A 57671-nucleotide genomic window follows, 5' to 3' on the forward strand; every position below is an offset into this window, starting at 1 on the left:
GTAACTGCGTCGGCTGGGGTCAATCCGTGTTGATTTTTTGAATGATAAAATAAGTTTTCGTTGTTAGCCAGAAAAAGGCGGAGGGTAATACGATATTTGGTGATTTTTGTCACAAAAAATACCCATTTAATTTGCGAGACGAATTAATTTTTCAGACACTTTGCAGGTAAGTTAAAAATTTAACCAGGTTGCACAATAATAAAGTGGCTTTGAATGAGCCTCATCGGGGTCTCATAGGGGGAATAAGATGAATATTTTAGGTTTTTTCCAGCGACTCGGTAGGGCGTTGCAGCTCCCTATCGCAGTGCTGCCGGTCGCGGCGCTTCTGCTGCGATTCGGTCAACCAGATTTACTTAACATCGCGTTTATTGCGCAGGCGGGTGGGTCAATCTTTGACAACCTGGCGCTGATTTTCGCTATCGGTGTGGCATCCAGCTGGTCAAAGGACAGCGCCGGTGCCGCCGCGCTGGCGGGAGCAGTAGGTTACTTCGTGCTGACCAAAGCGATGGTCACCATCAATCCGGCAATCAACATGGGCGTCCTGGCGGGTATTATTACTGGTCTGGTGGCGGGTGCGACTTACAACCGCTGGTCGGGCATCAAACTGCCTGACTTCCTGAGCTTCTTTGGTGGCAAACGCTTTGTGCCAATTGCTACCGGCTTCTTCTGTCTGGTGCTGGCGGCTATCTTCGGTTATGTATGGCCGCCGGTGCAGAACGCCATTCATGCAGGCGGAGAATGGATCGTCGGCGCTGGCGCGCTGGGTTCTGGTATCTTCGGTTTCATCAACCGTCTGCTGATCCCAACCGGTTTGCATCAGGTTCTGAACACCATTGCCTGGTTCCAGATTGGTGAATTCACTAACGCCGCAGGTGCGGTATTCCACGGTGACATCAACCGCTTCTACGCGGGTGACGGCACGGCGGGGATGTTCATGTCCGGCTTCTTCCCGATCATGATGTTCGGTCTGCCGGGTGCAGCGCTGGCGATGTACTTCGCGGCCCCTAAAGAGCGTCGTCCAATGGTCGGCGGTATGCTGCTGTCTGTTGCAATTACCGCATTCCTGACCGGTGTCACCGAGCCGCTGGAATTCCTGTTCATGTTCCTGGCGCCGTTGCTGTATCTCCTGCACGCCATCCTGACCGGTATCAGCCTGTTTGTTGCGACAGCGTTGGGCATCCACGCGGGCTTCTCCTTCTCCGCAGGTGCTATCGACTATGTTCTGATGTACAGCCTGCCAGCAGCCAGTAAAAACGTCTGGATGCTGATTGTTATGGGCGTGGTGTTCTTCGTCATTTACTTCCTGCTGTTCAGTGCGGTTATCCGTATGTTCAACCTGAAAACGCCGGGTCGTGAAGATAAAACCGATGACGTGGTGACTGAAGAAGCAAACAGCAATACCGAAGAAGGTTTGACTCAACTGGCAACCAACTACATCGCTGCGGTTGGCGGTACGGATAACCTGAAAGCGATTGATGCGTGTATTACTCGTCTGCGTCTGACCGTTGCAGACTCTGCACTGGTTAACGATGCGGCCTGTAAGCGCCTGGGCGCTTCGGGTGTGGTTAAACTGAACAAACAGACCATTCAGGTTATCGTGGGTGCGAAAGCTGAATCCGTTGGTGATGAAATGAAAAAAGTGGTTGCGCGTGGCCCGGTTGCGGCGACGTCTGCCTCTTCTGCTCATAGCGCACCTGTTGCATCAGTTGCTAAACCACAGGCCGTGGCGAATGCGAAAACCGTGGAAGCGCTGGTTTCGCCAATCACTGGTGATATCGTTGCCCTGGAGCAGGTTCCGGACGAAGCGTTTGCCAGCAAAGCAGTCGGTGACGGCGTGGCGGTGAAACCAACGGACAAGATTGTTGTTGCTCCGGCTGCAGGCACGGTGGTGAAGATCTTTAACACCAACCATGCGTTCTGCCTGGAAACTGAAAATGGCGCGGAAATCGTTGTCCACATGGGTATTGATACCGTCGCGCTTAACGGTCAGGGCTTTAAACGTCTGGTGGAAGAGGGGGCTGAAGTGAAAGCTGGCCAGCCGATTCTGGAACTGGATCTTGAATTCCTGAATGCTAATGCGCGCTCCATGATTAGCCCGGTGGTGTGCAGCAACAGCGACGACTACAGCGCACTGGTTATTCAGGCAACCGGTAAGGTTGTAGCAGGTCAGACACCGCTATACGAAATTAAAGGCAAGTAAGGCTCCTGAGTAGAGTTTATGCCTCAAGCGGCGCAGCGAAATCTGCGCCGCTTTTTTTTAGTGCAAATAACCTCAATATTTCCGTTTGATACCTATTTTGCGTAACTAAAGGTTGTCAGCCTCTTCGGCTTATAAGATCATACGCCGTTATACGTTGTTTACGCTTTGAGGAACCCGCGATGAGTGAGGCAGAAGCCCGCCCGACTAACTTTATTCGTCAGATAATCGATGAAGATCTGGCTACTGGTAAGCACACCACTGTTCATACCCGTTTTCCACCGGAACCGAATGGTTATCTGCACATTGGCCATGCGAAGTCTATTTGTCTGAACTTTGGTATCGCCCAGGACTACAAAGGTCAATGCAACCTGCGTTTCGATGACACCAACCCGGTGAAGGAAGATATCGAGTACGTTGAGTCGATTAAAAACGACGTGCAGTGGTTAGGTTTCCACTGGTCCGGAGATGTTTGCTACTCGTCTGATTATTTCGATCAGCTGCACCAGTATGCGGTTGAATTGATCAATAAAGGTCTGGCCTACGTTGATGAACTGTCGGCGGAAGAAATCCGTGAATATCGCGGGACCCTGAAAGAGCCGGGTAAAAATAGTCCGTATCGCGATCGCAGCGTGAAAGAGAACCTGGCGCTGTTTGAGAAAATGCGTACCGGTGGTTTTGCCGAGGGGAAAGCCTGCCTGCGCGCGAAAATCGATATGGCTTCTCCGTTTATCGTGATGCGCGATCCGGTGTTGTATCGTATTAAGTTCGCCGATCACCACCAGACCGGAAGCAAGTGGTGCATCTACCCGATGTACGACTTCACCCACTGCATCAGCGATGCACTGGAAGGGATTACCCATTCCCTGTGCACTCTTGAGTTCCAGGATAACCGCCGTTTGTACGATTGGGTGCTGGATAACATCAGTATCCCCGTGCATCCGCGTCAGTATGAATTCTCGCGTCTTAACCTCGAATACACCGTGATGTCTAAGCGCAAGCTGAATCAGCTGGTGACCGAGAAGCACGTTGAAGGTTGGGATGACCCGCGTATGCCGACGATCTCCGGTCTGCGTCGTCGCGGTTACACCGCTGAATCCATCCGTGAGTTCTGCAAACGCATCGGCGTGACCAAACAAGACAACACCATTGAAATCGCTTCGCTGGAATCCTGCATTCGTGAGGATTTGAACGAAAACGCTCCGCGCGCGATGGCCGTTATCGACCCGGTTAAGCTGGTTATCGAAAACTATCCGCAGGGCGGTAGCGAAATGGTGACTATGCCGAATCATCCGAGCAAACCGGAGATGGGCAGCCGTGAAGTACCGTTCAGTGGCGAGATCTGGATCGATCGCGCGGATTTCCGTGAAGAAGCGAACAAGCAGTACAAGCGTCTGGTGCTGGGCAAAGAAGTCCGTCTGCGCAATGCTTACGTTATCAAAGCCGAGCGCGTAGAGAAGGATGTGGAAGGTAATATCACCACTATCTTCTGTACCTACGATGCTGACACTCTGAGCAAAGATCCGGCTGATGGTCGCAAGGTGAAGGGTGTGATTCACTGGGTGAGCGCAGCGCATGCGCTGCCGGTAGAGATTCGTCTGTACGATCGTCTGTTCAGCGTGCCAAATCCCGGTGCTGCTGATGATTTTCTGTCGGTCATGAACCCGGAATCGCTGATTATCAAGCAGGGTTTTGCTGAACCAAGCCTGGCGCAGGCGCAGCCTGAAAAAGCATACCAGTTCGAGCGTGAAGGTTACTTCTGCCTCGACAGCCGCTATGCAACCGCAACCAATTTGGTATTTAACCGTACCGTTGGTCTGCGCGACACCTGGGCAAAAGCCGGCGCGTAGTTATCCGCTATTTATGAGAACGCCGCAAACAGCGGCGTTTTTTTTATTTCAGAATCAGGAGATTAAATTCCCATATTTTCGCGATGCGAATTAATCTTGTTTACAGATTGTAATAATCACAACTATTTGTCCCTTCGGTCATCCTCTATAAAATCATGTAATCGCTTTCATTACGCCTATTTTTTCTGATATAGCAAGCACTTCCACGTCAAATGCATGACATCTACGACTGAAACAAAAAGACATAGATTATGTGCGCTTTGTCATAATCTTCATCTTTGATCACCGAAAGAGATTGATAATTCGCGTCACGAAAAATAGTCTATACCCAGTGGTTATGCGGATTTTACCGCTCCACTTTTTAAGCAGTTTTATTTTATTTTTTTCGCTAGTTGCCCTTGGTAACTGCGTTTTTAAAAAGTCAAAGAGGATATGCATATGCGTACGTTTAGTGGCAAACGTAGTACGCTGGCGCTGGCTATCGCCGGTGTGACAGCACTGTCAGGTTTTGCAATGGTACCGGATGCGAAAGCGGAAGGGTTCATTGATGATTCAACGTTAACCGGCGGCATCTATTACTGGCAGCGTGAACGTGACCGTAAAGATGTGACCGACGGCGACAAATACAAAACTAACCTTTCTCATTCCACCTGGAACGCCAACCTCGACTTCCAGTCCGGCTATGCCGCCGATATGTTCGGCATTGATGTTGCGGCCTTTACCGCCATCGAAATGGGTGAAAGCAGCGACAGCGGACACCCGAACGAAATCGCTTTCTCCTCACGCAATAAAACTTACGATGAAGACTATTCCGGTGATAAGAGCGGGATCAGCCTGTACAAAGCAGCCGCCAAATTTAAATTTGGCCCGGCATGGGCGCGTGCTGGCTATATCCAGCCTACCGGTCAAACCTTGCTGGCTCCGCACTGGAGCTTTATGCCGGGTACCTATCAGGGGGCTGAAGCCGGTGCTAATTTTGACTACGGCGATGCGGGCGCGCTGAGTTTCTCCTATATGTGGACAAACGAATATAAAGCGCCGTGGCACATTGAGATGGATGAGTTCTATCAGAACGACAAGAAAACCAAGGTTGATTATCTCCACTCTCTCGGCGCCAAGTATGATTTTAAAAATGACCTCGTGCTGGAAGCCGCATTTGGCCAGGCACAGGGTTACATCGACCAGTATTTCGCTAAGGCCAGCTACAAATTTGATGTCGCAGGCACGCCGCTAACCACCAGCTACCAGTTCTACGGTACTCGCGATAAAGTCAGCAACGGCGGGGCGAACGATATTTATGATGGTACCGCCTGGCTACAGGCATTGACCTTTGGCTATAAGGTTGCTGATGTTCTCGACCTGCGCCTGGAAGGAACCTGGGTTAAAGCCGATGGTCAGCAGGGCTACTTCCTGCAGCGTATGACGCCGACTTACGCCTCATCTAACGGTCGTCTGGATGTCTGGTGGGATAACCGCTCTGACTTCAACGCCAACGGTGAAAAAGCGGTGTTCTTCGGTGCGATGTATGACATGAAGAACTGGAATATGCCGGGTTGGGCCTTCGGCGCGTCCTATGTTTATGCATGGGATGCAAAACCAGGAAAAATGTCTTCTCCTGATGCTTACTACAACCCTGACAAACGTCTGGAAGAGTCAGCCTATAGCCTGGATGCGATGTACACCGTACAGGAAGGACGCGCGAAGGGTACGCTGTTTAAACTGCACTTTACTCAATACGACAACCACTCCGATATCCCAAGCTGGAGCGGCGGCTACGGCAACATCTTCCAGGATGAGCGCGACGTGAAGTTCATGGTTATTGCTCCATTCACCATTTTCTGATGCCAGTGCGGCGGGCGTGATCCTGCCGCAATTTCCCGAGGTCGATTATGAAGAAGCTATTGCTTGTCGCCATTGTGGCGGCAGGTCTGGTTGCCTGCACGCAGTCGCCAGCGCCGAAAGAGGATTCAAAGTTAAAAGATGCCTACAGCGCCTGTATTAATACTGCTGAAGGTAACCCAGATAAAGTCGAAGCCTGCCAGAGCGTATTAGACGTTCTGAAGCAAGAGAAGCAGCATCAGCAGTTCGCCACCCAGGAAAGCGTGCGAGTACTGGATTACCAGCAATGTATCCAGGCGCGTAAAACCGGTAACGATCAGGCAGTACAGTCGCGCTGTGACCAGATTTGGAAAGAGATTCGTAGCAACAACACGAAACCCTGATTTTTACTTTTCGTAGCCATAAAAAAAGCCAACCGTCAGGTTGGCTTTTTGCTGCTTACGCAACGGGGAATTACTTTTCCACCGCGTCGTGGGCATGTTCATCTTCGCGGCAATCGCCTTCTGCACAGTGACCGTACAGGTACAGGCTGTGGTTGGTGAGGCGAATACCGTGTCGGGAGGCAATCTCACGTTGACGAGCTTCAATTGAGTCATCGCTAAATTCGATCACTTTGCCGCAATCAAGGCAAATCAGATGATCGTGATGATGCTGTTGCGTTAGCTCGAAAACGGATTTACCACCTTCGAAATTATGACGGGTGACGATGCCGGCGTCGTCGAACTGGTTCAGTACGCGATAGACGGTTGCCAGACCAATCTCTTCACCCATATCAATCAGGCGTTTATATAAGTCTTCCGCACTGACATGATGGTTATCCGGTTCCTGCAGGACTTCCAGGATTTTTAATCGCGGAAGTGTCACTTTCAGGCCAGCCTTCTTTAATGCGGTATTGTTGTCAGTCATGCGGAATCTGTCCTGTTGCTAAACGATCTACTTCCATCAACGGAAGTAATACAGAGAATCACCCGATGTAATGCGTCTCATTATAGAACTGCCATGGTGAAATGAAAACTGCAAGCATCGGGCCTTGTATGCTGTCAAAAACGAGGCACTGGCTACAAAGTGCTTCACGTGACCTCGTTAAATCAGAGGACATTGTACAGATATGTGATTAAAAGTTAAAAACTTGTAGCTATAACTTTGATTGCTTTTATCTATTAATTCGGCGAAATCTGACGATAACGCCGTTTAGACTCAGGCATTCTTGATTTCTTCGAGGTGCAGCTCTTCAGAAATCTGTTTTACCCATTTTTCCACGCGTTCGTTAGTCAGTTCTGGCTGACGGTCTTCGTCGATGGCCAGACCCACGAAGTGGTCGTCATCTGCCAGACCTTTAGATGCTTCAAAATGATATCCAGCGGTCGGCCAGTGACCAACGATAGTGGCGCCGCGGGGTTCGATGATGTCGCGAATGGTACCCAGCGCATCACAGAAGTATTCAGCGTAGTCTTCCTGATCGCCGCAGCCAAACAGCGCGACCAGTTTGCCGTTGAAATCGACTTCTTCCAGCGTCGGGAAGAAATCATCCCAGTCACACTGTGCTTCACCGTAGTACCAGGTTGGGATGCCGAGCAGCAGAATATCGTGAGCTTGCAGATCTTCTTTGCTGCTCTTGGCAATGTCGCGCACATCAGCAACATCTTTACCAAGCTGCTTTTGAATCATTTTTGCAATATTTTCGGTGTTGCCGGTGTCGCTGCCAAAAAAGATGCCGATGATTGCCATGAGTAAAATAACCTCTTGAAACTTAATGATGTGGTAGGGACTTAAATGCCCACAGATAGGGGCAATGATAGCAGAACTGAGAAGGGCGCGGAAACAGCAATCACGCCCGACTGCACACTCTGCTACATGAAAGCTTATTTTTTGAGGGTTTTAGGCTTTATCCTGGCTGCGCAGGGCCGCCAGTTGGTTCATCAGCATCTCTTCAATCAGATCGCTGCGGTTCATGTTGCGGGCTTCGGCCAGCTCATTGAGCGCATCAACCGCATCGGCATTGAGCTTCAGCTCAACGCGCTTCAAACCGCGAACTTTATCGCGCTTGAGCTGATTGCGTTTGTTGATACGCAGCTGTTCGTCGCGTGAAAGCGGATTGGTTTTCGGTCTACCCGGCCGACGCTCGGTTGCGAACAAATCTAATGTCGTACGGTCCGTTTGTTCTTTTGCCATGATTCAGAGTGACTTCGGGGGAAACAAGCTGTCGGGCATAGCCGACGCAGATAGCCCGCCATAATACATCAGGCGAGGGGCTGCGCCAACGACCGCGGGCATTCTGCCGCGCGGTCGGGCAGATTTTAGCCAGTTACGCGGCTATGGAGGTCAAATAACGGCGTATTGCCCGTAAAACAGCCTCTGGTTTTTCTGCATGTACCCAATGTCCGGCTCCGGCAATCACATGGGCCCGTGCCTGGGGGAATTGAGCCAGCAGAGCCTCACGGTAGGCATCGGTTACGTAGGGTGAGTTACCGCCGGGGATAAACTGCGCCGGATGCGGCCAGGCGGGGATGGTTTGCCAGCCGACGATATTGTCATATTGCTCCCACAATACCGGCACGTTAAACCGCCACTGACCTTCCACAAAGGATTTCAGCAGAAACTGAATCACGCCTTCTTCATTGAGGTGTTCGCGCATCACCGCTGCCGCCTGTTGACGCGTTGCGGCACCCGCGTCGGTCACGGCATTGATGGCGGCGAAGATTTCATCATGGCGACGAACGTGATAATCCACAGGTGCAATATCAATCGCAACCAGGCCAGCGATGCGCTCCGGGGCCATTGCGCTCAGCGCCATGACCGCCTTACCGCCCATTGAGTGACCAATAAAGGTCGCTTTTTCTATTTGGTATTCATTGAGAGTATCAATCAAATCCTGAGCCATCGCGGCATAGGTCATCTCTGGCGCGCGCGGGGAAAGACCGTGATTTCGCATATCGACCTGTAAAATATCGTAGTCAGCGACCAGATCGCGGGCGAGGATCCCAAGGTTATCCAGACTGCCAAAAAGGCCATGGACCAGGACGATAGGGGGATTATTGTGCGGATTCTGTGCAGATTGCGCTCGGCTATTTAATTTCATGGCAAAGTTCTTTTTTTCGCTCCGTCGGGTTAGGGTATTATGTTGGACATTCTGCCATCCGGCTGCAAGACCCGGAAGATTTCCGAGTTTTACCGCCATCCTGGTTTGACGCTATCCGCGGTTGGGATTTGTCCTTATAATCCCGACAACTTGTATTCAGAAAAGATATCGTACTGGATTAAGATGAAAACAATTGAAGTTGATGATGAACTCTATAGCTATATTGCCAGCCACACCAAGCATATTGGCGAGAGTGCATCCGACATTTTACGGCGCATGTTGAAGTTTTCCGCCGTTTCCCAGCCTGCCGCACCGGTAGCGAAAGTCGTTCCGGCTCCGGCGCCAACGCCTGTCGTTGAAGTGAAACCCGCCAATCCTCTGAAGGATAAAGTCCGCGCCATGCGCGAGCTGCTGCTATCTGATGAGTACGCCGAACAAAAACGCGCGGTAAACCGTTTCATGCTGGTTCTGACTACCCTCTATTCCTTAGACAGTAAAGCGTTTGCCGAGGCGACCGAGTCTCTGCATGGGCGCACTCGCGTCTATTTCGCTGAAGATGAGCGGACGCTACAGAAAAATGGTAATCAGACAAAACCTAAGCAGGTTCCGGGCACGCCGTGGTGGGTTATTACAAATACCAATACCGGCCGCAAATGCAGCATGATTGAACATATCATGCAGTCAATGCAGTTCCCTGCTGAATTGATCGAAAAGGTTTGCGGTACGATCTAGTCATTTAACTTTTGCACCAGAAGGATCAGGCAATGGCAATCGATAAGCGCGCAGGTCAACCTGCGCAACAGAGTGATTTGATTAACGTCGCCCAACTGACCGCCCAGTACTATGTGCTGAAGCCAGAAGTGGGCAATGCGGAACATGCGGTGAAGTTTGGTACCTCCGGCCATCGCGGCAGCGCGGCGCGCCACAACTTCAACGAGCAGCATATTCTGGCGATTGCCCAGGCGATTGCTGAAGACCGCGCAAAGAACGGGATCACCGGCCCATGCTACGTCGGGAAGGACACCCACGCACTATCCGAACCCGCTTTCATTTCTGTACTGGAAGTGCTGGCGGCGAACGGTGTTGATGTCATCGTTCAGGAAAATAACGGTTTCACCCCGACGCCGGCGATTTCTAATGCGATTCTGGTGCACAACAAGAAAGGCGGCCCACAGGCTGACGGCATCGTCATCACTCCGTCCCATAACCCGCCGGAAGACGGTGGTATCAAGTACAATCCGCCGAACGGTGGCCCGGCTGATACCAACGTCACCAAAGTAGTAGAAAACCGTGCCAACGAACTGCTGGCTGCCGGTCTGCAGGGCGTGAAGCGCATTTCTCTTGATGCGGCGCTGGCCTCTGGTCACGTCAAAGAGCTGGATCTGGTGCAGCCGTTTATCGAAGGGCTGGCGGATATCGTCGATATGGCGGCTATCCAGAAAGCGGGCCTGACGCTGGGTGTTGATCCGCTTGGCGGCTCCGGTATTGAGTACTGGAAACGCATTGCTGAGTACTACAAGCTGAACCTGACTATCGTTAACGATAATGTCGATCAGACTTTCCGCTTTATGCACCTCGATAAAGACGGCGCGATCCGTATGGACTGCTCCTCCGAGTGTGCCATGGCGGGCCTGCTGGCGCTGCGCGACAAGTTCGACCTGGCCTTTGCTAACGACCCGGATTACGACCGCCACGGTATCGTGACGCCAGCCGGGTTAATGAATCCGAACCACTACCTGGCGGTGGCGATAAACTACCTGTTCCAGCATCGCCCGCAGTGGGGCAAAGATGTTGCTGTCGGTAAGACTCTGGTCTCCTCGGCAATGATCGACCGCGTTGTGAATGACTTAGGCCGCAAGCTGGTGGAAGTACCGGTTGGTTTTAAATGGTTCGTTGATGGTCTGTTCGACGGTAGCTTCGGCTTCGGCGGCGAAGAGAGCGCGGGCGCTTCGTTCCTGCGTTTCGACGGCACGCCATGGTCTACCGACAAAGACGGCATCATCATGTGCCTGCTGGCGGCGGAAATCACCGCGGTGACCGGGAAAAACCCGCAGCAGCACTATGATGAACTGGCAGCACGTTTCGGCGCGCCAAGCTACAACCGTCTGCAGGCTTCAGCAACTTCTGCCCAGAAAACAGCGCTGTCTAAGCTCTCTCCGGAAATGGTAAGCGCCAGCACGCTGGCCGGTGACCCGATTACCGCGCGTCTGACCGCAGCTCCGGGCAACGGTGCGGCAATTGGCGGTCTGAAGGTGATGACCGAGAACGGCTGGTTTGCTGCGCGTCCGTCAGGTACTGAAGACGCTTACAAAATCTACTGTGAAAGCTTCCTTGGCGCTGAGCACCGTCAGCAGATTGAGAAAGAAGCGGTGGAGATTGTCAGCGAAGTGCTGAAAAACGCATAAGCTAAGTCATCATCATAATCAGGCCCTTTTCAGGGCCTGTTTTTTTCGCAAGGAGTGCGATGAAACTGAAACGTAAAAAAGTCTTTTGGTTTTGGGCTGGGATGGATCTTTTTTATCTCATTGAGTTTGTCGGCTGGAACCTCTATCACCGACGCGTACCGTTCTACGACGATATCCTCGCATATCTCCAGCTCCTGCATACCTACGGCTCCGCGGCCGCCTGGCTGTTCCCGCTTAATTTTTTGTTGATAATCAGTATTCCCGTGTCGATGATTCTATTCTTGCGTCAGAGCCGCTATGCCCTGTGGCTGACATGGGCGCAAACGCCGTTACGGCTGGTCTTTATGCTGCCGTCGCTTTCGCTGGTGTTATGGATGCTGCGTGAAATGGGGTTCAAGGGGATAGTGTTCTTTATCGGGCTTTTACTACTCTCGGAAGCGGCGAAAGTGGTGACGCTATGGCGCTGCCGTAAGGTTTGACCACGAGGTTATTTGACCTGCTATCGCGACAATACAGATTATGCGCATTCTGCAATGACTGAATCGGGCACAAACGGGTATTATTTTTTTGACCGGGTTTGCCCATTCTGTAGATTGAAGTTGAGTGCCTGGGCATCAATGAAGTTATATTTTGCTACCATTGTCACAAAATCCCATCTTAAGAAATGCAACTTTCTTTAAATATATGATCAGCTTCAAATTAAAAAAAGCTGAACGCTTGTTTTGATTTTGTATGATTTGAATCACTTAATGATATGGATGATTTTGTTACATTTATGTCATTAAATCCTGGATGCTTTCTTGAGAACTTATATGTTACAAGTTAAACGTCACTCATTAATTCTGGAATTTGTCGTTGAAAACGGTTGTGCTAGAGTCAATGAATTGTCGCGAATATTTGGCGTGTCTCCAGAAACTATTCGCCGAGATTTAACTGTGCTCGCCAAAAATAAAAAATTGGTCCGTAGCTTTGGCGGCGCGATGATTTCAGAAAATAATGCATCATTTTTAGATGTGGATAATCCCACAAATAATGGGAATTTTGTCGATAAAGCTGAAGCATTTATTAAGCGAACAAAAGAGCAGCCAGAGCGAAAAATGCGTATTGCCAAAAGCGCATTACAGTACATTCATGAGCATGAATGCATTATTATGGACAATAGCAGTTCATGCTGGTTTTTAGCACGGCAGTTGCCCGATATCGAACTGACGGTAATTACCAATTCATTAAATATTATTCAGACATTGGCCTGCCGAAAGAAAATAAGAATTGTCAGCGTGGGTGGTGAATATTCTGAAAGACACGGCGATTTTCATGGGCCGGTAGCTGAATTTATTATTAATAACTTTAAGGTCAATAAATTGTTCTTTTCTTGCCAGGGCCTTGATTCTGGCCTGGAAATCAAAGATAGCAATGAAGTCAACGTGCGTCTGAAACAGGAAATGCTGAAAGTGGCCGACCAAAAAATTCTGATGGTAGATAGCAGTAAATTTGAACGTTATTCATTATATAAAATATGTGACCTGGCAGATATTGATGTTCTTATTACTAATAAGTTACCAAAGGATATCTATCGTCAGGAATGCCTGAAAATCGTAGAGACCAGTTAAACTCTCTACGTAATAATTCATTTGCATCATCATCTCACGACTCTTGTGCCAGGTGGAGGATAATTGCGTCAGCAATACTATCCATCTTCATTACTTATCCGAAAATGAGGTTTACGATGGAACAATTACCTGAAGATATGAAAGCTGTTGTGTGCCATGGTCCCCAGGATTACCGCTTTGAAAAGATTACGCGCCCGGTAGCACAAGAAAAAGAAGTGGTTATTAAAGTTGATGGCTGTGGAATATGTGCTGGTGATTGCAAAGCCCAGGACGGCGCACCGATGTTTTGGGGTGAAAACCCATGGGTGAAAACGCCAGTGGTGCCAGGACATGAATTCTATGGCCGAGTTGCTGAATTAGGCCCCGGCTCGGCAGAAAAATATAAATTAAAAATTGGCGATCGTATTCTGGCGGAGCAGATTGTACCTTGTCATGAATGTCGCTTCTGTAAAACCGGGAAATACTGGATGTGTGAAACCCATGATATTTATGGTTTTCAAAAGGATGTTGCCGATGGCGGTATGGCTGAATATATGCGCTTCTCCGAAAGGGCGATTATTCACAAAATCCCCGAATCATTAAGTGAAGAAGATGCGGCGCTTATCGAACCAATGGCCTGTGCTATCCATACGGTACGCCGTGGGGATATCGATCTGGATGATGTTGTTGTTATCGCTGGTGCCGGCCCGCTGGGTCTGTGCATGGTACAGGTCGCGCATCTTAAGACGCCGAAAAAGTTGGTGGTGATCGACACCATGGAAGACCGTCTGGCGCTGGCGAAAGAGTTTGGTGCGGATGTGGTTATCAATGCAGCCAAAGAAGACGCCGTTGCCATTGTTAAAGCCATGACCGAAGGCTACGGCTGCGACGTCTACATTGAAGCTACCGGCGCGCCGATTGGCGTTACCCAGGGACTGGAGATGATTCGTAAACTGGGTCGTTTCGTCGAATTCAGCGTGTTTGGTAAAGAAACCACCGCCGACTGGTCGATCATTGGCGACCGAAAAGAGCTGGATATTCGCGGTGCGCATCTTGGCCCGTACAGCTATGAAATCGCCATCGATCTCTTTGAGCGCGGCCTGCTGACTGCGAAAGGTGTCGTCACTCATTTCTATTCTATCGATGAGTGGAAAGCGGCGTTTGAAATGGCAAAATCGCTGGATTCTATCAAGGTCGTTATTAAACCATAAAAATTAAATAGTTTCATTTATTTTGAGTGTCACTACATTGAAATAAATGGAGGCTAAATAAATACTGGATTTGTATCATGGTGATAACTGGGGTAAATATCGGTGGTCTGATGATGTCTACCGGTCGTTAATTTATTGCTCAGGCTATCAGGCAACATTCGCACCATGAAAACGCTAAAGGATAATTTTTATCCTTTAGCGCATAACTCAAAAAGGAGATATTGAATGCCTGTAAAATTGAATACGAAAGCATTACTCTCAGGACTTCTGGCGATGAGTATGGTCGCCTGCGTTAATGCTAAGCCGCTAACTATCGGTATGTCGTTCCAGGAATTGAATAACGAATATTTTGTCACCATGAAAGAGTCACTTGAGCAGTCGGCGAAAGATATTAATGCCACTGTATATACTGCTGATGCTGCGCATGATGTCTCCAAGCAGATTAGCGACGTTGAGGATATGTTGCAGAAGAAAATTGATATTCTGCTGATCAACCCAGCTGATAGCGTAGGCGCGGAAACGGCAGTTCTGGCGGCGAAAAAAGCAGGTGTGGTGGTGGTAGCGATTGATGCCCAGGCAAACGGGCCTATTGACTCATTTGTCGGTTCTAAAAACTATGACGCAGGTTTTATTGCCGGTGAGCATTTAGCCAAAGCGCTGGGGGATAAAGGCAACGTCGCGATTCTCGATGGCATTCCCGTGGTACCTATTCTGGAACGCGTTCGTGGTTTTGAAGATGCGATGAAAAAGCATCCTAATATTAAAGTCATTACCAAACTGAACGGCAAGCAAGAACGCGATACCTCCATGAGCGTGACGGAAAATATGCTGCAATCCAATCCAACGCTAAACGGTATTTTCAGCGTTAACGACGTTGGCTCTCTTGGTGCGCTGGCGGCTATTCAGTCTTCCGGCCGTGATGTGAAGTTAGTTAGCGTCGACGGTTCGCCGGAAGCGGTAGCTGAAATTGCCAAAGGCAATACGCCATTTATTGCGACTGCAGCGCAGTTTCCGCGCGACCAGTTACGTATCGGTTTAGGTATTGCGCTGGCTAAACATTGGGGCGCGAATATTCCGAAAGAGATTCCTGTTGATGTGAAGCTTATTGATAAAACAAACGCCAAAGATTTCCATTGGTAAGAGCGTTATTACTCCATAACGGCTCGCGATTAAGTTCGTGGGCCGTCGTGGATTCTTATTAAAGTATGGCACGATATATTATCGTGTCGTCATGGAGCGATGTTCATGCCCAGCTTACTGGAAGTCAAAAATGTCAGTAAAAGCTTCCCCGGAGTCAAGGCGCTCGATAATGTCAATATTACCCTTGGGCGAGGGGAGGTGCATGCTTTACTCGGTGAAAATGGCGCGGGTAAATCCACGTTGATGAAAATCCTCTGTGGGATATATCAACCGGATACCGGCAACATTTTTATTGATGGCAAGCAGCAGCATTTTCATAATTATCGCGATGCCATTCAGTGCGGCGTTGGGATTATTTTTCAGGAATTTTCTCTTATTCCCTATCTTAATGCCTATGAGAATATTTTTCTCAATCGCGAGAAAGTGAATCCATTTGGTTTATTAGACCGTAAAACCATGCGCCGCGAGGCTCTCAGGATCTTTAAAGAGCTCGGCGTGACGCTGGATCCCGATGAGCAAATTTGCCATCTCAGCGTGGCTGAGCAGCAGTTCGTGGAAATTGCCAAAGCGCTCTCGCTGGATGCCCGTATTCTGATCCTCGATGAACCGACTGCCACCTTAACCCCAAGCGAAGCGGAACACCTTTTTCGCGTGATGCGCGATTTAAAAGCGAAAGGCGTGGGCATGTTCTTCATCTCTCACCATCTTGAGGAAATCTACGAGATTTGCGACAGCCTGAGCATCTTGCGTGATGGGAAATACATCGGTTCAGCGAAGGTTGATGATATCGATCTCGCGGAGATGATCCAGATGATGGTTGGCCGCGAGGTGGAGAATATCTATCCGGAGCGACGGACGCTGGAGAATCATGATCTTCTGCTGGATGCGGAAATTCAGCTTACCGAAAGCAGCAAAGTGAACCGATTAACGCTGCGCAAAGGCGAAATCTTAGGCCTCGCCGGACTCGTGGGGTCGGGGCGTTCAGAAGCGATTCTGGCGCTGACCGGCGCGGATAAATGCTTTAAAAAACATGTCCGTCTGGCGGGGAAAGAGGTCTCGATAAAGTCCACCGATCAGGCTCTGCAGCTGGGCATTGGCTTATTGCCTGAAAGCCGTAAAACTCAGGGGCTGGTGCTAGGTTTTTCAGTTAAAGATAATATCTGGCTCAACAAGCATACTTGCCACTATTCGCTAATTCGTGATGGTGAAGAGCGTAAAACGGCTGAGCATTTAATTCGTCACGTTGGGGTAAAAACGCCGGATGCTTTTACCGCCGTCGGAACATTAAGCGGTGGTAATCAGCAGAAAGTCGTTATTTCCCGCTGGTTAAATCATGATGTCAATATTTTGATTTTTGATGAGCCAACTCGCGGCATTGATGTAGGGGCTAAATCTGAAATCTATCAAATTATGCGCAATCTTACCGAACAAGGTATTTCGATAATTATGATTTCATCAGAGTTGCCGGAAGTGATTGGCGTTAGCGACCGCGTCATGGTTTTTCGCGATGGTGATATCGTTGCCGAACTTGAAAATGAAAATATAAATTCCACGGTCATTATGCTGCATGCCGCCGGTAATATTATTTAGGGAGTCTTAAATGAGTAATGAAAATGCATCATTAGCGCCAGTTGCATCTCCTGAAAAAAATAAAAAAATCCTCCATGGATTATTAAAGATGCCCGCGTTCCTGCCGTTTGTCGGTCTGGTATTACTGTTTTCCTGCATGGCTATTTTTAATGATTACTTTTTAACAGTAGATAACCTCTCGACCGTCGCCCGCCAGGTTTCAATTAATGCCATTATCGCCATCGGCATGACGTTTGCAATTCTGACCGGCGGTATCGACCTCTCCGTCGGCGCGGTGATGGCGCTGGCCGGTACGCTGATGGCGGGATTAATGAAGTATTATGGCTTAGACCCATGGTTAGCCATCCTTATCGGCTTGTGTTCCGGCGTGGCTTTTGGCGCGATTAACGGCTTTTTAACCGCTTATGGCAAGATGCCGCCCATTATCGTCACTCTCGGGGCGATGATTATTGCCAAGGGCCTGGCGCTGATTTATACCGGTGGCTATCCCATCTCTGGATTACCTGATTCATTTGCCTTTTGGGGCCGTGAATATCTGTTCGGTATTCAGGTGCCGATTATTCTGATGGTGGTTTTATATATCATATTTTATATCGTCCTGAACCATATGCCGTTCGGTCGCTATGTCTACTCCCTGGGGGGGAACGAAGAGGCGGCACGCCTGAGCGGTCTGCGGGTTAAATATTATAAGTTGCTGGTCTACGTTATTAGTGGTTTTACCGCCAGTTTCGCCGGGCTTATTTTTACCTCGCGCGTCATGAGCGGTCAGCCTAATGCCGGCGTTGGTTTTGAACTGGATGCTATTGCCGCAGTTGTGCTCGGCGGCGCGTCTATTGCCGGTGGGCGAGGAATGATTATTGGTACGTTAATTGGCGCGATGATGCTCGGGGTACTGAATAATGGCTTAAATCTTCTGGGGATCTCGCCTTATGTCCAGTATGTAGTGAAAGGGCTCATTATTTGGGGCGCCACTTTTATTAGCTCTGCCAGACGCTAAATCATTTTCATTGTGGGGTGAAGGGATATGAATTTTATCGGAGTCGATATCGGCGGGACGGTGACCAAAGCCGGTATCTATAATGAACTAGGGCAAGAGATCCACGTCGCGTCGCAATATGCGCAGGTGTTATCCGATCAACCGGGTTTTACCGAGCGAAATATGCATGAGCTTTGGGATACTGTATGTAACGTCATTAAAAAAGTGATGTATGAAAGCCAGGTGCCACCATTAAGTATTGGCGGGATCGGTTTTTCCTCGCACGGTAAGGGGCTTTACGCGATTGATAAAAAAGGCGAGCCGGTACGCAACGGGATTATTTCATCCGATACCCGGGCGCTGGAGTTTGTCAAAAAATGGTACCGCGAAGGTATCGACAAACTGGCCTATCCAAAAGGATTACAGCAGCTGTGGACCGGACATCCGGTGTCGCTGCTGGCGTGGCTTAAAGAGTATGAGCCGGCCAATTACGACAGAATCGATGCCGTTTTGATGGTCCACGACTACATCCGTTTCCGCCTGACCGGCGAAGCGACGGCGGAAATTACCAATATTTCCGGTAGTAATTTTTATAACCAGTTCACCTCCCGCTACGACAGCGACATGATGGCGCTATTTGGTATTGAGGAAGTGGTGGATAAAACCGCGCCGGTGGTGAACTCAACGGATTGTGTGGGCCATATTACCCTGCAGGCATCACTGGACTGCGGGTTGTGTCCAGGCACGCCGGTTTTTGGCGGCTTTTTCGATGTGGTTGCCTCCGCCGTTTCTTCGGGGATTGATCGGGCCGATACCCTCAGTGCGGTAGCCGGTACCTGGAGTATTGCCACCTCGGTGACGGATAATATTATTGCCAGCGACTTCCCGTATATCTGGGGGAAATACTGCATTCCGGGGAAATATTTTGTTCATGAGGGCAGCCCGACCTCGGCGAGTAATCTCTCCTGGTTTGTGAAACAGTTCTTTCCTGATGATGACCACTGCTATGAGCATTTCGAAAGCTGGATCGCGGAAGATACCGACAGCAATCTGGTCTTTTTACCGTATCTGTTTGGTTCCAATCTGGCGATGGATCTCCCCGGTGCGCTGGTCGGACTGGCGGGTCATCACACCAAAAAAGACATTATTGCGGCCATCTATCGCGGGATCGTCTTTTCCCACCTGGTGCACCAGGACCGCATTATTGAGCTCAATCAGGATATTCAAAAAATTCGCTTCACCGGCGGCCCAAGCCAGTCGAAAGGCTGGACGCAGATGTACGCCGATGCCTCCAACCTCCCTTTGGAAGTGGTGGATATTGAACAGGCCGGATGTCGCGCGGCTGCATTATGCGCGGCTGCCGGAACCGGTGCCTATGCCAACTTCAGCGAAGCTATCCAGGCGACGCAGCCGGAAGTCGTTTGTTACCAGCCGGATGCCAAACGACATCAGCAGCTGCGTGAAGGCTATGCCCGTTATTTACAGGTTGCGCAAAGCCTCTCCAGGGCGACGGGGGCGGCACAATGAAGCCCAGACTTGGTATTTATGAAAAAGCGCTACCCGCTACGCTGGACTGGCCAAAACGCTTCGAACTGGCTGCAAATCTGGAGTTTGATTTCCTCGAAATCTCTGTTGATGAGAGCCCGGAACGTCAGGCCCGACTACGCTGGAACCGTGGCCAGAGGCTGGCGTTCGTTGCTGACAAAATTAATAGCGGCATTGATGTACCGAGCATGTGCCTCTCCGCGCACCGCAGCCATCCTTTTGGTAGCGTCAACCGTGACACCCGGTTAAAGGCGCGCGAACTGATGCTTGATGCGCTGGACTTTGCCAGCCACGTCGGGATCCGCAATATCCAGCTGGCAGGCTATGACGTTTACTACGAATCCTCCTCCGCGCAAACTCGCGAATATTTTATTGAAGGGATTAACTGGGCGGTGGCTGAAGCGGCGAAGGCGCAAATCATGTTGTCGATGGAGATCATGGACACCGCCTTTATGAGCAATATCTCCCGCTGGCTGGATCTGGAGCGCAAGGTCTGTAGCCCGTGGTTCTGCGTCTATCCGGACGTTGGCAACTTAAGTGCGTGGCAAAACGATGTTCCTGAAGAGTTGAGTAAAGGCATTCATAAAATCAGCGCCATCCATTTGAAGGACACCCAGCCCGTTTCACACGCCTCGCTGGGGCAGTTCCGCGATGTACCATTCGGCACCGGCTGCGTGGATTTCAGCGAGATTTTCCGCTCGCTTGCCGCGCTGAACTATCGCGGCGCATGGCTGATTGAGATGTGGGCTAAAAATGACGGGCAGGATAGCGAGAGAATTGCCGAGGCCAAAGCGTGGTTAACGGATAAATACCAGCAGGGTTTTCTTGTCCCGCAGTATGAAGCCAATGTGAATTCAGGAGTGAAGTATGCTGGATAAACTCAAGCAGACGGTTCTTGACGCCAATCTGGCGCTGCCGAAATTTAATCTTGTCACCTTTACCTGGGGCAACGTCAGCGGCATCGATCGCGACGCGGGGTTGGTGGTGATTAAGCCTTCCGGCGTGGAATACGATGTGATGTCGGCTGACGATATGGTGGTGGTTGAACTGGCAACTGGGCGAGTGGTGGAAGGGCGCTACAAGCCTTCATCCGATACGCCGACGCATCTTGAACTGTATAAAGCCTTTAGCGGCGTGGGCGGGATTGTGCATACGCACTCACGCCACGCGACGATTTGGGCGCAGTCGGGCAGGCCGCTGCTGGCGATGGGGACCACCCATGCCGACTATTTTTATGGGCCAATTCCCTGCACCCGCCCGCTAAACGACGATGAAATTCTCGGTGATTATGAAACCAATACCGGCCACGTGATTATTGAAACGTTCAGGATGCAGGATATCGAACCTCTCAGCGTGCCTGCCGCACTGGTGCATGGTCACGGCCCTTTTGCGTGGGGAAAAGATCCGGCGAACGCGGTGCATAATGCGGTGGTGCTGGAAGAGATTGCCTACATGAATATGTGGACCCGCCAGTTGGTGAGCGAGGAGCAGCCGGTTTCGTCGACGCTGCTGGATAAGCACTATTTACGCAAGCATGGGGCAGGGGCCTATTACGGGCAATAATCGCGGGTATCTCCCGGAGGCGGCGCGATGCGCCTGTCCGGGCTACCTGACCGGCAGACGGCGGTGAACCCGTAGCCCGACTGAGCACAGCGCCCCGGGAAACCATCGACACGCGATCGCAACCTGGGGCAACGGCTACGGCATAAACCGGTAACCGATCCCCGTTTCGGTGAGCAAATGATGCGGTCGCGCCGGGTCAACCTCCAGCTTTTGCCGCAGGTGTCCCATATAAATCCGCAGATAGTGGCTATGCTCCACCGCATTCGGTCCCCAGACCTGATTGAGCAGCTGTCGCTGGGTCAGCACCTTGCCAGGATTATTTAACAATACTGCAAGCAGACGAAATTCGATTGGCGTCAGGTGGATCTCTTCGTCGCCGCGAACGATGCGGCGAGCGGGGATATCCACCTCAATATCGGCAAAACGTACCAGTGGCTCGTCGGCCTGCGCACCAGCGTGGCGACGCATGGCCACCCGCAACCGCGCCTGCAGCTCGCCAATACCAAAAGGTTTGCTCAGATAGTCATCGGCACCGGCGTCGAGAGCGGCGATTTTATCCTGCTCCTCGGTGCGTGCCGATAACACGATAATCGGCATTTGGCTCCACTGGCGAACTTCGCGAATAAACGCGTTGCCATCACCATCGGGCAGGCCAAGATCGAGAATGACTAAATCCGGCTTGCGGGTGGCGGCTTCAATCAGCCCGCGTTGCAGCGTTTCCGCCTCAAATACCCGCATGCCGTCGGCTTCCAGCGCGGTGCGCAGAAAGCGGCGGATAGCGTTTTCGTCTTCGATGATCAAAACGTTAATCACATTTCCTCGGCTAACTCTTTCAGTTCAGGGGGCGCTTCTCGCGGCAGTGTAACACGGAAACAGGCACCGCCTTCCGGACGCGTTGCGCCGCTAATCGTCCCGCCGTGGACTTCGACAATGGCCTCACAAATCGCCAGCCCCAGGCCGACGCCGGGAATTGCCGACTCCTTATTGCCGCGAGCGAACTTATCAAAGATAGCCTGTTCCTGCCCCGCTGGGATACCGGGCCCGTTATCCCAGACCTCCAGAAACAAATTATGCGGATCGGTATGCGCCGCTATGCCGATTTGCGCCTGCGGCCCGGCGTATTTCACCGCATTTTCCAGCAGATTAATCAGCACCCGTTCAAATAGCGGACCGTCAACGTGTACCAGCAGCAGCGGGTCCGGCAGCGCAAGCTGAATATGCCGCCCGCCGAGACCCGGCTCCAGCATACGCAAAGCGCTGCCGACAACCTCTTCCAGGGTTAACCACTCTTTATGCAAATTAAAGCCGCCGGACTGGATCCGCGCCATATCGAGCAGATTATTGACCAGCCTGGTGGTGTTCAGCACATGCTGGCGAATCTCATTGGCCTGTGGGGCATGCTTCGAACCCTCGGTGGCGAGATCAAGCGTCAGGATCTCCGCCTGACCAAACAGCACCGTCAGCGGGGTGCGCAAATCATGTGACAGCGCCGCCAGCAGCGAGTTGCGCAGGCTTTCGCGTTCGCTGTTCAGCCGAGCCTGCTCTTCGCTGGCGGTTAACGTCAGCCGCTCCAGCGCGCTGGCGACCAGCAGGGTGAAGGTTTCCAGCAGACGCTGTTGCTCGGGGATCATTAGCTGGCGCAAATTATCCGGTTCTACCACCAGCAATCCCCAGGTACGGGCGGCGCTTTTTAGCGGCAGAATCTGATAGGGCACGCCGGGAAGGGTGTCGGTACCAGCTCCGGCGGGCTGGCCTTTATCGAAGCTCCAGCGGGCAATAGCGTCATCCCAGGTGATGGCTGCGGTTTGCTGAGTTAGCGGCGAGAGTCTTCCGGCATCATCGGGCAGCAGCAGCTGGCTGCGCGCCTGAAACGTCGAGGCAATAAATCGCTCGCTGGTGGTGGCGATATCCTCATGGCTGCGGCCCACCGCCAGCGCTTTTGACATTTCGTAAAGATGACGGGTGCGCCGTTCGCGATAGCGCGCCACCCGCGCCTGATAGCGCACGCCAGCGGTTAGATTGCCGATAAGCAGTCCGACGGTCAGCATCACGCCAAAAGTCAGCAGATACTGCACATCGGAAACAGCCAGCGTACCGCGCGGCGCAACAAAGAACAGGTCAAAGCTGACCACGTTCACCATCGTCGCCAGTACCGACGGCCAACGGCCATACACGAGGGCAATAATCACCACCCCGAGCAGATACAGCATCACCAGGTTGGCGGCCTCGAAGGCCATTAACCACTGCATCGCCACCACGGTAATGACCGCGCACAGCGCGATGGCGACCACGCAGCCCTGAACCTGCAAACGCCATTTTTCCATCGCCGTGCGGCCATCGCTGGCGCGAGCGGGTAGAGGGGCGGTCTTTTCATCCAACGCGATGACGACCAAATCGAGATCCGGTGCGTGCCGGGCCAGACGATCGGCGAAGCCGCTGCGATCCCACCAGCGCCGTTTTTGCTGGCGGCCAATCACTATTTTGCCGAGGTTATGCTCGCGGGCGTAGTGCAGAACGGCCTTCTCTTCCGAAGGATCGGAGAGAGTGGCAGTTTCTGCCCCCAGCTCCTGCGCCAGCCGAAGCGCCGCCAGAATTGCCCGTCGCTTTGCTTCCGGCAGACGATGCAAAGAAGGGGTTTCAACATACACCGCATGCCAGACGCTACCCAGCCTGGCAGCCAGTCGGGCTGCGGCGCGGACCAGCTTTTCGCTACCGGTATTATGGCCAATGCACAGCAAAATGGCGTCGCGGGTGTGCCAGACCTTTTCCTGGCCCTGACGGTCGCGCCAGGCGCGCATCTGCTCATCGACCCGATCGGCGGTACGGCGCAACGCCAGCTCGCGCAGGGCAATCAGGTTGCCTTTGCGAAAGAAGTTTTCGATAGCCCGCTCAGCCTGACCGCCGATATAAACTTTGCCTTCATTAAGCCGCTGGCGGAGATCGTCGGGGGGAAGGTCGACGAGAACCACATCATCGGCGGCGTCAAAAAACGGGTCGGGGACGGTTTCGCGCACCTGTACGCCGGTGATGCCGCTGACCACATCGTTAAGGCTTTCCAGATGCTGGACGTTGACGGTAGTAAAAACGTCGATGCCGGCTTCGAGTAGCTCTTCAACGTCCTGCCAGCGTTTAGGATGTCGCGAGCCGGGCGCGTTGCTGTGCGCCAGCTCATCGACCAGGATCAGCGCCGGACGGCGGGCCAGCGCGCCGTCAAGGTCAAACTCTTTAACGTAGCGCCCGCGATGGGAAAGGCGGCGCAGGGGGAGGGTGCTGAGCCCCTCAAGCATTGCCGCTGTCTCTTTACGCCCATGGGTTTCTGCCACGCCAACCAGAATATCCAGCCCCTGGGCGCGCAGCCGCTGCGCTTCCGCCAGCATCGCCCAGGTTTTACCGACCCCCGCGCAGGCACCAAAAAACACCTTCAGTTTTCCGCGATGTGCAGAGGCGGTTTGTTGTAACAGGCGGTCTGGGTCCGGACGCAGCGGCTCGTCACTCATTTCACTTATCCTTTAGGGCATCCAGCGACATATTCAGCTGCAGTATATTTACCACAGGTTGGCCGAGAAAACTGAGCAACGGTTTTTGCGTTGCCTCGTCAACCAACTGGCTGACTTGTTCAACGCTAAGCTGACGTGCTTTGGCGACGCGAGGTACCTGCCACAGCGCAGCGGCCGGGGTCAGGCTGTAATCCAGCCCGCTCGCTGAAGCGGTCACCAGTTCAACCGGCACCGTCGGATTTGCATCCGGGTTGGCGTCGCGCAGGGCCTGTACTCGTTCGCTGATGGCTTTATCCAGCGCCGGATTGCTGGCGGCAAGGTTGCTGCCGCCGGAAGCCAGCGGGTTATCCGCCACCTCCGCCGTCGCGGAAGGTCGGCCCTGGAAATAGCCCGCAGCGGTAAAGTTCTGACCGATCAGGCGGGAACCACGCACTTCGCCGTCAATGCGCACCAGCGAGCCGTTGGCCTGCTGCGGAAACCACCACTGTCCCAGCGCGGTGGTTAATAGCGGATAGACGCCGCCGGTGATGAGCGTTAACAGAATAAAAAGTACAAGAACCGGACGAATTATTGACATGATTATCTCCTTACAGCAGCCCGGTCAGGGTCAGTAACAGGTCGATAGCTTTGATGCCGATAAACGGCACCAGCAGTCCGCCCAGGCCGTAGACCCACAGATTACGGCGCAACATCGCCGAGGCAGACAGCGGCTTATAGCTCACGCCTTTCAGCGCCAGCGGGATCAGAAAGACGATAATCAGCGCGTTAAAAATTACCGCGCTTAAAATCGCCGATGAAGGCGAATGCAGATGCATCACGTTAAGCATCGCCAGCGGTGGATAGACGGCGGCAAACGCGGCCGGAATAATGGCGAAATATTTCGCCACATCGTTGGCAATACTGAAGGTGGTTAAAGAGCCACGGGTCATCAGCATCTGTTTACCGATATGCACGACCTCGATCAGTTTGGTGGGGTTGGAGTCCAGATCCACCATGTTGCCGGCCTCTTTTGCCGCTTGGGTACCGGAGTTCATCGCCACCGCCACGTCGGCCTGCGCCAGCGCCGGGGCATCGTTGGTACCGTCACCGGTCATCGCCACTAGCCGTCCTTCGGATTGATATTGGCGGATCAATGCCAGCTTGGCTTCCGGCGTGGCTTCGGCAAGGAAGTCATCCACTCCGGCCTCTGCGGCAATGGCGGCGGCGGTCAGGCGGTTATCGCCAGTGATCATCACCGTTTTAATCCCCATTTTACGCAGTTGAGCAAAACGCTCTTTAATGCCGCCTTTGACGATATCTTTGAGTGAAATAATCCCCAGCACCCGCTCGCCTTCGGCAACCACCAGCGGCGTTGCGCCGAGGCGCGCGACCTCTTCAACCTGTTTATCGACATCGGCTGGAAAGTGGCCGCCGTTGGCTTCCACATGGCGACGAATGGCGTCGACTGAACCTTTGCGGATCATGCGTTGGTCGATATTGATGCCGCTCATCCGGGTCTGGGCGGTAAACGGCACGAAGGTGGCGTGCAGTGATTGCAGATCGCGCTCGCGCAGATTAAAGCGCTGCTTCGCCAGTACCACGATACTGCGACCTTCCGGGGTTTCATCTGCCAGCGAAGAGAGCTGGGCGGCATCGGCAAGGGTTTTCTCCTCCACGCCCTGAGCGGGCAGGAACGCCGAGGCCTGGCGGTTGCCGAGCGTGATGGTGCCGGTTTTGTCCAGCAGCAGCACGTCGACATCGCCCGCCGCTTCGACCGCGCGACCGCTGGTAGCGATCACGTTAGCGCCGAGCATCCGGCTCATCCCGGCGACCCCGATGGCTGACAGCAGGCCGCCGATGGTGGTTGGGATCAGGCACACCAGCAGCGCCACCAGTACCGTGACGCTCACCGCGTTACCGCTCCAGGCGGAGAAGGGCCAGATGGTGGCGGTGGCGAGCAGAAATACCAGAGTCAGGGCGATAAGCAGGATGGTCAGCGCAATTTCGTTCGGCGTTTTGCGCCGCTGTGCCCCTTCAACCATGGCGATCATCCGGTCAAGGAACGTTTCGCCGGGGTTAACGCTACAGCGGATCACCAGCCAGTCGGAAAGAATACGCGTCCCGCCGGTCACCGAGGCGAAGTCGCCGCCGGATTCACGGATAACCGGCGCAGATTCGCCGGTAATGGCGCTTTCATCTACCGATGCGCCGCCTTCGAGAACTTCGCCATCGCAGGGAATAATATCCCCTGCCTCGACCAGCACCACGTCGCCTTTGCGCAGCTCTTCGGCGGGCACGTGATCAATTTGCGCATCGTGTTGTGGGGCGCGTAGTTTGCGGGCAAATGAGGTCTTTTGTACCCCTTTAAGGCTATTGGCCTGCGCTTTACTGCGGCCTTCAGCCATCGCTTCGGCGAAGTTGGCGAATAGCACCGTGAACCACAGCCAGATACTGACGGTGGCGGTAAACCCGGCGCTACCCGCGATCTGCCCGCTGGCCATGGCGATGGCGAGCAGGGTGGTTAACAGGCTGCCAATCCAGACGATAAACATTACCGGGTTACGCCACTGTACTGACGGGCTAAGTTTTTTCACGGCGTCCAGCAGCGCCTGGCGCACCAGCGTCGGCTCCAGCAGGGCTAATGATTTGCGACTCATAACAGGTTGCTCCGCTATCGCTTAAAGTAAGGAAAAGTGTTCCGCCAGCGGGCCGAGCGCCAGCGCGGGGATAAAGGTCAGCGCACCGACCAGCAGTACGGTACCGATCAGCAGTCCGATAAACAGCGCGTCGTGGGTGGCGAGCGTACCGGTACCGGCAGGCTGAATTTTCTTCGTTACCAGCGAACCGGCAATGGCCATCACCGGAATAATGACCGCGAAGCGACCGACCAGCATGCAAAACGCGAGCAGCAGATTCCAGAATGGCGTTGCCGCGCTTAAGCCACCAAAGGCGCTACCGTTGTTATTAGCCGCCGAGGTAACGGCGTACAGCACTTCGCTGAAGCCGTGCGGACCAGGGTTAAACATCCCTGCGCGCCCAGCCTCGGTCATCATCGCCAGCGCCGTACCGAGCAGCACCAGCGTTGGTGTAACCAGAATGGCCAGCGCAATCATCTTCATTTCGCGGACATCGATTTTCTTACCGAGGTACTCCGGCGTGCGGCCAATCATCAGCCCGGCGATAAATACCGCCAGCATCACGAACAGCAGCATGCCATATAGCCCCGAGCCAACGCCGCCGAACACCACTTCGCCAATCTGCATTAACCACATTGGCACCATCCCGCCCAGTGCGGTAAAGGAGTCATGCATCGCGTTGACCGCCCCGCAGGAAGCGGCGGTAGTGACCACGGCGAACAGGCTACTGGCGAGAATACCGAAGCGGCTCTCTTTGCCTTCCATATTCAGACTGCTATCGGCGCCGAGGCTTAAAAGATGCGGATTGCCGCGGGTTTCGGCCCACATGACGACCGCCACGCAGACGATAAAGATAAGCGTCATCGCCCACAGGATGGCCCGTCCCTGGCGGCGATCGCCCACGACCTCGCCGAAGGCGAAACACAGCGCCGCCGGGATCAAAAAGATCGCCAGCATCTGCACCATGTTGGTCAGCGCGGTGGGGTTTTCAAACGGGTGCGCCGAGTTGGCGTTAAAGAAGCCGCCGCCGTTGGTACCCAGCATTTTAATCGCTTCCTGCGAGGCGACCGGCCCCATCGGCAGCATCTGGCGTACCCCTTCAAGCGATGTAAAACCCTGATACGGCGCAAAGCTCTGCGGCACGCCCTGCTGAATAAAGAACAGCGCAATCAGCAGCGAAATGGGCAGCAGCAGCCAGAGGGTGATGCGGGTCAGGTCGATCCAGGCGTTACCAAGCGTGCTGACTTTCTGTCGGGCGTAAGCGCGAGTAAGGGCAAAGATCACCGCGATGCCGGTGGCGGCGGAGAGGAAGTTTTGCACCGCCAGCCCCACCATTTGGCTGAGATAGCTCATGGTAGCTTCCCCAGCATAGGCCTGCCAGTTGGTGTTGCTGACAAAACTCACTGCCGTATTCAGCGCCAGATCCCAGGACAAGCCGGGTAGGTGCTGCGGATTAAGCGGCAGGAAGCCCTGGAACATAAGCAACGCAAACAGCGCCACCAGACCCAGCGCGTTAAACAGCAGGATGGCGAATAAATATTGATACCAGTTCATCTCCTGCGAACGAATGCCCGCAGCACGCCATAATCCGCGTTCGATACCGGCAAGTCCCGGTAACGGGGCATCGTTGATCATCGTCGCCAGCGCTGTTCCCAGCGGACGAGCCAGGAGCATCAGTAGCAGAATAAAGCTCGCGATGAGTAAAAATCCTTGAGCTGCCATCAGAATGCCTCCGCATGTATCAAGGCATAAACCAGATAAGCCAGCAACAGGAACACCAGCGCTACGCCAGCGATTACGCCTGCAGTCACAATCCACCTCCGGGTGTCTTTTTGATTTACGAGGAGGATAGGAAGTCGGGCGCAAAGATTTCGCAAAAATTAGCTGCAAGGGTGTAAAAAAAATATAAAAATCACCAATCCCTTAATTTAACTAATGGTTAGTATTAATTTAACCTTTATGTAACTAAGTTACCGGATGAATGTAAATAAAGGCTAAATAAGTGCTTTTTAGTGGTCGGATGAGTAGTAAAATTACAGCCAAGGCGGTACTATTTTAACCAGATACACATTGATACTTTACCGGCGTTGATTGCCGGCCTGACAAAGGGGAGAGAAATTATGGCGTTGTACAAAACTTATCCTGCTCACGTAATCTTCGCGCGTCGCACTTTCGCCGTTGTGGCTGGCGTGGCGGCGCTTCCGGTGATGTTGTTCTGGAAAGATCGTGCTCGTTTTTACAGCTGGCTGCACCGCGTGTGGTCAAAAACCAGCGACCAGCCGGTATGGATGGCGCAGGCGGAAAAAGCCTCCGCAGATTTTTACTGATATCCACATATCGTCTGAACGCTGTAAACCGCTGGTTCGTCCGGCGGTTTTTTTTTGCCTGTTGTGGCTTACACTTATTACTCCTGATGATACAAGGAGCCGTAATGAGCGACACCTGGCTGGAAGACGATAACAAAACCCGCATTTACACCTTACGTGAACTGGATAATCTGCGCCGCGATGGGCTGACCCGGGGCAACCTGGTGGATTTTCATAGCCGCTACAAGCTGATACTGCTGGCGCATTCACAACCTGAATACCGCCAGATTGGGCCTTTTGTGGCAGCCATGGCTGACTGGCCTTCGCTGGACGCCTTTTTTGACGCCTATCGTGAGCGTCTGGTGACACTGCTGGCTCATCCCTCCACCCGGCAAAATCATACTAATGTGCTCATGCACGTTCAGGGTTATTTCCGCGAACATCTCACTGCCCAACAGAAGCAGGCGTTGACTGCACTTATCGACGACTATCGTTTGGGAAAAGAGCCGCTGCTTGCGCCGGTGAATCAGCTCAAACACTATATGGCCGAATTTCCGGACGCTTATCTCTCCGGCCAGCGCTACTTCACCGGCTGGCCGCAAGCGCTGGACGAATAAAAAATCACTGATTGCAGGAGTTTTATGGCCACCCATCTGGTCTGGTTTCGCGCGGACTTGCGCGTTCACGATAACCTTGCGCTTGCTGCTGCCTGTCGCGATCCTCATGCTCGCGTGGTGGCGTTGTTTATCGCCACGCCGGGACAATGGCGTCAGCACGGCATGGCGTCGCGTCAGGCGGCATTTATTGTCAGTCATCTTGATAGCTTACAAATGGCGCTGGCCGAGCGGGGGATCCCGCTGCTCATTGAACATGCGGAGGACTTCGCCGCCAGCGTGACGCTGCTATCTGAAGTCTGTAAGCGGCAGCAGGTCAACCATCTTTTCTATAATTACCAGTATGAAATTAATGAACGCCAGCGCGATGCGTTAGTTGAGAAAAACTTACAAGGCGTGATATGTCAGGGTTTTGATGACAGTGTGTTGCTACCGCCCGGCAGCGTGCTGACCGGCAATCGCGAAATGTATAAGGTGTTTACGCCGTTTAAAAATGCCTTTATTCGCCGTTTGCAGGAGGCGCTGCCGGAGTGCGTTGCTGCGCCGAAAGCTCGCGCCGGTGGGGCAATAGATGCAACGGCTGAAGTGAAAATAGACTATTCGCAGACGCCGTTTGATAGCGACCTGTTTGCTGCGGATGAAAAAGCCGCTATCAATCAGCTACGCCGTTTTTGCCAGCAGAAGGCCGCCGATTATGATGAGCAGCGCGACCTTCCGGCCATCGAGGGGACCAGCCGACTGTCGCCGTGCCTGGCGGTTGGCGTGCTTTCACCGCGTCAGTGCCTGCATCGCCTGCTGGTGGAGCAGCCGCGAGCGCTGGAGGGGGAAGCGGGGGCGGTTTGGCTCAACGAACTTATCTGGCGCGAGTTTTATCGCCATCTGATGGTTTACTACCCGAACCTGTGTAAAGGACGACCTTTTATCGCCTGGACCGATAACGTGGCGTGGTTGGATGATAAATCCGCGCTTCAGGCCTGGCAGCGCGGGCAGACCGGCTTCCCGATTGTCGATGCGGCGATGCGTCAGCTCAATACCACAGGGTGGATGCATAATCGCTTGCGAATGATTGTTGCCAGCTTCCTGGTCAAAGATCTGCGTATCGACTGGCGGTTGGGGGAGCGCTACTTTATCGAACAGCTGATTGATGGCGACCTGGCGGCGAACAATGGCGGCTGGCAGTGGGCGGCGTCAACTGGCACCGATGCTGCACCTTATTTCCGCATTTTTAACCCGACGACCCAGGGAGAGCGGTTTGATAAAGCGGGGCAGTTTATTCGTCACTGGTTGCCGGAGTTGGCCGATGTGCCGGAGAAAGCGGTGCACCAGCCGTGGCAGTGGGCGGAGAAAAATGGTGTGACGCTGGATTACCCGCGCCCGATTGTCGATCACAAACAGGCGCGGCTGGAGACGCTGGCGGCCTGGGAAGCCGCCAGAGAACTTAAGACTCCAGCGCCAGACGACGAGTCCTGACCTTCACCGAGTGGTACAGCCAGATAACCAGCACCAGGCCGACGCAGGCCAGCGAGCCCCAGGTGATCTGGCTGAACACCTCGATATAGGCGTTAATGGAGTAGTTAACGGCTCCGGCGGCGTCGAACGAACTTTGTGAGGTTTGGTCGGCAATCACCCCCGCCAGATAGTTGGCGATGGCCCCGGAGAGCAGCATATAGATGCCGGTCAGTACGCCGGTCACGCCAGGGATCTCAATACGGGTAATTTGCGACATCGCCACCGGGTCGATAAACAGCTCGGCGAAGCCCATCACCGCCAGCCCTAGCACCATCAGCGGCATTGAGGATTGCCCGTAAGCCGCCGACCAGCGCGCGCTCAGCGTCAGGATACAAAAACCGGCGCTCATCAGGCCGAGGCCCAGCGCGAACTTGCCCCAGATACGCACGGTACGGTTGCCGTTGATATTCTCTTTCACCAGCCACGCCAGCACGACCCCGCAGAGCATGACTGCAAAGGCGTTGACCGACTGGAACATCGCCGTCGGTATCTCGTAGCTCATAAAATGGCGGTTCACAAAGCGGTCTATATACAGGCTGATTGAGCTACCGCCCTGTTGCGCAAATGCCCAAAACAGCAGGCTGAAGCAGGTCAGCACCATAATCAGGCGCAGCTCTTTACGCTGTTTGGCAGTCTCTGCACGCAGGTAGATACGCGCCAGAACCGTCAGGCCAATAATCGTCGCCACAATCAGCGCATACACCGACCACTCCTGCCAGAACAGCACGGTAATCAACAACGGCGCCGTGACCAGCAGTACCAGCAGCCAGGCCCAGTTTGGCAACACGAAATTCCGCGCCCGCAACGCTTCGCGATTCACGCCCCGAGTGTGACGGAAGTGATGATTACCGCAAAGGAAAATGACCAGCCCGGCGATCATCCCGACTGCCGCCAGGGCGAAGCCCATTGCCCAACTGTACTCTTTCTGCACGTAGCCACAGGCGATTGGCGCAATGATCGACCCCACGTTACCCGCGGCATACATGAGCGAGAAGCCGCCATCGCGACGCGGATCGGTGGGTTCGTACAGTTCGCCGAGCAGACAGCTGACGTTGGATTTAAACAGCCCGTAGCCGCAGACGATAATCGCCAGCGACAGATAGAGGAAGGTGGGAGCGACTTCGCTGGCACCGAGCACCAGATGACCGACAGCCATCAGCAGGGCGCCAATCATCACCGCCATGCGGTTGCCGAGCAGCTTATCGGCCAGAAAACCACCGAGAATAGGGGTAACGTAAACCAGAGAGCAGTAGGCGCTGAACAGTTCGTACGCATGGTTATCGTCATACTTAAGCTGATTGGTGAGATACAAAATCAGCAGTGCGCGCATACCGTAAAAACTGAAATATTCCCAGATTTGCAGCGCGACGACGTAATAAATCGCCCGCGGCTGTGAAGATGATGTGTTCATTTAACGTTCTGTCCTGCCATAAAAAGGAAAGTCGATCTTTCTGCATGAATAGCCATCAACTAGTGATATTCATGGCCTTATAGGCTTTCTGGTTATTTAATATGCTGTAATAGTGCATAAATATACACGAATGCGCGTAGGAGGGAGTAGACAAATCGCGGGTTTTTGCTAAAAGTCAAAACAGACGCCGAAGCGGCAGAACTATCGACGGAGCGGGCGGATAACGCTATGTTATTCCTTTGCATTACACGAAGACCTGATGGAGCGATAATGAAAAATAGCGAACTGGAACAACTGATTAATGAAAAACTGAATAGCGCGGCCATCAGCGATTACGCCCCCAATGGGTTACAGGTGGAAGGGCGCGAGACGGTGCAAAAAATCGTGACCGGCGTGACCGCCAGCCAGGCGCTGCTTGATGAAGCCGTACGCCTGGAGGCCGATGCGGTGATTGTTCATCATGGTTATTTCTGGAAAGGCGAATCGCCAATTATTCGCGGCATGAAGCGCAACCGCCTCAAAACGCTGCTGGCTAACGATATCAACCTCTATGGCTGGCACCTGCCGCTCGACGCTCACCCGGAGCTGGGTAATAACGCTCAGTTGGCTTCATTACTTGGCATTAATGTGATGGGCGAAATCGAGCCGCTGGTGCCGTGGGGCGAACTGTCGATGGCGGTATCCGGGCTGGAGCTGGCCTCGTGGATTGAAGCACGGCTGGGGCGTAAACCGCTGTGGAGTGGTGATACCGGGCCGGACAAAGTGACCCGCGTGGCGTGGTGCACCGGCGGCGGCCAGAGCTTTATCGATAGCGCGGCCCGTTTTGGCGTTGATGCGTTTATTACCGGTGAAGTTTCGGAGCAGACCATCCACTCGGCGCGCGAACAGGGGCTGCATTTCTATGCCGCCGGCCATCATGCCACAGAGCGCGGCGGTATTCGCGCGTTAAGCGAATGGTTGACGGAAAACACCGAACTGGATGTCACGTTTATTGATATTCCGAACCCGGCTTGATGAACGGAGGCAAAAGTGCAGCGAGCGCGTTGTTATTTGTTAGGTGAAACGGCAGTGGTACTGGAGCTTGAACCTCCGGTGACGCTGGAGAGCCAGAAACGGATCTGGCGTTTAGCCCAGCGGCTGATTGGTCATACCGAGGTGGTGGAAGCTGTTCCGGGCATGAACAACATTACCGTGATATTGCGTAACCCCCAGCGAACGGCGTGGGATGCGATTGAGCGTTTGCAGCTCTGGTGGGAGGAGTGCGACACGCTTGAGCCGCAATCGCGGGAGATTTCGGTTCCGGTGGTTTACGGCGGCGAAGGGGGGCCGGATCTGGGAGAGGTGGCTCGCCACAGCGGCCTGAGCGAAAAGCAGGTGGTTGAACTGCACTCGTCGGTGGAGTACGTGGTGTGGTTCCTCGGCTTCCAGCCGGGCTTCCCGTACTTTGGCGGCTTGCCTGAGCAGCTGGCGATGCCGCGTCGGGCGGAGCCGCGTCTGCTGGTACCCGCCGGTTCTGTCGGTATCGGCGGGGCGCAAACCGGGATCTACCCGCTGGCCACGCCGGGCGGCTGGCAGCTTCTGGGCCATACGCCGCTGGCGCTGTTTGATCCGAAGCGCAAGGAACCGGTGCTGCTGCGTTCCGGTGACAGGGTGCGTTTCGTGCCGCAAAAGGAGGGCGTATGTTGAAGATTATCCGTGCCGGGATGTATACCTCGGTACAGGACGGCGGGCGTGAAGGGTTACGTCAGCTGGGTATCAGCCGCTGCGGCGCGATGGATAAACCGGCGCTGGTTATCGCCAATCTGCTGGTCGGTAATGGGGCCAACGCCGCAGCGCTGGAAATCACCCTGGGGCAGGTGGATATTCAGTTTGCCCGCGATGCCTGGTTTGCATTGACCGGTGCCGCCTGCGAAGCGACGCTGGATGGTCAACCGGTCTGGCTGGGCTGGCGCGTGGCAGCAAAAGCGGGTCAACGATTGGTGCTCAAAACGCCGCGGATCGGCATTCGCAGCTATCTGGCGGTGGCGGGAGGGATTGCGGTACCGAAAGTCCTCGGCTCGCGCAGTACCGATCTGAAAGTGGGAATTGGCGGCCTTGAGGGGCGACGATTACAGGATGGTGACCAGCTAAAACTGGGGAAATCGACGAAGCAGTTCAGCGCACCGCGTGGCGTAAAACAGTTGCCCGTGGGTAACTGGATCCGTGCCTTGCCGGGTCCGGAGTACCATGAGTTTGATAGCGCGTCGCAGCAAGCTTTCTGGCGCTCGCCGTGGCAGCTTAGCCCGCAGAGCAACCGGATGGGCTATCGCCTGCAAGGGCAGACTTTGGTGCGTACCACCAATCGGGAGATGTTTTCCCACGGCCTGCTGCCTGGCGTAGTGCAGGTTCCGCATAACGGCCAGCCTATCGTGCTGATGAACGATGCGCAGACTACCGGCGGCTATCCGCGCATTGCCAGCATTATCGAAGCCGATATGTATCAGCTGGCGCAAATACCGCTCGGCCAACCGATTCACTTTGTCCCCTGTACGCTGGAAGAGGCGCTGAAAGCCCGCGCCGATCAGCAGCGTTATCTGGAGCAACTGGCGTGGAGACTGAACGATGAAAATTGATTTGAATGCCGACCTCGGCGAAGGCTGTGGTAACGACAGCGCGTTATTACAACTGGTCTCGTCCGCCAATATCGCCTGCGGCTTTCACGCAGGGGATGCCGTGATGATGCATCAGTGCGTCCGGGAAGCGCTAAAGTACGGCGTTGCCGTGGGGGCGCATCCCAGCTTTCCTGACCGGGAGAATTTTGGCCGTACGGCCATGCAGTTGCCGCCGGAGACGGTTTATGCGCAGACGCTGTATCAGGTTGGTGCGCTGGCGGCGATGGTTCGTGCGGAAGGTGGCACGCTCCAGCACGTCAAACCTCACGGTATGCTCTACAACCAGGCGGCAAAAGACCCGCAGCTGGCGGACGCTATCGCCAGAGCTGTCCGCGATCTCGATTCGGCGCTGGTGCTGGTGGGGCTGGCGGGCAGTGAACTGATCCGCGCCGGGCAGCACTATCGCCTGACCACGCGGCAGGAAGTTTTTGCCGATCGCGGCTATCAGGCTGATGGCAACCTGGTACCGCGCACGCAGCCGGGGGCGCTTATCGATAGTGAAGAGCAGGCGCTGGCGCAGACCCTGGAAATGGTGCAACACAATCGGGTACGCAGCGTTACCGGAGAGTGGGCGCATGTGATGGCAGAAACCGTCTGTTTACATGGCGATGGGGAACATGCATTAGTTTTTGCGCGCCGCTTGCGTGCGGCGTTTGCCGGGCGCAATATACAGGTCAGCGCTGAAATAGAAGAATAAAAACAATATTATCAGTTAGTTAACAACAAACAACAATTCACAACATACAGGATGTTACTATGGGAGAGTCAGTATCCCTCTGGCCGTTGATCGGTATTGCCGCGATCGTGGTCGGATTCGTTTTGCGTTTCAACCCGGTGCTGGTGGTGATTATCTCCGGCATCGTCACCGGTCTGGCGGCCCATATGCCGGTTGCCACCATTCTTGAAAAGCTGGGTGAAGGGTTCCTTAATACCCGCAACCTACCGCTTATCCTGCTGTTGCCGTTGGCGGTTATTGGCCTGTTGGAGCGGCACGGCCTGAAAGAACGAGCGCAGGCGTGGATCGCGAAGATCCAAAGCGCTACATCTGGTCGTCTGCTTATCGTCTACTTGTTTATCCGTGAAGTGACCGCCGCGCTCGGGTTGACCAGCCTGGGTGGTCATCCCCAAATGGTGCGCCCGCTGCTGGCGCCGATGGCGGAGGGGGCTGCAGAGAAAGTCCACGGGCCGCTGCCCGGCGCAATTCGCTATCGTTTACGCGCTATGTCGGCCGCGACTGATAACGTCGGCTTATTTTTCGGTGAGGATATTTTCGTCGCCTTCGGTGCGATTATCTTTATGCATAACTTCATGCTGGAGTCGGGCGGTATTCAGACCGAACCGCTGCATATCGCCCTGTGGGGGATCCCGACGGCGGTCTGCGCCTTCTTGATTCACTCCGCGCGCCTGTGGCGGCTGGATCATCAGATACAGCGTGAATTGAAGAAGATCAATGCTGGCCGGACTGAAGGCGGTGCGGCATGAACTTCCAACAAAACTATCTCTACTGGCTTGCGGGCGTCATTTTGCTGATTGTGGCGGTGATGTCATGGCGGGACAAAGCGAATCCGCGCCGTCTGACTACCGGTTTGTTCTGGGGTCTGTACGGTGTTGTATTCCTGTTTGGTGACTGGACATACCAACTGTTCGGCGATAAACGCACCGTAAATATTGCCGTTGGCTGCGTGGTCGTGGTACTGGCACTGATTGCCGGTTTTGGCGGCGTGAAGCTGGGAAAATATCATCAACGTTCGCCTGAAGAGCGTACTGAGAGCGCGACCCGCCTCGGTAACCGGCTGTTCTATCCGGCACTGGCGATTCCGGTGGTGACGGTCGTCGGCGTCTTATTGTTTAATAATTTACCGTCGTTACAAGTGATGGTATTTGGCGCGGGTAACCACTCTACGCTGATTACTCTCTTCTCAATGACGCTCGGAACGTTGATCGGGCTGGCGATGGCTATTCGAATGACCCATGAAACGGCAGCGCAACCATTACAGGAAGCGCGTCGTCTGCTGGATTCGGTCGGCTGGGCGTTTATTTTACCGCAGATCCTCGCGGTTCTCGGGCTGCTGTTTACCGCTGCGGGCGTTGGCAATAGCATCTCCTGGCTGACGCAGAACTATCTGGCGGTAGACAGCCGGTTTATCGCCGTTGCCGTCTATACCATTGGCATGGCGCTGCTGACGATGATCATGGGTAACGCCTTTGCCGCGTTCCCCATTATTACCGCAGGGGTCGGCATTCCCATTCTGGTGCTTCAGCATGGCGGTAACCCGGCGGTGATGGCGGCGATTGGTATGTTTTCCGGCTATTGCGGCACCCTGATGACGCCAATGGCGGCCAACTTTAATATCGTTCCGGCAGCGTTACTGGATCTGCCGGATAAAAATGCGGTCATTAAGGCGCAGATACCGACTGGCGTACTGCTGCTTACCGTTAACGTCTTTTTGCTCTATTTCCTGATGTTCCTGTAAGGAGGGATCATGGCTGGTGTATTGATTACCGGTTTCGAGCCGTTTGGCGGCGAGGCGGTTAACCCTTCGTGGGAAGTGGTAAAGCAACTGGATGGCGTTATCATTGCCGGACAGCCTGTGGTGGCGCGGCAGCTGCCGTGCGTTTTTGGCGAAGCCCTCACGGTATTAAATGCCGCGCTGGATGAGCTGGATCCCGTCTTGACCCTTGCCGTTGGGCAGGCGGGAGGACGCGTCGATATTACCGTCGAACGGGTGGCGATTAACGTCGATGATGCGCGGATCCCGGACAATAAAGGTTTGCAGCCGATCGACGTGCCGATTGTTGCCGATGGTCCGGCGGCCTACTTCAGCTCGTTGCCGATCAAAGCGATCGTCTCCGCGCTGCGTGGTCGTGGGATCCCTGCATCGGTGTCGCAAACGGCGGGAACCTTTGTCTGCAACCATGTGATGTACGGTCTGTTGCATGGACTGCGTGCAAAGGCAGGCGCAAAGGGCGGCTTTATCCATATTCCCTATCTGCCGGAGCAGGCTGCGGCTCATCCTGGTGAAGCGAGCATGGCGGTAGATACGGTACGCGTAGCGCTGGAAACGGCTATCGCTGTTGCCCTGCAACAGGGCGATGACGTGAAAATCGGTGGCGGCGCCACGCACTAAACAGAAGGACATGATTATGCCGGAAGGCCCGGAAATCCGCCGTGCGGCGGATAGCCTGGAGGCGGCGATCAAAGGCGAACCCCTCACGCGAGCATGGTTCGCCTTTCCGCAATTACAATCTTATCAATCTCAACTGGTCGGTCAGCAGGTCACGCGCATTGAAACTCGCGGTAAGGCGCTGTTGACTCATTTCTCCGGTGGGCTGACGCTTTATAGCCATAATCAGCTGTACGGCGTCTGGCGGGTGGTCGAGGCTGAGTCTCAGCCAGAGACGACCCGCATTCTGCGCGTCAGGCTACAGACGGCGCGCAAGGCCATTTTGCTCTATAGCGCCTCCGATATTGAGATGCTGACCCCGGAACAGCTCGCTCAGCATCCGTTTTTGCTGCGGGTGGGGCCGGATGTGCTCGATATGACCCTCACTGTTGAACAGGTCAAAGAGCGGCTTCTATCGACGAAATTTCGCAACCGTCAATTCTCCGGGCTGCTGCTGGATCAAGCGTTTCTTGCGGGATTGGGGAATTATCTGCGCGTTGAGATCCTCTGGCAGGTGGGATTAACCGGGCGTCATAAAGCCTCTGAGCTGGATGACAAACAGCTTGATGCGTTGGCCCACGCGCTGCTCGATATCCCGCGTTTGTCCTACAACACGCGCGGTCTGGTGGATGAAAATAAGCATCACGGCGCGCTGTTTCGTTTTAAGGTTTTCCATCGTGAAGGGGAAGCCTGCGAGCGCTGCGGCGGGATTATCGAGAGAACCATGCTGTCGTCGCGACCGTTTTACTGGTGTCCGGGGTGTCAGCACTAGCTATATGCCTGTTTTCGTAGGCCCGGTAAGGCGCTAGCCGCCACCGGGCAATTCCAGCCAGGTGAAATTTGTCAGCCATAAAAAAACGCGCCATCAGGCGCGTTTTTTTATCTTCGCAATATCAGGCTTAGTATTTGATATCGTTTTTGAAATCGCGTTTTTCGTAGCCGGTGTACAGCTGACGTGGACGGGCGATTTTCATGCCATCGGTGTGCATTTCGTTCCAGTGTGCAATCCAGCCCACGGTACGCGCCATCGCGAAGATAACGGTAAACATGGAAGATGGGATGCCCATCGCTTTCAGAATGATACCGGAGTAGAAATCGACGTTCGGGTAAAGTTTCTTCTCGATGAAGTACGGGTCGTTGAGCGCAATGTGCTCAAGCTCCATTGCCACTTCCAGCAGATCGTCTTTGGTACCCAGTTCTTTCAGCACTTCATGGCAGGTTTCACGCATCACGGTGGCGCGCGGGTCATAGTTTTTATAAACACGGTGACCAAAGCCCATCAGGCGGAAAGAGTCATTTTTGTCTTTCGCACGACGCACAAATTCCGGAATGTGTTTAACCGAGCTGATCTCTTCCAGCATTTTCAGCGCCGCTTCGTTGGCGCCGCCGTGTGCCGGTCCCCACAGGGAAGCAATACCCGCAGCGATACAGGCGAACGGGTTCGCGCCAGAAGAGCCAGCGGTACGCACGGTGGATGTTGAGGCGTTCTGTTCGTGATCGGCATGCAGGATCAGGATACGGTCCATGGCGCGTTCCAGTATCGGGTTCACTTCATACTTTTCACACGGCGTGGAGAACATCATATTCAGGAAGTTACCCGCGTAGGAGAGGTCATTGCGCGGATAAACGAAAGGCTGGCCGATTGAATACTTGTAACACATCGCCGCCATAGTCGGCATTTTGGAAAGCAGGCGGAATGCGGCGATATCGCGGTGGCGTGGGTTATTCACATCCAGCGAATCGTGATAAAACGCAGCCAACGCACCGGTGATACCGCACATCACGGCCATCGGGTGAGAGTCGCGACGGAATGCGTGGAACAGACGGGTGATCTGCTCGTGAATCATGGTGTGGCGGGTAACGATAGTTTTGAATTCGTCGTACTGAGCCTGGGTCGGTTTTTCGCCGTTCAGCAGGATGTAGCACACTTCCAGGTAGTTGGAGTCGGTCGCTAACTGATCGATCGGGAAACCGCGGTGCAGCAGGATACCTTCATCACCGTCGATAAAGGTGATTTTAGATTCACATGATGCGGTTGAGGTGAAACCAGGGTCAAAAGTAAACACGCCTTTTGAACCAAGACTACGAATATCAATAACATCCTGACCGAGAGTGCCTTTTAGCACATCCAGTTCAATAGCAGTATCACCACCCAGGGTGATTTTTGCTTTAGCATCAGACATTTATGGTCTCCTTAGCGCCTTTATTGCTTAAGGCTGCCGGGTGGTGGATTTGCATTCGGCCCGTAGCAGATGACGTTACCAGTTTGTTATGTTGCACATCGCTCTGCGTCGCGAAAAGGGCAGGGTACAGAGCAAGGGCGCTTGATGGTAAGTCTTCAGTCTACGTTGAAACAACAGCAAATCAGCGTTTTAGCAGCCCGAATTTTATAAACTATATACCACTAATAACTGTCCTGATTACATCGGTCAATACTCTCTCACTGTTACATAACTTATTCGCAGGTAAAAGAGTGACCCCATAACTTTTGCCTATCATCGCATTTATCTGGTAATGGTTGTAACAATAATGTTTAATATTTGTCAAATCAGATGATTAAATTTTAAAAATATGTTGTTATCGTGACATTGATCACTGTTCGGGAGAAAACCCGACAAACTATATGTAGGTTAATTGTAATGATTTTGTGAACGGCCTATACTGCCGCCAGGTCTCCGGAACACCCTGCAATCCCGAGCCACCCAGCGTTATTTTGTCAGGTTTGAACTCTTGAAAAGGAGTTTTAATATGACTTCAGGTTATAGATAAGGACGCTGTCTGACCCGCAAGCAGACCGGAGGAAGGAAATCCCATAGTCTTTCACGCTTCAGGTGCGTTGGCTGCGCCCGCTCGCCCCGGTCACATAGTTATCTATGCTACCGGGTTTCCCGGACTTGCCGCCTTCCTGTAACGCGAAATCCAAAGGGAATAATAAGAACAGCATGTGGGCGTTATTCATGGTAAGAAATGTGAAAAAACAAAGACCTGTCAATCTGGATCTCCAAACGATCCGGTTCCCAATCACGGCGATAGCGTCCATTCTCCATCGCGTATCCGGAGTGATCACTTTTGTGGCGGTCGGGATTCTGCTTTGGTTGCTGGGCACCAGCCTTTCCTCTCCAGAAGGTTTCCTCACTGCGGCATCCATTATGAATAGCTTCTTTGTGAAGTTCATCATGTGGGGCATTTTAACCGCGCTGGCTTATCACGCAGTGGTAGGCATTCGCCATCTGCTTATGGATTTTGGCTATCTTGAAGAAACCCTCGAAGTAGGGACACGCTCCGCCAAGATTTCTTTTGTTATTACTGTCGTGCTTTCACTTCTCGCAGGAGTCCTCGTATGGTAAGCAACGCCTCAGCACTAGGACGCAACGGCGTACATGACTTTATTCTGGTCCGTGCTACCGCCGTCGTCCTCACCCTATACATCATCTACATGGTCGGCTTCTTTGCCACCACGGGTGAAATTTCATGGGAAGTCTGGACGGGTTTTTTCTCCTCCGCGTTCACTAAAGTCTTCACCCTGCTGGCTCTCGTATCCATTCTGATTCACGCCTGGATCGGTATGTGGCAGGTGTTAACGGACTACGTTAAACCACTGGCTGTACGCTTAATTCTGCAACTACTGATCGTTGTTGCGCTGGTGGCTTACGTTCTTTATGGATTTGTTGTGGTATGGGGTGTGTAATGAAATTGCCTGTCAGAGAATTTGATGCAGTTGTTATTGGTGCCGGTGGCGCAGGTATGCGCGCGGCGCTGCAAATTTCCCAGAGCGGCCAGACCTGTGCGCTGCTCTCCAAAGTTTTTCCGACCCGTTCCCATACCGTTTCCGCACAGGGTGGCATCACCGTGGCGCTCGGTAATACCCATGAAGATAACTGGGAATGGCACATGTACGACACCGTAAAAGGGTCGGACTATATTGGTGACCAGGACGCCATTGAATATATGTGCAAAACCGGTCCGGAAGCGATTCTTGAATTGGATCATATGGGCCTGCCGTTCTCTCGTCTCGACGATGGCACCATCTATCAACGTCCGTTTGGCGGCCAGTCGAAAAACTTCGGCGGCGAGCAGGCGGCACGTACCGCAGCGGCGGCTGACCGTACTGGTCACGCCTTACTGCACACGCTGTATCAGCAGAACCTGAAAAACCATACCACTATTTTCTCTGAGTGGTATGCGCTGGATCTGGTGAAAAACGCCGATGGCGCCGTGGTCGGTTGTACCGCCCTGTGTATCGAAACCGGTGAAGTGGTCTACTTCAAAGCCCGCGCAACCGTGCTGGCGACCGGCGGCGCAGGCCGTATTTACCAGTCCACCACCAACGCGCATATCAATACCGGTGACGGCGTTGGCATGGCTATCCGCGCTGGTGTTCCGGTGCAGGATATGGAGATGTGGCAGTTCCACCCAACCGGTATCGCCGGGGCAGGGGTTCTGGTTACTGAAGGCTGCCGTGGTGAAGGCGGATACCTGCTGAACAAACACGGCGAGCGCTTTATGGAGCGCTATGCCCCGAATGCGAAAGACCTGGCGGGTCGTGACGTGGTGGCGCGTTCCATCATGATCGAAATCCGCGAAGGCCGCGGCTGCGACGGTCCATGGGGCCCGCACGCGAAACTGAAACTCGACCATCTGGGTAAAGAAGTTCTCGAATCCCGTCTGCCGGGTATCCTTGAGCTCTCCCGTACCTTCGCCCACGTTGACCCGGTTAAAGAGCCGATTCCGGTTATTCCAACCTGCCACTATATGATGGGCGGTATTCCGACCAAAGTAAGCGGCCAGGCGCTGACCGTCAACGAGCAGGGCGAAGACGTGGTGATTCCGGGGCTGTTTGCGGTGGGTGAAATCGCCTGCGTATCGGTCCACGGCGCTAACCGTCTGGGCGGCAACTCGCTTCTTGACCTGGTGGTCTTTGGCCGCGCGGTCGGTCTGCATTTGCAAGAATCTATCGCCGAACAGGGCGTTCTGCGCGATGCAACGGATGAAGAAATCGATGCTTCTCTGGAACGTCTGAATCGCTGGAACGGTAACCGTAACGGTGAAGACCCGGTCGAAATCCGCAAAGCGCTGCAAGAATGTATGCAGCACAACTTCTCGGTATTCCGCGAAGGTGATGCGATGGCGAAAGGTCTTGAGCAGCTGAAAGCTATCCGCGAGCGTCTGAAAAATGCCCGTCTGGATGATACTTCCAGCGAGTTCAACACCCAGCGCGTTGAGTGCCTGGAGCTGGATAACCTGATGGAAACCGCTTACGCCACTGCGGTATCTGCAAACTTCCGTACTGAAAGCCGTGGCGCGCATAGCCGCTTCGACTATCCGGATCGTGATGATGCGAACTGGCTGTGTCATTCCCTGTATCTGCCAGAATCGGAATCCATGACGCGACGTCAAGTCAATATGGAACCGAAACTGCGTCCGGCATTCCCGCCGAAGATTCGTACTTATTAATGCGGAGACAGGAATATGAAACTCGAGTTTTCAGTTTATCGTTATAACCCGGACGTAGACGATGCTCCGCATATGCAGGATTACACCCTGGAAGCGGAAGAAGGTCGCGACATGATGCTGCTCGATGCGCTGATGCAGCTGAAAGAAAAAGATCCGTCGTTGTCGTTCCGTCGTTCCTGCCGTGAAGGGGTTTGTGGCTCCGACGGCCTGAACATGAACGGCAAAAATGGTCTGGCCTGCATCACACCTATTTCCGCGCTGAATAAGCCAGGTAAGAAGATTGTTATCCGTCCGCTACCAGGGTTGCCGGTTATTCGCGATTTGGTTGTAGACATGGGGCAATTCTATGCACAATATGAGAAGATTAAGCCTTACTTGTTGAATAATGGGCAAAATCCTCCGGCTCGCGAGCATCTGCAGATGCCAGAGCAGCGTGAGAAACTTGATGGCTTGTACGAGTGTATTCTCTGCGCATGTTGTTCGACGTCTTGCCCGTCGTTCTGGTGGAACCCGGACAAGTTTGTCGGCCCGGCAGGTCTGCTGGCGGCGTATCGCTTCCTGATTGACAGCCGCGATACCGAAACCGACAGCCGTCTTGAAGGATTGAGCGATGCTTTCAGCGTATTCCGCTGTCACAGCATTATGAACTGCGTCAGTGTTTGTCCTAAGGGTCTGAACCCGACGCGCGCCATCGGCCATATTAAGTCGATGCTGCTGCAGCGTAGTGCGTAAGTAGTCATTGTTGCCGGATGGCGACGTACCGTCTTATCCGGCCTACATCCCCCGTAGGCCTGATAAGCGAAGCGCCATCAGGCAACAAAAATGCAGGAAACCTTTAAAAACTGCCAAATCTGCTTTCTCCCATGAGAAAGGGTGAGCGCAAAGCGCTTAAGACAGTTTCTAAAGGTTCCTTCGCGGGCCAGTGCAAATACAAGAGCTCGCAAGTGAACCCTGGGACGTGTGCTTTACCGGCGTACGTCGTAGTTATCCACGGCGAAATAAGCATAAGATGCTTAAGGGATCACGATGCAGAACGGCGCAATGAAAGCCTGGCTGGACTCTTCTTACCTCTCTGGTTCGAACCAGAGCTGGATAGAACAGCTCTATGAAGACTTCTTAACCGATCCTGACTCTGTTGACGCCAACTGGCGTTCTATGTTCCAGCAGTTACCTGGCACCGGAGTCAAACCGGATCAATTTCATTCCAAAACGCGTGATTATTTCCGCCGCCTGGCGAAGGATGCCTCACGTTACACTTCTTCGATTTCCGACCCTGACACCAATGTGAAGCAGGTTAAAGTCCTGCAGCTCATCAACGCATACCGCTTCCGTGGTCACCAGCATGCGAATCTCGATCCGCTGGGGCTGTGGCAGCAAGAGAGAGTGGCGGATCTTGATCCGGCATACCACGATCTGACCGAGGCCGATTTCCAGGAAATCTATAACGTAGGTTCTTTTGCCATCGGTAAAGATACGATGAAGCTGGGCGATCTGGTTTCCGCCCTCAAGCAAACCTACTGCGGCTCCATCGGCGCGGAATACATGCACATTACCTCTACCGAAGAAAAACGCTGGATCCAGCAGCGTATCGAGTCGGTAGCTGGCAAAGCGAGCTTTAGCGCCGAAGAGAAAAAACGCTTCCTGAGCGAGCTGACCGCTGCGGAAGGCCTGGAGCGCTACCTCGGGGCGAAATTCCCCGGCGCAAAACGTTTCTCGCTGGAAGGCGGCGATGCGTTAATCCCGATGCTCAAAGAGATTATCCGCCACGCGGGTAAGAGCGGCACCCGCGAAGTGGTGCTGGGTATGGCGCACCGTGGTCGTCTGAACGTACTGGTCAACGTGCTGGGTAAAAAACCACAGGACCTGTTCGACGAGTTCGCCGGCAAACATAAAGAACATCTCGGCACCGGCGACGTGAAGTACCACATGGGCTTCTCTTCCGATATGGAAACCGAAGGCGGTCTGGTGCACCTGGCGCTGGCGTTTAACCCGTCGCACCTGGAAATCGTCAGCCCGGTGGTTATTGGTTCCGTACGTGCTCGCCTCGACCGTCTGGACGAGCCGAGCAGCAACAAAGTTCTGCCGATTACCATTCACGGTGACGCCGCAGTCACCGGGCAGGGCGTGGTTCAGGAAACCCTGAACATGTCCAAAGCGCGCGGCTATGAAGTGGGCGGTACTGTCCGCATCGTTATTAACAACCAGGTGGGCTTCACCACTTCCAACCCACTGGATGCGCGTTCTACCCCGTACTGCACCGATATCGGTAAAATGGTGCAATCACCGATTTTCCACGTTAACGCCGATGACCCGGAAGCTGTCGCTTTCGTTACCCGCCTGGCGCTGGATTTCCGCAACACCTTCAAGCGCGATGTCTTTATCGACCTGTTCTGCTATCGCCGTCACGGCCATAACGAAGCCGACGAGCCGAGCGCAACTCAGCCGTTGATGTATCAGAAAATCAAAAAGCATCCGACGCCGCGCAAAATCTACGCTGACAAGCTGGAAGCCGATAAAGTCGCGACGCTGGAAGACGCTACCGAGCAGGTTAACCTCTACCGTGACGCGCTGGATGCTGGCGAATGCGTGGTGCAGGAGTGGCGTCCGATGAACATGCACTCCTTTACTTGGTCCCCGTACCTCAACCACGAGTGGGATGAGAGCTACCCGGACAAAGTTGAGCCTAAGCGTCTGCAGGAGTTGGCTAAGCGCATCAGCACCGTGCCGGAAGGCATTGAGATGCAGTCTCGCGTGGCGAAGATTTACGGCGATCGCCAGTCAATGGCCGCCGGTGAGAAGCTGTTCGACTGGGGTGGCGCGGAAAACCTCGCCTACGCCACCATGGTTGATGAAGGAATTTCCGTGCGCTTGTCGGGGGAAGACTCCGGGCGCGGCACCTTCTTCCACCGCCATGCGGTGATCCATAACCAGAAAAATGGTTCGACTTATACGCCGCTGCAGCACGTTCACAACGGTCAGGGTCACTTCAAGGTTTGGGACTCAGTCCTGTCTGAAGAAGCCGTTCTGGCGTTTGAATATGGTTATGCCACCGCTGAGCCGCGTACCCTGACCATCTGGGAAGCGCAGTTTGGTGACTTCGCCAATGGCGCGCAGGTGGTTATCGACCAGTTCATCAGTTCCGGTGAGCAGAAGTGGGGGCGTATGTGCGGCCTGGTGATGCTGCTGCCGCACGGCTACGAAGGCCAGGGTCCGGAGCACTCCTCCGCGCGTCTGGAGCGTTATCTGCAGCTTTGTGCTGAGCAAAATATGCAGGTCTGCGTACCTTCAACTCCGGCGCAGGTTTACCATATGCTGCGTCGTCAGGCGCTGCGCGGGATGCGCCGTCCGCTGATCGTGATGTCACCGAAATCTCTGCTGCGTCACCCGCTGGCGGTATCGAGCATGGACGAACTGGCTAACGGCACCTTCCAACCGGCTATCGGAGAAATCGACGACCTCGACCCGAAAGCGGTGAAGCGCGTTGTGCTGTGCTCTGGTAAGGTTTACTACGACCTGCTGGAACAGCGTCGTAAGAACGACCAAAAAGATGTTGCTATCGTTCGCGTAGAGCAGCTCTATCCGTTCCCGCATCAGGCGGTACAGGAAGCGCTGAAACCTTATGCGCACGTGCATGATTTTGTCTGGTGTCAGGAAGAACCGCTCAACCAGGGCGCCTGGTACTGCAGCCAGCATCACTTCCGCGAAGTGATTCCGTTTGGGGCTTCTCTGCGTTATGCAGGCCGCCCGGCCTCCGCCTCTCCGGCGGTAGGATACTTGTCCGTTCACCAGAAACAGCAACAAGATCTGGTCAATGACGCGCTGAACGTCGATTAATTAAAGGATACATAATGAGTAGCGTAGATATTCTGGTTCCCGATCTGCCTGAGTCCGTAGCTGACGCGACGGTTGCGACCTGGCATAAAAAACCGGGCGATAGCGTCCAGCGTGATGAAGTGCTGGTAGAAATCGAAACTGACAAAGTGGTACTGGAAGTACCGGCATCAGCGGACGGCATTTTGGAAGCAGTGCTGGAAGATGAAGGCGCCACCGTGCTCTCTCGTCAGATCCTCGGTCGCCTGCGTGAAGGTAATAGCGCGGGCAAAGAGTCCGGCGAGAAAGCCGACGCCAAAGAGTCTACCCCGGCTCAGCGTCAGCAAGCGTCTCTGGAAGAACAAAGCAACGACACGCTGAGCCCGGCGATTCGTCGCCTGCTGGCTGAACACAACCTCGACGCGGCGGCCATTAAAGGCACCGGCGTTGGCGGCCGTCTGACTCGTGAAGATGTTGAGAAACATCTGGCAAGCGCTCCGGCTAAAGCGGAAGCGAAAGCCCCGGTAGCAGCCACCGCAGCGGCCCCGGCAGCACAGCTGGGCCATCGTTCTGAAAAACGCGTACCGATGACCCGTCTGCGCAAACGCGTTGCTGAGCGTCTGCTGGAAGCGAAGAACTCTACCGCCATGCTGACAACCTTCAACGAAGTCAACATGAAGCCGATTATGGATCTGCGTAAGCAGTACGGCGACGCGTTTGAAAAACGTCACGGTATCCGCCTGGGCTTCATGTCCTTCTACGTGAAGGCGGTCGTTGAAGCGCTGAAACGCTATCCGGAAGTGAACGCTTCCATTGATGGCGATGACGTGGTTTATCACAACTATTTCGATGTCAGCATGGCGGTCTCCACGCCGCGCGGCCTGGTGACCCCGGTTCTGCGCGATGTCGACCTGCTGGGCATGGCGGACATCGAGAAGAATATTAAAGAGTTGGCACTGAAAGGCCGCGACGGCAAGCTGACCGTAGATGACCTGATCGGCGGTAATTTCACTATTACCAACGGCGGCGTATTCGGTTCTCTGATGTCCACGCCAATCATCAACCCACCGCAGAGCGCTATTTTGGGTATGCATGCCATTAAAGACCGTCCGATGGCGGTCAATGGTAAGGTAGAAATTCTGCCGATGATGTACCTGGCGCTCTCCTACGACCACCGTCTGATCGACGGACGTGAATCGGTAGGCTTCCTGGTGGCGATTAAAGATCTGCTGGAAGACCCGACTCGTCTGCTGCTGGACGTGTAGTAGTCCCAATGGCCCGGTGCCCAGGCCCGGGCCAATAAAAACATCATCAGCCTGCAGTTTTGTCGGCTACATGATAACGATTACCTGAAGGATGGACTGAACACATGAACTTACATGAATATCAGGCAAAACAACTCTTTGCCCGCTATGGCTTACCGGCGCCGGTGGGTTATGCCTGTACTACTCCGCGTGAAGCAGAAGAAGCCGCTTCAAAAATCGGCGCGGGTCCGTGGGTAGTGAAATGTCAGGTTCACGCTGGTGGCCGCGGCAAAGCGGGCGGTGTGAAAGTGGTTAACAGCAAAGAAGACATTCGCGCCTTTGCTGAACATTGGCTGGGCAAACGCCTGGTGACCTACCAGACAGATGCCAACGGCCAGCCGGTTAACCAGATCTTGGTTGAAGCGGCGACCGATATCGCTAAAGAACTGTACCTTGGCGCTGTGGTTGACCGTAGCTCCCGTCGCGTGGTCTTTATGGCCTCTACCGAAGGCGGCGTGGAAATCGAAAAAGTGGCGGAAGAGACCCCGCACCTGATCCACAAAATTGCTATTGATCCGCTGGCGGGCCCGATGCCTTACCAGGGCCGTGAGCTGGCGTTTAAACTGGGTCTGGAAGGTAAGCAGGTTCAGCAGTTCACCAAAATCTTTATGGGCCTGGCGACCATTTTCCTTGAGCGTGACCTGGCGCTGATCGAAATCAACCCGCTGGTTATCACTAAGCAGGGCGACCTGATCTGCCTCGACGGCAAACTGGGCGCTGACGGCAACGCGCTGTTCCGCCAGCCTGATCTGCGCGAAATGCGCGACCAGTCTCAGGAAGACCCGCGCGAAGCGCAGGCAGCACAGTGGGAACTGAACTACGTTGCGCTGGACGGTAACATTGGCTGCATGGTTAACGGCGCAGGCCTGGCGATGGGTACCATGGACATCGTTAAGCTGCACGGCGGCGAACCGGCTAACTTCCTTGACGTTGGCGGCGGCGCGACCAAAGAGCGCGTGACCGAAGCGTTCAAAATCATCCTCTCCGATGACAATGTGAAAGCGGTTCTGGTTAACATCTTCGGCGGTATTGTTCGTTGTGACCTGATTGCCGACGGTATCATCGGCGCGGTTGCCGAAGTGGGCGTTAACGTCCCGGTTGTGGTTCGTCTGGAAGGTAACAACGCCGAACTGGGCGCGAAAAAACTGGCTGACAGCGGCCTGAATATTATTGCAGCGAAAAGTCTGACGGATGCAGCTCAGCAGGTTGTTGCCGCAGTGGAGGGGAAATAATGTCCGTTTTAATTAATAAAGATACCAAGGTTATCTGCCAGGGCTTCACCGGTAGCCAGGGGACTTTCCACTCTGAACAAGCGATTGCTTACGGTACCCAAATGGTTGGCGGCGTGACGCCAGGCAAAGGCGGTACTTCTCACCTGGGCCTGCCGGTGTTCAACACCGTGCGTGAAGCGGTAGACGCGACCGGCGCGACTGCATCGGTTATCTACGTTCCGGCACCGTTCTGCAAAGATTCCATCCTGGAAGCGATCGATGCAGGCATCAAACTGATCATCACCATCACCGAAGGTATCCCGACTCTGGATATGCTGACCGTGAAGGTGAAGCTGGATGAAGCCGGTGTGCGCATGATCGGGCCGAACTGTCCGGGCGTTATCACCCCAGGCGAATGCAAAATCGGCATTATGCCGGGCCACATTCACAAGCCGGGTAAAGTGGGCATCGTTTCCCGTTCCGGTACCCTGACTTACGAAGCGGTTAAGCAGACTACCGACTACGGTTTCGGTCAGTCTACCTGCGTGGGCATCGGCGGCGACCCGATCCCGGGCTCTAACTTTATCGATATCCTGAAGCTGTTCCAGGAAGATCCGCAGACCGAAGCGATCGTCATGATCGGTGAGATCGGTGGCAGCGCGGAAGAAGAAGCGGCTGCCTACATCAAAGATCACGTGACCAAACCGGTTGTCGGCTATATCGCCGGTGTGACTGCACCGAAAGGCAAACGTATGGGTCACGCGGGCGCGATCATCGCGGGTGGCAAAGGGACGGCGGATGAGAAGTTCGCCGCTCTTGAAGCCGCTGGCGTGAAAACCGTTCGCAGCCTGGCCGATATCGGCGAAGCGCTGAAATCAGTGATTAAGTAATATAACCTAAATAATTCGAGTTGCAGGCAGGCGGCAAGTGAGCGAATCCCCAGGAGCTTACTCGGGTAAGTGACTGGGGTGAACGAACGCGGCCAACGCACATGCAACTTGAAGTATGACGGGTATAAGTAAAAAAAACAGCCCTGACTTTCTGCATAGTCAAGGGCTGGTCCAGTTTCGACATGGTTGGCCATCTGATGATGGCCTTTTTTTTGCCTGTAACTCAGCTTTCCGCCAGCGCCTTTAGCCAGCGAATGCCGCTTTCCGGCGAGGTCATGACCGGCACCGGTGGAGCAGCAGGGAGTTGCTGTAATACCCGCGCCATCGAGGCCTGCGCCAGCATGACCACATCCGCCTGAGTAAACGCGTTCTGTAATCCTTCGCTGACGATACGGTCGTGGGTGTCCATATCGCCTGCCAGCAGCGCATGGAAGGCTTCTTCCATTAATATCGGCGTGATAGTGCGCTGCTGACCGCTTTCCTGGACTTTGCGCTGCACGTAATCCAGCGTCGGCTTCAGCGTGGTAGCGACGGTTGCCAGCACGGCAATACGCTCGCCTTTACTAATGGCCTCTTCGACCATCGCGCAATCAATACGCGCAAGCTGGAGTGGGGTCATAAACTGGCACTGTTCGACCGCGGAGCCAATAGAAGAGCAGGCGGTGATGAAAATATCGCAATCTGCTTTTTCGGCGATGTGCACATAGTCAGCAATGCGGGCGGCAATATTTGGTGTTACGCCGCCGGCCTTCATCACCTGTTTAATCATGGACTCTTCAACCAGGTGCATCACATCGACTTCCGGCATGATGTCGGCAATCAGCTGCTGCATCATGGCGAGGGTGGCGGCGCTGGTGTGTAGCATAGCGACTTTTTTCATTGGGCAATCTCCTTAAGCAAATTTTCCGCGACGGCTATTGCCGCATCATGATCTTCCTGTGCTGACAGGCCACCGACCGCGACGGCGCCCAGGCATTTACCGTCATGCAGAATTGGAACTCCGCCAGGCAGGGCGGTAAAACGCGGGTCGGCAAAATAACCAATATCTAACTGTTCTTTTTGCAGGCGCTGCAAAAACGCCTGGGTGGTGCAGCCTAAGCGGCTGCTGGTGCGCGCTTTGCGCTGGGTCAGCTCGATAGTTAACAGTTTGGCTGTATCCATGCGGGCAAAGCTCAGTAGCTCCCCGCTGGCATCGCACACCGCCACGCTTAGCGGGCGATTTGCGTAACGATTCTCGGCGAGGGTGAGCGCACTCTCCACGGCACGTATTGCTTGCTGTAAGGTCAGAGTAGTCATCATGAATTATCCTTTTGAAAGATGTTCAGAAACGGGCTGATGTGTCTGTTGAGCGGCCGCTGCCTGCGCCTGGCGGGCATCTTTTTTACGCCAGTAGTTGGCGAGCAGCGAGCCGCTGACGTTGCCAAGCGGGGTCATTACCGCCGAAGCAAGGCCGACGGTCGCCAGTTTGCCCATGGCGGCGGCAAGCCCTGATGCCATGCCGCCATTTTGCAGGCCGACTTCAAAGGCCACGGTGCGGGCGGACTGTACATCCATGCGGAAGATCCAGCGGCTCATCAGGTAGCCAATCAGGAAGCCGCCGAGGTTATGCATCAGCATGGCGAAGCAGAGCAGGAAGCCGACCTGTACCAGGTTGTCTCGCCCGGCAGCTGCAGCGGTAGTTGTGAAGAAAATAATCCCGATCATCGAGATGGTCGGCATGATCTTCTTAATGCCCTCAACGCGGCCGTACAGCCAGTTGTAAAACAGCGCCCAGACGAGGCCGCCTGCGACAAAATTCAGCACCACCGCGTACATTTGCGCTTCTGCGCTGGCAGAACCGAACTGTGCTTCCCAGCCTCCGGCGCTCATATACAGCAGCCACAGAGCGCCAATCCCGGCCAGAATCTGCACGGTTCGACGGCCGCGCACGCCAGCGTAAGTTTTCAGGTAGTCATGTAAAATCGCCGCGCCGATAGGGATGAGCACGATTTTCACCACGTCCATCACCATCGCGGTGAGCTGAATATCGATCATTGAACCGGCCAGCAAATTCACCCATAGCGGCGTCATCACAGTTGCCGCCAGCGTCGAAACTGCGGCGATGGAAACGGCCAGCGCCAGGTTGGCGTTAGCGATATACACCATTACCGTCGAAGAGAGGCCGCTCGGACAGGCGCCAATCAGCAGAATACCCACCGCCACTTCAGGCGGAAAATCAAAGATCAGTGTAATGCTCAGGCCAAGCAGCGGCATGATCACGAAGTGGCAGAAGGTGCCGATAAATACCGCCCACGGCATTTTGGCGACGTCGATAAAATCCTGGATCGTCAACTTAGTACCCATGCTGAACATGGTGGCCTGGATAACCAAAAACACGATCCATTTATGGGTGATATTGAAACCGCCCCAGACGATCAGATCTGTAGACCAGGTCATCGCGGCGACAAAACCGGCGATGATCCACAATGTAAACTGATAGCTGCGTAGTCCGGGCCAGTAACCCGCGCCTGCCGCAAACCCAGCAGTGAACATCACCAGTCCGGGTTGCCAGAGAGCGGGAGATTGCATCAGCGCGCCTATCGCCGCCAGCGCGATACCGGCGATGCTGACGCCGAGCCCGGCTTTATGTATAACGCTCGTCATAGTCATAATGAAATGTCCTTCCTCGTTATTGCTGCCGGGGCGGAATGGCTAACATTTGCCGCGCTATTTCTGGCGTGGCGACTTTTTTATCCATGCTACGAATCAACGTGGCAAGTTTGGCAACCTGCTGGTAATTATGTTCAGCGCGTTCCTCAGCGCTTAAATAATAACTGTCTTCAAAACCGATACGCACTTCGCTGGCACCCATGCCAACCGCAGCGGCAATAATATCGAAGTTCTTTCTGCCGAAGTGGGTAATTCCCCATAGCGCATCGTGGGGGATCATACTGCGCAGGGCAATTAAGGTATCAACGGTGGCAGGGGTGCTGCCGCGATGTCCCAGGACGATATTAAATAACATCGGCTGTTTAAATTTAATCTTATCTTGCAGTACGAGGATGTTATTAATCATGCCAATTTCGAAAATTTCAAATTCTGGAATAATATTGCGCGCGGTAATTTGCCGGGAGCAATATTCAACATCCGGACCGGGATTAAAATAGACCAGATCGCCGAGGTTGACGGAGCCGACGTTCAGCGAGGCCATTTCCACGCCGGGACAGGTCAGCGGGGCGCAGCGTTCAGCGATGGACATCGCTGAAACACCGCCGGTTGAGGCCTGAATAATCAGGTCTGAGTGGCGCATTACGCAGTCGATGGTCGCCTGAAAATCGCTGGTGTCCGGGGTCAGGCGCCCCTGTTGATCACGAACGTGCAAATGAACAATGGCCGCGCCATGTTCCACGCTGGCGAGTATTTCCTGCGCCAGTTCTTCGGGTATCACTCTGGGGCAATCCGCAGCCACGGGCGCCAGCGAAATAATAACGGTATCCGACATGTTTTCCTCCGGTACAGAGAGATTAAAATTATAAGTAAGACGTTATCCAGCGTAATGATTCAGGTCCTGATGTTGACGGCTGATATTCACAGCCGAGCCAGTCCTGATAATTCAGTTGTTCAATAAAATCGAAAATCCACTTTTCATTTAATTCTCCCGTTCCTGGTTCATGACGATAAGGAACTGAGGCAATCTGAAAGTGTTTTATCAATGGGAAATAACATTCAATATTTTTTACCACATCGCCGTGAATTTTCTGGCAGTGGTAAATATCAAACTGCAAGCCGATGTTTTTCCGGCCGACCTCGCGAATAATGGATTCGGCCAGCGGGAAGTTATCAATCATATAGCCCGGCATATCCTGCGGATTTAATGGCTCAATCAGTACGTCAATTCCCGCTTCCGCCAACACATCACAGGCGCTGCGCAATCTGTCGGTTAGAAGACTGCGCTGAGCGTTGAGGGTAAGATCATCACAGCGCAGACCCGACATCACGTGAACCCGGCGACAGCCTAACGCTGTGGCGTATTCCCGGGCCAGATTCAGGCTGTGGCGAAACTCCTCATCGCGGCCCGGTAACGCCGCCAGCCCCCGTTCCCCCTGCTGCCAGTGGCCTGCTGGGGCGTTCATTAGCACTACCGGCAGGGTGGTTTGCCCTTGAGCTACCAGCAACGTCTCTAGCGGATGCTGCCAGAGGAACAGCCCCTCCACGCCGCGAAAACCCGCATCTTTTGCCGCCTGAAAGCGTGCTGCTATCGGCAATTCAGTAAACAACCAGTCAAGGTTAGCCGCTAATTTCAGCATGATGTTTCCCCTCCCGGCTATCGACCAGGTGCAGTTTTACCCCCTGATTGGCGATGGCTTGTTGCGCGTCATCCGGCAGCTGATTGTCAGAAATAATATCGGTTAGCTGATCCAGACCGCAGATATGGAACATCCCGTACTTGCCAAATTTACTGCTGTCGCAGACCAGCACCCGGCGGCGGGAAACGGTGAGAACCGCCTCTTTGACCGAGGCTTTGCCTTCGCTGGGGGTCGACATGCCGCGCTCGGTATCCCACGATGATGAACTGAGAAACGCCACATCGATATTAATGGTGCGTAAAAAGCTGGCCGCACTTTTGCCAAGGCTTGAGCGGTTGCGCTGATCCACCAGACCGCCGGTGTGATAGAGGGTGATATGCGGCATGTCCATCAGGTAGTGGCTGATGGAGAAGTCGTTCGTCACCACGGTTAGGTTAAAACAGTGGCTGGCGGCCACCGCTTTCGCCACTTCAAACAGCGAGGTTCCGGCATCCAGATACAGCGTTTGCCCCGGCTCAATCAGCATGGCGGCAAGCTGACCCATTTTGCGCTTCACCTCATGATGCAGCTCCGCCTTTTCCCGCCACGGCAGCTCGGACTTCAGCAGGTTATTGAGCTTCACGCCGCCGTTAATCGAGATAACTTTGCCTTCCTCTTCCAGCAATTGAATGTCGCGGCGCACGGTCATATGCGACACGCTCATCAAGTCCGCCAGCTCATTAAATGAGGCGACGTTTTTTTCATGAACGTAGCGATAGATAAAGTCACGTCGTTGTTCGGGGATCATCATCTCACCTCACGCTCGCCGGGATTGTTCGAGTTCGGCTACCGCTTCTTCTGAAAGCGGTACGTAACCGAGCGGTTTTAAGGTCAACCAGATGCGGGCGCTGTCTTCCAGCTCCTCGGTGTTAAATACCGCTTCGCGCAGTGAGCGACCGCTGACGACCGGGCCGTGGTTGGCCAGCAGTGCAGCAGTGTGGTCAGCGGCGATTTCGCTAAGCGCGCTGGCAATGCCTTCATGTCCAGGTTTGAAGTAGGGCAGCAGCGGCAATTGCCCGACGCGCATCACGTAGTATGGCGTTAATGGTGGCAGACAGTTTTCCGGTGTTTCACACGGCAGACAAGAGAGTGCGGTCAGCCACGGCGAATGCAGATGAACTACAGCTCCGCAGGAGGGACGGTGGCGATACCATGCCAGATGCATTGGCACCTCTTTCGACGGTTTGTCCCCGCTGAGATGAACGCCGTTGGCATCCAGTTTGCTCAGCGTTGCTGCGTCAAGTTCTCCCAGACAGGAGTTGGTTGGGGTGACCAGATAACCGCCATCCGCGAGCTTAACGCTCAGGTTGCCGGAGCCGCCGCTGCTGTAGCCGCGCATAAATAGAGAGCGACCATAATGGACGAGCTGCTCGCGAAGTTGTTGCTCACTCACCTGGCTCATGATTTGTACTCCTGGGCGGTAAAAAAGAAATCTTCGTCGCCAAAATTGCCTGACTTCAGCGCCAGCGCCAGTTCGGCGGAGAAGACCCATGGAACCCCCGGGGCGATGGTCTTGCCGACGGACAGGCGCGTTACCTGTAGCGCTTCCACGACGGTGCCGGATGTCTCGCCACCAGCAACAATAAAGGTGTTCACGCCTGCGGCCTGGAGCTTCGCGCTCAGCCGGGCAAACGTATGTTCAATCGCCTGGCTGGCGGGCTGCTCGCCATACTCTTGCTGAATGCGTTTTAGCGCATCAGGTGGTTGGGTGGCGTAAATCAGCGGCGCATGCGGGTCGCTGATATGCGACATGGCCCACTGCGATAGCTCATCGGTATAGCGCTCGGCGTCCGACAGGCAGCGTGCTACGTCGAGCAAACGAGAGGTCGCCGCCGTTTTATAGCGATTGACCTGACGGTTGCTCATAGCCGAACAGCTCCCGGAAAAGACCACCGCTTTGACGGGGTGCGGAAAGTCCTGTGGTGG

Annotated in this window: 54 protein-coding genes and 1 pseudogene (1 of these 55 only partly in view); 34 read left to right on the plus strand and 21 right to left on the minus strand. The window is 54.0% G+C overall.

Translation table 11 applies throughout. The features are described 5' to 3' along the window. Positions 1-247: 247 nt before the first annotated feature. From nagE to QVF11_RS22580, 4 genes are all read left to right on the plus strand, one after another. On the plus strand, positions 248-2200 hold the full coding sequence (nagE, locus tag QVF11_RS22565) for a PTS N-acetyl glucosamine transporter subunit IIABC (protein ID WP_112214506.1): 1953 nt from the start codon (positions 248-250) through the stop codon (positions 2198-2200). Between the two features lie 179 nt (positions 2201-2379). Continuing rightward, on the plus strand, positions 2380-4047 hold the full coding sequence (gene glnS / locus QVF11_RS22570; protein WP_287859335.1) for a glutamine--tRNA ligase: 1668 nt from the start codon (positions 2380-2382) through the stop codon (positions 4045-4047). A gap of 438 nt (positions 4048-4485) precedes the next feature. Continuing rightward, a complete protein-coding gene (gene chiP / locus QVF11_RS22575; protein WP_287859337.1) occupies positions 4486-5889 on the plus strand; it encodes a chitoporin ChiP in 1404 nt (467 codons plus the stop codon). Positions 5890-5936: 47 nt separating this feature from the next. Beyond that, positions 5937-6269: a ChiQ/YbfN family lipoprotein gene (locus QVF11_RS22580; RefSeq protein WP_112214503.1), complete on the plus strand. Its 333-nt coding sequence runs from the start codon at positions 5937-5939 to the stop codon at positions 6267-6269. A 70-nt stretch (positions 6270-6339) separates the two neighbouring features. Here the strand turns inward: QVF11_RS22580 and fur are convergent, their stop codons facing one another. The 4 genes from fur to ybfF all read right to left on the minus strand — a co-directional run bounded on the left by fur (position 6340) and on the right by ybfF (position 8965). Next, positions 6340-6792 carry a ferric iron uptake transcriptional regulator gene (gene fur / locus QVF11_RS22585; RefSeq protein ID WP_004885952.1) on the minus strand — a complete coding sequence of 151 codons (453 nt, stop codon included), beginning with the start codon at positions 6790-6792 and terminating at the stop codon, positions 6340-6342. A 291-nt stretch (positions 6793-7083) separates the two neighbouring features. Further along, positions 7084-7614, minus strand: a complete 531-nt coding sequence (gene fldA, locus QVF11_RS22590) for a flavodoxin FldA (RefSeq protein ID WP_167492801.1) — start codon at positions 7612-7614, stop codon at positions 7084-7086. Positions 7615-7764: 150 nt separating this feature from the next. Further along, on the minus strand, positions 7765-8058 hold the full coding sequence (gene ybfE / locus QVF11_RS22595; RefSeq protein ID WP_110273365.1) for a LexA regulated protein: 294 nt from the start codon (positions 8056-8058) through the stop codon (positions 7765-7767). Between the two features lie 133 nt (positions 8059-8191). Further along, entirely contained in the window at positions 8192-8965 is a 774-nt protein-coding gene (gene ybfF / locus QVF11_RS22600) for an esterase (RefSeq protein WP_112214502.1), read from the minus strand. A 183-nt stretch (positions 8966-9148) separates the two neighbouring features. On the opposite strand from ybfF, the gene seqA reads away from it, so the two are divergent. The 11 genes from seqA to araD all read left to right on the plus strand — a co-directional run bounded on the left by seqA (position 9149) and on the right by araD (position 20984). Continuing rightward, on the plus strand, positions 9149-9697 hold the full coding sequence (gene seqA, locus QVF11_RS22605; protein ID WP_110273367.1) for a replication initiation negative regulator SeqA: 549 nt from the start codon (positions 9149-9151) through the stop codon (positions 9695-9697). 32 nt (positions 9698-9729) lie between these two features. Further along, the gene (gene pgm, locus QVF11_RS22610) at positions 9730-11370 is read left to right on the plus strand and encodes a phosphoglucomutase (alpha-D-glucose-1,6-bisphosphate-dependent) (protein ID WP_287859341.1); all 1641 of its coding nucleotides are present in this window, start codon (positions 9730-9732) and stop codon (positions 11368-11370) included. Positions 11371-11429: 59 nt separating this feature from the next. Continuing rightward, complete coding sequence (locus QVF11_RS22615; RefSeq protein ID WP_112214501.1) at positions 11430-11849, plus strand: arginine:ornithine antiporter; 420 nt, start codon at positions 11430-11432, stop codon at positions 11847-11849. Positions 11850-12182: 333 nt separating this feature from the next. Beyond that, positions 12183-12980: a DeoR/GlpR family DNA-binding transcription regulator gene (locus QVF11_RS22620; RefSeq protein ID WP_110273370.1), complete on the plus strand. Its 798-nt coding sequence runs from the start codon at positions 12183-12185 to the stop codon at positions 12978-12980. Positions 12981-13096: 116 nt separating this feature from the next. Beyond that, entirely contained in the window at positions 13097-14170 is a 1074-nt protein-coding gene (locus QVF11_RS22625; RefSeq protein WP_112214499.1) for a zinc-binding dehydrogenase, read from the plus strand. Between the two features lie 273 nt (positions 14171-14443). Further along, positions 14444-15310, plus strand: coding sequence for an ABC transporter substrate-binding protein (locus QVF11_RS22630; protein WP_227016027.1), 867 nt, complete (start codon positions 14444-14446; stop codon positions 15308-15310). Between the two features lie 105 nt (positions 15311-15415). Beyond that, the gene (locus QVF11_RS22635) at positions 15416-16900 is read left to right on the plus strand and encodes a sugar ABC transporter ATP-binding protein (protein ID WP_112214498.1); all 1485 of its coding nucleotides are present in this window, start codon (positions 15416-15418) and stop codon (positions 16898-16900) included. A gap of 10 nt (positions 16901-16910) precedes the next feature. After that, entirely contained in the window at positions 16911-17897 is a 987-nt protein-coding gene (locus QVF11_RS22640; RefSeq protein WP_112214497.1) for an ABC transporter permease, read from the plus strand. Positions 17898-17924: 27 nt separating this feature from the next. Then, a complete protein-coding gene (locus tag QVF11_RS22645; RefSeq protein WP_287859345.1) occupies positions 17925-19403 on the plus strand; it encodes an FGGY-family carbohydrate kinase in 1479 nt (492 codons plus the stop codon). Beyond that, positions 19400-20299, plus strand: a complete 900-nt coding sequence (locus QVF11_RS22650) for an L-ribulose-5-phosphate 3-epimerase (RefSeq protein ID WP_112214495.1) — start codon at positions 19400-19402, stop codon at positions 20297-20299. The genes QVF11_RS22645 and QVF11_RS22650 overlap by 4 nt, the downstream gene beginning before the upstream one ends. Then, positions 20289-20984 carry an L-ribulose-5-phosphate 4-epimerase gene (gene araD / locus QVF11_RS22655; RefSeq protein WP_112214494.1) on the plus strand — a complete coding sequence of 232 codons (696 nt, stop codon included), beginning with the start codon at positions 20289-20291 and terminating at the stop codon, positions 20982-20984. Before QVF11_RS22650 ends, araD begins: the two co-directional genes overlap by 11 nt. A 135-nt stretch (positions 20985-21119) precedes the next feature. Here araD and kdpE read toward each other — a convergent pair whose 3' ends face one another. From kdpE to kdpF, 6 genes are read right to left on the minus strand one after another with little or no spacing between them, the layout of a single operon-like run. Beyond that, positions 21120-21797, minus strand: coding sequence for a two-component system response regulator KdpE (gene kdpE / locus QVF11_RS22660; RefSeq protein WP_287859348.1), 678 nt, complete (start codon positions 21795-21797; stop codon positions 21120-21122). Continuing rightward, positions 21794-24481, minus strand: a complete 2688-nt coding sequence (gene kdpD / locus QVF11_RS22665) for a two-component system sensor histidine kinase KdpD (protein WP_287859350.1) — start codon at positions 24479-24481, stop codon at positions 21794-21796. Before kdpD ends, kdpE begins: the two co-directional genes overlap by 4 nt. Position 24482: 1 nt before the next feature. Further along, a complete protein-coding gene (kdpC, locus tag QVF11_RS22670; RefSeq protein WP_287859351.1) occupies positions 24483-25058 on the minus strand; it encodes a potassium-transporting ATPase subunit KdpC in 576 nt (191 codons plus the stop codon). Between the two features lie 10 nt (positions 25059-25068). Further along, positions 25069-27117 carry a potassium-transporting ATPase subunit KdpB gene (gene kdpB / locus QVF11_RS22675; protein WP_112214490.1) on the minus strand — a complete coding sequence of 683 codons (2049 nt, stop codon included), beginning with the start codon at positions 27115-27117 and terminating at the stop codon, positions 25069-25071. Positions 27118-27138: 21 nt separating this feature from the next. Then, a complete protein-coding gene (kdpA, locus tag QVF11_RS22680; protein ID WP_287859354.1) occupies positions 27139-28818 on the minus strand; it encodes a potassium-transporting ATPase subunit KdpA in 1680 nt (559 codons plus the stop codon). Further along, the gene (gene kdpF / locus QVF11_RS22685) at positions 28818-28907 is read right to left on the minus strand and encodes a K(+)-transporting ATPase subunit F (protein ID WP_112214488.1); all 90 of its coding nucleotides are present in this window, start codon (positions 28905-28907) and stop codon (positions 28818-28820) included. Before kdpF ends, kdpA begins: the two co-directional genes overlap by 1 nt. A gap of 309 nt (positions 28908-29216) precedes the next feature. On the opposite strand from kdpF, the gene QVF11_RS22690 reads away from it, so the two are divergent. The 3 genes and pseudogenes from QVF11_RS22690 (at position 29217) to phrB (ending at position 31486) form a co-directional block, all read left to right on the plus strand. After that, positions 29217-29423, plus strand: a complete 207-nt coding sequence (locus QVF11_RS22690; RefSeq protein ID WP_110277323.1) for a YbfA family protein — start codon at positions 29217-29219, stop codon at positions 29421-29423. A gap of 104 nt (positions 29424-29527) precedes the next feature. After that, positions 29528-30019: pseudogene (locus tag QVF11_RS22695) on the plus strand (DUF1722 domain-containing protein); the annotation flags it as partial. A 24-nt stretch (positions 30020-30043) separates the two neighbouring features. Next, positions 30044-31486 carry a deoxyribodipyrimidine photo-lyase gene (phrB, locus tag QVF11_RS22700; RefSeq protein ID WP_287859357.1) on the plus strand — a complete coding sequence of 481 codons (1443 nt, stop codon included), beginning with the start codon at positions 30044-30046 and terminating at the stop codon, positions 31484-31486. On the opposite strand, the gene dtpD is transcribed toward phrB, so the two are convergent. Beyond that, a complete protein-coding gene (gene dtpD / locus QVF11_RS22705; RefSeq protein ID WP_287859359.1) occupies positions 31455-32936 on the minus strand; it encodes a dipeptide permease DtpD in 1482 nt (493 codons plus the stop codon). The two genes, phrB and dtpD, sit on opposite strands and share 32 nt — an antisense overlap. A gap of 270 nt (positions 32937-33206) precedes the next feature. On the opposite strand from dtpD, the gene QVF11_RS22710 reads away from it, so the two are divergent. Genes QVF11_RS22710 through nei form a run of 8 tightly spaced genes read left to right on the plus strand, consistent with a single transcriptional unit; the run spans position 33207 to position 39523 of the window. After that, complete coding sequence (locus tag QVF11_RS22710) at positions 33207-33950, plus strand: type 2 GTP cyclohydrolase I (RefSeq protein ID WP_110277319.1); 744 nt, start codon at positions 33207-33209, stop codon at positions 33948-33950. Between the two features lie 15 nt (positions 33951-33965). Beyond that, the gene (gene pxpB / locus QVF11_RS22715) at positions 33966-34622 is read left to right on the plus strand and encodes a 5-oxoprolinase subunit PxpB (RefSeq protein WP_110277318.1); all 657 of its coding nucleotides are present in this window, start codon (positions 33966-33968) and stop codon (positions 34620-34622) included. Then, the gene (gene pxpC, locus QVF11_RS22720; RefSeq protein WP_287859362.1) at positions 34616-35548 is read left to right on the plus strand and encodes a 5-oxoprolinase subunit PxpC; all 933 of its coding nucleotides are present in this window, start codon (positions 34616-34618) and stop codon (positions 35546-35548) included. Before pxpB ends, pxpC begins: the two co-directional genes overlap by 7 nt. Further along, positions 35538-36284 carry a 5-oxoprolinase subunit PxpA gene (pxpA, locus tag QVF11_RS22725; RefSeq protein ID WP_112214483.1) on the plus strand — a complete coding sequence of 249 codons (747 nt, stop codon included), beginning with the start codon at positions 35538-35540 and terminating at the stop codon, positions 36282-36284. Before pxpC ends, pxpA begins: the two co-directional genes overlap by 11 nt. A gap of 59 nt (positions 36285-36343) precedes the next feature. Continuing rightward, positions 36344-37069 (plus strand): DUF969 domain-containing protein, encoded by a 726-nt coding sequence (locus tag QVF11_RS22730; protein ID WP_112214482.1) that lies wholly within the window; start codon positions 36344-36346, stop codon positions 37067-37069. Beyond that, positions 37066-38061 (plus strand): DUF979 domain-containing protein, encoded by a 996-nt coding sequence (locus tag QVF11_RS22735; protein ID WP_142512013.1) that lies wholly within the window; start codon positions 37066-37068, stop codon positions 38059-38061. Before QVF11_RS22730 ends, QVF11_RS22735 begins: the two co-directional genes overlap by 4 nt. 9 nt (positions 38062-38070) lie before the next feature. Further along, complete coding sequence (gene pcp, locus QVF11_RS22740) at positions 38071-38715, plus strand: pyroglutamyl-peptidase I (RefSeq protein WP_112214480.1); 645 nt, start codon at positions 38071-38073, stop codon at positions 38713-38715. A 16-nt stretch (positions 38716-38731) separates the two neighbouring features. Further along, positions 38732-39523, plus strand: a complete 792-nt coding sequence (gene nei, locus QVF11_RS22745; protein WP_287859365.1) for an endonuclease VIII — start codon at positions 38732-38734, stop codon at positions 39521-39523. Positions 39524-39650: 127 nt separating this feature from the next. On the opposite strand, the gene gltA is transcribed toward nei, so the two are convergent. Together gltA and QVF11_RS28740 are read right to left on the minus strand one after the other, a co-directional pair. Continuing rightward, on the minus strand, positions 39651-40934 hold the full coding sequence (gene gltA / locus QVF11_RS22750) for a citrate synthase (protein ID WP_110277311.1): 1284 nt from the start codon (positions 40932-40934) through the stop codon (positions 39651-39653). A 211-nt stretch (positions 40935-41145) separates the two neighbouring features. Further along, the gene (locus QVF11_RS28740) at positions 41146-41250 is read right to left on the minus strand and encodes a hypothetical protein (RefSeq protein ID WP_420915780.1); all 105 of its coding nucleotides are present in this window, start codon (positions 41248-41250) and stop codon (positions 41146-41148) included. Positions 41251-41693: 443 nt separating this feature from the next. Here QVF11_RS28740 and sdhC point away from each other — a divergent pair, with 443 nt between their 5' ends. From sdhC to sucD, 8 genes are all read left to right on the plus strand, one after another. After that, positions 41694-42098 (plus strand): succinate dehydrogenase cytochrome b556 subunit, encoded by a 405-nt coding sequence (sdhC, locus tag QVF11_RS22755; protein ID WP_167492800.1) that lies wholly within the window; start codon positions 41694-41696, stop codon positions 42096-42098. After that, positions 42092-42439, plus strand: coding sequence for a succinate dehydrogenase membrane anchor subunit (gene sdhD / locus QVF11_RS22760; protein ID WP_112214478.1), 348 nt, complete (start codon positions 42092-42094; stop codon positions 42437-42439). The genes sdhC and sdhD overlap by 7 nt, the downstream gene beginning before the upstream one ends. Then, a complete protein-coding gene (gene sdhA, locus QVF11_RS22765) occupies positions 42439-44205 on the plus strand; it encodes a succinate dehydrogenase flavoprotein subunit (protein ID WP_112214477.1) in 1767 nt (588 codons plus the stop codon). Before sdhD ends, sdhA begins: the two co-directional genes overlap by 1 nt. A gap of 15 nt (positions 44206-44220) precedes the next feature. Continuing rightward, the gene (gene sdhB, locus QVF11_RS22770) at positions 44221-44937 is read left to right on the plus strand and encodes a succinate dehydrogenase iron-sulfur subunit SdhB (RefSeq protein ID WP_110277308.1); all 717 of its coding nucleotides are present in this window, start codon (positions 44221-44223) and stop codon (positions 44935-44937) included. A gap of 294 nt (positions 44938-45231) precedes the next feature. Beyond that, a complete protein-coding gene (sucA, locus tag QVF11_RS22775; RefSeq protein ID WP_142512011.1) occupies positions 45232-48039 on the plus strand; it encodes a 2-oxoglutarate dehydrogenase E1 component in 2808 nt (935 codons plus the stop codon). Between the two features lie 14 nt (positions 48040-48053). Continuing rightward, positions 48054-49280, plus strand: a complete 1227-nt coding sequence (gene odhB, locus QVF11_RS22780) for a 2-oxoglutarate dehydrogenase complex dihydrolipoyllysine-residue succinyltransferase (protein WP_287859389.1) — start codon at positions 48054-48056, stop codon at positions 49278-49280. 104 nt (positions 49281-49384) lie between these two features. Next, positions 49385-50551, plus strand: coding sequence for an ADP-forming succinate--CoA ligase subunit beta (sucC, locus tag QVF11_RS22785; RefSeq protein WP_110277305.1), 1167 nt, complete (start codon positions 49385-49387; stop codon positions 50549-50551). After that, positions 50551-51420 (plus strand): succinate--CoA ligase subunit alpha, encoded by an 870-nt coding sequence (sucD, locus tag QVF11_RS22790; RefSeq protein ID WP_110277304.1) that lies wholly within the window; start codon positions 50551-50553, stop codon positions 51418-51420. The genes sucC and sucD overlap by 1 nt, the downstream gene beginning before the upstream one ends. 223 nt (positions 51421-51643) lie before the next feature. On the opposite strand, the gene QVF11_RS22795 is transcribed toward sucD, so the two are convergent. The 8 genes in view from QVF11_RS22795 to otnK are tightly spaced (at most 28 nt apart) and all read right to left on the minus strand, a layout consistent with a single transcriptional unit that may run on beyond the window. Beyond that, on the minus strand, positions 51644-52300 hold the full coding sequence (locus QVF11_RS22795) for an aspartate/glutamate racemase family protein (RefSeq protein ID WP_112214474.1): 657 nt from the start codon (positions 52298-52300) through the stop codon (positions 51644-51646). Further along, positions 52297-52716: a GlcG/HbpS family heme-binding protein gene (locus QVF11_RS22800; protein ID WP_112214586.1), complete on the minus strand. Its 420-nt coding sequence runs from the start codon at positions 52714-52716 to the stop codon at positions 52297-52299. The genes QVF11_RS22795 and QVF11_RS22800 overlap by 4 nt, the downstream gene beginning before the upstream one ends. Positions 52717-52722: 6 nt before the next feature. After that, positions 52723-54069 (minus strand): bile acid:sodium symporter family protein, encoded by a 1347-nt coding sequence (locus QVF11_RS22805; protein ID WP_287859394.1) that lies wholly within the window; start codon positions 54067-54069, stop codon positions 52723-52725. Positions 54070-54088: 19 nt separating this feature from the next. After that, complete coding sequence (locus QVF11_RS22810) at positions 54089-54901, minus strand: beta-keto acid cleavage family enzyme (protein WP_287859397.1); 813 nt, start codon at positions 54899-54901, stop codon at positions 54089-54091. 28 nt (positions 54902-54929) lie between these two features. Continuing rightward, complete coding sequence (locus QVF11_RS22815; RefSeq protein WP_287859400.1) at positions 54930-55706, minus strand: hydroxypyruvate isomerase family protein; 777 nt, start codon at positions 55704-55706, stop codon at positions 54930-54932. Next, positions 55687-56496 carry a DeoR/GlpR family DNA-binding transcription regulator gene (locus QVF11_RS22820; RefSeq protein WP_181421913.1) on the minus strand — a complete coding sequence of 270 codons (810 nt, stop codon included), beginning with the start codon at positions 56494-56496 and terminating at the stop codon, positions 55687-55689. The genes QVF11_RS22815 and QVF11_RS22820 overlap by 20 nt, the downstream gene beginning before the upstream one ends. 6 nt (positions 56497-56502) lie before the next feature. Next, positions 56503-57147, minus strand: a complete 645-nt coding sequence (otnC, locus tag QVF11_RS22825; RefSeq protein ID WP_287859403.1) for a 3-oxo-tetronate 4-phosphate decarboxylase — start codon at positions 57145-57147, stop codon at positions 56503-56505. Beyond that, a protein-coding gene (gene otnK / locus QVF11_RS22830; RefSeq protein WP_287859406.1) for a 3-oxo-tetronate kinase crosses the window boundary here: on the minus strand, positions 57144-57671 show its 3' portion. Its footprint extends 729 nt past the window's final position; only the last 528 of its 1257 coding nucleotides appear in the window; its start codon lies beyond the right edge, outside the window; it ends in the stop codon at positions 57144-57146. The genes otnC and otnK overlap by 4 nt, the downstream gene beginning before the upstream one ends.

Origin of the sequence: Klebsiella sp. (genome assembly GCF_027492335.1) — a bacterium.
GTDB lineage: Bacteria > Pseudomonadota > Gammaproteobacteria > Enterobacterales > Enterobacteriaceae > Klebsiella > Klebsiella huaxiensis.

Coding starts and splice junctions, on each gene's coding strand:
- nagE (WP_112214506.1), top strand. CDS start 248: ATGAATATTTTAGGTTTTTTCCAGCGACTCGGTAGGGCGTTGCAGCTC.
- glnS (WP_287859335.1), top strand. CDS start 2,380: ATGAGTGAGGCAGAAGCCCGCCCGACTAACTTTATTCGTCAGATAATC.
- chiP (WP_287859337.1), top strand. CDS start 4,486: ATGCGTACGTTTAGTGGCAAACGTAGTACGCTGGCGCTGGCTATCGCC.
- QVF11_RS22580 (WP_112214503.1), top strand. CDS start 5,937: ATGAAGAAGCTATTGCTTGTCGCCATTGTGGCGGCAGGTCTGGTTGCC.
- fur (WP_004885952.1), bottom strand. CDS start 6,792: ATGACTGACAACAATACCGCATTAAAGAAGGCTGGCCTGAAAGTGACA.
- fldA (WP_167492801.1), bottom strand. CDS start 7,614: ATGGCAATCATCGGCATCTTTTTTGGCAGCGACACCGGCAACACCGAA.
- ybfE (WP_110273365.1), bottom strand. CDS start 8,058: ATGGCAAAAGAACAAACGGACCGTACGACATTAGATTTGTTCGCAACC.
- ybfF (WP_112214502.1), bottom strand. CDS start 8,965: ATGAAATTAAATAGCCGAGCGCAATCTGCACAGAATCCGCACAATAAT.
- seqA (WP_110273367.1), top strand. CDS start 9,149: ATGAAAACAATTGAAGTTGATGATGAACTCTATAGCTATATTGCCAGC.
- pgm (WP_287859341.1), top strand. CDS start 9,730: ATGGCAATCGATAAGCGCGCAGGTCAACCTGCGCAACAGAGTGATTTG.
- QVF11_RS22615 (WP_112214501.1), top strand. CDS start 11,430: ATGAAACTGAAACGTAAAAAAGTCTTTTGGTTTTGGGCTGGGATGGAT.
- QVF11_RS22620 (WP_110273370.1), top strand. CDS start 12,183: ATGTTACAAGTTAAACGTCACTCATTAATTCTGGAATTTGTCGTTGAA.
- QVF11_RS22625 (WP_112214499.1), top strand. CDS start 13,097: ATGGAACAATTACCTGAAGATATGAAAGCTGTTGTGTGCCATGGTCCC.
- QVF11_RS22630 (WP_227016027.1), top strand. CDS start 14,444: ATGAGTATGGTCGCCTGCGTTAATGCTAAGCCGCTAACTATCGGTATG.
- QVF11_RS22635 (WP_112214498.1), top strand. CDS start 15,416: ATGCCCAGCTTACTGGAAGTCAAAAATGTCAGTAAAAGCTTCCCCGGA.
- QVF11_RS22640 (WP_112214497.1), top strand. CDS start 16,911: ATGAGTAATGAAAATGCATCATTAGCGCCAGTTGCATCTCCTGAAAAA.
- QVF11_RS22645 (WP_287859345.1), top strand. CDS start 17,925: ATGAATTTTATCGGAGTCGATATCGGCGGGACGGTGACCAAAGCCGGT.
- QVF11_RS22650 (WP_112214495.1), top strand. CDS start 19,400: ATGAAGCCCAGACTTGGTATTTATGAAAAAGCGCTACCCGCTACGCTG.
- araD (WP_112214494.1), top strand. CDS start 20,289: ATGCTGGATAAACTCAAGCAGACGGTTCTTGACGCCAATCTGGCGCTG.
- kdpD (WP_287859350.1), bottom strand. CDS start 24,481: ATGAGTGACGAGCCGCTGCGTCCGGACCCAGACCGCCTGTTACAACAA.
- kdpC (WP_287859351.1), bottom strand. CDS start 25,058: ATGTCAATAATTCGTCCGGTTCTTGTACTTTTTATTCTGTTAACGCTC.
- kdpB (WP_112214490.1), bottom strand. CDS start 27,117: ATGAGTCGCAAATCATTAGCCCTGCTGGAGCCGACGCTGGTGCGCCAG.
- kdpA (WP_287859354.1), bottom strand. CDS start 28,818: ATGGCAGCTCAAGGATTTTTACTCATCGCGAGCTTTATTCTGCTACTG.
- QVF11_RS22690 (WP_110277323.1), top strand. CDS start 29,217: ATGGCGTTGTACAAAACTTATCCTGCTCACGTAATCTTCGCGCGTCGC.
- phrB (WP_287859357.1), top strand. CDS start 30,044: ATGGCCACCCATCTGGTCTGGTTTCGCGCGGACTTGCGCGTTCACGAT.
- dtpD (WP_287859359.1), bottom strand. CDS start 32,936: ATGAACACATCATCTTCACAGCCGCGGGCGATTTATTACGTCGTCGCG.
- QVF11_RS22710 (WP_110277319.1), top strand. CDS start 33,207: ATGAAAAATAGCGAACTGGAACAACTGATTAATGAAAAACTGAATAGC.
- pxpC (WP_287859362.1), top strand. CDS start 34,616: ATGTTGAAGATTATCCGTGCCGGGATGTATACCTCGGTACAGGACGGC.
- pxpA (WP_112214483.1), top strand. CDS start 35,538: ATGAAAATTGATTTGAATGCCGACCTCGGCGAAGGCTGTGGTAACGAC.
- QVF11_RS22730 (WP_112214482.1), top strand. CDS start 36,344: ATGGGAGAGTCAGTATCCCTCTGGCCGTTGATCGGTATTGCCGCGATC.
- QVF11_RS22735 (WP_142512013.1), top strand. CDS start 37,066: ATGAACTTCCAACAAAACTATCTCTACTGGCTTGCGGGCGTCATTTTG.
- pcp (WP_112214480.1), top strand. CDS start 38,071: ATGGCTGGTGTATTGATTACCGGTTTCGAGCCGTTTGGCGGCGAGGCG.
- nei (WP_287859365.1), top strand. CDS start 38,732: ATGCCGGAAGGCCCGGAAATCCGCCGTGCGGCGGATAGCCTGGAGGCG.
- gltA (WP_110277311.1), bottom strand. CDS start 40,934: ATGTCTGATGCTAAAGCAAAAATCACCCTGGGTGGTGATACTGCTATT.
- QVF11_RS28740 (WP_420915780.1), bottom strand. CDS start 41,250: ATGATAGGCAAAAGTTATGGGGTCACTCTTTTACCTGCGAATAAGTTA.
- sdhC (WP_167492800.1), top strand. CDS start 41,694: ATGTGGGCGTTATTCATGGTAAGAAATGTGAAAAAACAAAGACCTGTC.
- sdhD (WP_112214478.1), top strand. CDS start 42,092: ATGGTAAGCAACGCCTCAGCACTAGGACGCAACGGCGTACATGACTTT.
- sdhA (WP_112214477.1), top strand. CDS start 42,439: ATGAAATTGCCTGTCAGAGAATTTGATGCAGTTGTTATTGGTGCCGGT.
- sdhB (WP_110277308.1), top strand. CDS start 44,221: ATGAAACTCGAGTTTTCAGTTTATCGTTATAACCCGGACGTAGACGAT.
- sucA (WP_142512011.1), top strand. CDS start 45,232: ATGCAGAACGGCGCAATGAAAGCCTGGCTGGACTCTTCTTACCTCTCT.
- odhB (WP_287859389.1), top strand. CDS start 48,054: ATGAGTAGCGTAGATATTCTGGTTCCCGATCTGCCTGAGTCCGTAGCT.
- sucC (WP_110277305.1), top strand. CDS start 49,385: ATGAACTTACATGAATATCAGGCAAAACAACTCTTTGCCCGCTATGGC.
- sucD (WP_110277304.1), top strand. CDS start 50,551: ATGTCCGTTTTAATTAATAAAGATACCAAGGTTATCTGCCAGGGCTTC.
- QVF11_RS22795 (WP_112214474.1), bottom strand. CDS start 52,300: ATGAAAAAAGTCGCTATGCTACACACCAGCGCCGCCACCCTCGCCATG.
- QVF11_RS22800 (WP_112214586.1), bottom strand. CDS start 52,716: ATGACTACTCTGACCTTACAGCAAGCAATACGTGCCGTGGAGAGTGCG.
- QVF11_RS22805 (WP_287859394.1), bottom strand. CDS start 54,069: ATGACTATGACGAGCGTTATACATAAAGCCGGGCTCGGCGTCAGCATC.
- QVF11_RS22810 (WP_287859397.1), bottom strand. CDS start 54,901: ATGTCGGATACCGTTATTATTTCGCTGGCGCCCGTGGCTGCGGATTGC.
- QVF11_RS22815 (WP_287859400.1), bottom strand. CDS start 55,706: ATGCTGAAATTAGCGGCTAACCTTGACTGGTTGTTTACTGAATTGCCG.
- QVF11_RS22820 (WP_181421913.1), bottom strand. CDS start 56,496: ATGATGATCCCCGAACAACGACGTGACTTTATCTATCGCTACGTTCAT.
- otnC (WP_287859403.1), bottom strand. CDS start 57,147: ATGAGCCAGGTGAGTGAGCAACAACTTCGCGAGCAGCTCGTCCATTAT.